Here is a 57,137-nt window from a genome sequence, read left to right as displayed (position 1 = left end):
TGTGCACCGCGTCCCTCACCGACGACTCCGCATACCCCCGGGACGACAACTCCGTACACACCAGCGACTCGTACGCGGCCAACGGCCCCGTCATAACCAGCGGCACCGGCCCACGGCGCCGCCCTCCGATCACATCCATGATCCTCTCCTGTCTGCAGGCAACTCGCCCGTACAGACAGGGATATGGGCCCCCTCGTACGAAGGCCGCCGGTTATGCTGAAGCTTTCGAAACCAGACCCCAGATCCGTCATGCTGTCGCCGCCGCAGTCGGCATAACCCGGCACACGGCATAAGCGGACCTATGCCGAACTCGGCATAGATCCGCATACCGGAACAACCGGTAGTTGGGCAGCTTCCGACGCCGTCGCCCGGCCCGCTCCGCCTGAGTGGACCGCGGCCCGCCCGGTCCGGCCGCGATGAACTCGTCAGGGACGGACAGAGCGATGTTCGACGGCAGCGGTGACAGAATCCCTCCCTACGGAGTTCCGCTGTCGGTCTCCCTGGGCAGGCCACCTTCGGTGAGGATGCCCGCTTTCAGGAACGCTTTCACCAGGTCAAGGCCGCGCCGGTCTCCGACCCGCTGACGCACACGGTCCATCAGGGCCGTGTGGTCGATCGAGTCGAAACACGCCTCAATGTCACCCTCCACCATCCACTCATACGAGTTCTTGGCGAAGTGGTGCGCTTCGGCGAGCGCGTCATGAGCCCGGCGCTTCGGACGGAACCCGTAGGAGCACGGGAGGAAGTCCGCCTCGAAGATCGGCTCCAACACCAACTTCAGGGACGCCTGGACCACCCGGTCCCGCACGGTCGGAATGCCCAGCCGACGACGCTTGGCCGTCCCCGGCTTGGGGATCATCCTTTCCCGCACAGGAAGCGGACGAAAGGCACGGCCCTTCATATCGGACCGCACCTCGTCGAGAAATACCCCGACGCCTTGCCCGTCCTCCACGGAGCGGGCTGTCTGCCCGTCCACCCCGGCCGAACGAGCGCCCCTGTTGCCCCGCACCCGACCCCACGCAACTAGCAAGAACGCAGGATCGGCAACGAGATTGAACAGGTCATCAAACCGACGACCACGATCATCGGTCGCCCAGCAGTACAGCTTGGTCTGCATTTCCAGTACCCGGCGTTCGTCCTTGAGCAGCGCGAACTCCAGCGCGTCGGTATTCACCAGCGGCCTCCGGGCATTGCACTACGGGGCCTCCGCCCCACCTGCGGACCTCAGCCGGCAACGAGCCTGCCCTCCGTCGCCGGACCGGCTGTCCGAAAAGAAGGGCGACCGCAGGTAGTTCCCACGTTCACCAAGTGCCGATCGGCCAGTTCGGCGTCCCGCTACTACCCCGGCAGCTTCGCCACGCCTACGCCGTAGGCTTTCAGCGTGGCCTCCCCACCGGCAGTTGGAGACCGGCTTCGAAGTTGACCACCCGCCGAAACATGTGTGGTCACGCACTGCTTCCCGGGCTCATATCCGCCAGATTTGAGCCTGGTGACAAGACTTACGGGGCTTTACACGGGTTCCTCTTCGCACGCCTTCTGGCCTTGCTTGCCGAACCCGGCGCGTCTGGCAGTGCCGCACCGTCCCGGCGTTGTCAGGGCTGCTTTCCATCCTCCCCAGCGCTCCCCGGATCAGACTGCCCTCAGCTTCTACCCGGCCGCTGCGACGGCCCGGCGGTGGAGGTCTCGCACCCCCACCCGGTCGCATGGCGCCTCGTGCCGCACCCACCCGTTCTTGCGCTCGACCGGCGCCACCAGCGCCTTCACATAGGCCATCGCCATCCGGCGCGGCTCGACCCCCCGAAGACACCCGCCAAAGAGGCGAAGAAGTCATCGAACCAGCCCGCCCAGATCTGTACAGCCCGCTCCGCACTCACACACAGGTCAACGCATCACACGGTTACCGGACACGGACACGAGTCACGGCTGTAGTACCGGCACCGGACTGGCGCCCACCCCACCATGACAACATTACGCATTAAACGTCAGTAATCGGCACGTATACTTCCTGGGCCGTCATGCGGAGGGCTCTCACGAAGTCACACGCACGCTGACTCGGCGGACTCTGCCGTAGTATCAGCACGCCTATGGACAGCTGCGGGAGGGCGTCGGTAATTTCCACCGCGGAGATTCGACCTCCGTCCGGTGTGCCCGGCGACGGGCGTCTGTGATGGGTGAGCATGAATCCGACGCCGGCCCCCACCAAAGCGCGCATCGCCTCCAGCCCGGTTGTGGAAATAACTTCGGGCATGGGGATTTCGGATTTTCTGAAGGCGCTCTCGATGTACGCGTAAATGCGATTGGGGGAAGGCGTGTCTGCCATCAGGAGCGAATCGCTCTTGAAATCAGCCAACGAGGCCGTCCTCGAATCGGCCAACGGGTGGCTCTGCTCGATTAGTGCGTACAGCTTAGGCCTGACTATTTCCGTGAATCTGGTCTCCTCCGATAAGTTAAAACTATGGGTTACGGCCAGTTCGCATGTGCCGTTCAATAGCAGGTCTACCGGTGTGTGGGCGTCATGGACGTTTACCGTCAGGTAGGGATGGGAAGCCGTGGCTCGGGAGATGGCTCTCGGCATCAAGCAGGAGGTGATCGAGTAGTAGGATGCGATGTCGAGGCGCCCTCCGGACTCGCTCTGGAGCTTGCTGCTGAGGTGCTTCAGGGCCTGGGCCTGCCTCAGGATCTCCCGTGCGTCGTCGATGAGCAACTTGCCTGCCGGGCTCAGGCTGACTCCTTTGGCGCGGTGCCGCACGAGTAATTGGTTCTCCAGCTGCCGTTCCAGCCGCTGAATTGCGGCGGACACCGCGGACTGGGACGCGTGGAGGCGTTCGGCGGCTTCGGATATGTTTCCGGTCTCGGCTATGGTAACGAAGTAGAGAAGCTGCGTGAGGCTGAACTCTGGCCGACGATCCACTGAAGTGGTCCTTCCTTCCTCGGAGCTTGACCGCCGCTTGTCCGTGACGCAGAGGGACGCGGCTTCCACAGACATCCTTGAAGCTTCAAGCTGCATCTTATGTCCACTGGAGGAGTATCCTTCCCCTGTTCGTTAACCTTTGATCTTTGCCCGAAGCGGGCTGAAGGGCGAGCTTCGCCCGGGCTCCGATATGGCATCCCCCGGAGCCGACCCCCACCAGGTCAATCCCACGGTCGCTGTGCGGAGAGCCGAGCCACTTAGTAGGGTCGGGGACTGGCGCGGTGCTGATGCTCCATTTCCAGTCCCCGCCGCTTCAAACCGTGCATGCAGTTCTCCCGCACACGGCTTTCCGACATCGTTTCACCGGCTGGCATGCGCCGTCGCTCTGTGCACGTTTCCGGTAAGACGGTAGACACCGAGCCGGGTGATCCACCCATAGGTAAACCGGGTGGCCCAGTTCCTGCCCGCGAGTCTGTGTTTCGCGCTGGCGAAAATCGCCAGCCGCTCGTGGACGTGGCCGTCGACCACGTTGAACTTGCCCTGAGTTACCGTTACGGAAGTACGTGGCCCAGCCCCGCAGCACGGGGTTGAGATCAGCTACCACGGCGGATACCGGCCGCTCAGTCTTCGAACGAGCGGTCGCCGCGTGGACTTTGTCCCGCAGCACCCGCATCGCTCTGGCCGAGGGCCAGCGTTGCAAGTAGTACCTGCCCCGCCATTTCCACGATTCCGTCTTCCGGTGGTGGAAGCCGAGGAAATCGAATCCCTGCCCGCCTCGGGTGAGGCAGACGATGCCGGTCTTCTCGGGGTGCAAGCGCATACCTAGTTGTCCAAGCACTCCTGCCGCCAATTCACGGGCTTCTTCTGCCCGTTGTCTGGTCGGCGACAGCACTACGAAATTATCGCAGTACCTCACCAGTGTCCCCAGCCGACGGCCTTGGTTCTGCCACGCCTCATCGAGAACGTGCAGCGCGATATTCGCCAGCAACGGGGAAATCGGTGAACCCTGCGGGGTTCCCGCCCCGGTTGGGGAGGTCACCCCGCCCTCCAGAACTCCCATTCGAAGCCGAGCCCGGATCAGTTTCAACATCGGCCGGTCCACCACGTGTTGGGCCACCTGGGCCATAAACGCCTCATGGTCGATCGTGCCGAAGCAGTCCTGGATATCGGCCTCGAGTACCCACTCCCTCCGCTGGTTCGCGGCGACCCGCACGGCTTCGCACGCGTCGATCGCGGATCGTTTGGGCCGGAATCCGTAGCTCGCCTCGGTGAACTGCGCCTCGAATACCGGTTCCAGGACCAGTTTCGCAGCCGTCATCACCCTCCGGTCTGCCACGGTGGGGATCGAAAGCGGCCGGAACTCCCCCGGCCGTCCCGGTTTGGGAATCTGGACCCGCCGCAGCACCGACGGACGATACGCATAAGTCCGCAGTTTCTCCGATAGGTCCTGGAGGAATGCATCCACCCCCGAGGCCGCCACCGCGTCAACGGTCATGCCGTCCACGCCGGGGGCACCCTGGTTTGCACACACGCCGGCCCATGCCCGCCTGAGAACGTCCATGCGGTGGACATGGCTATACAGGGCGTGAAACCGGCGTTCGGGTTCTTGCTTGGCACAGCGGTAAAGCGTCCGTTGCAGGGCTCGGACCTTGTCCAAAGGACGGCTACCCGGTCCAGCGGCGCCTTCCTCCCGGCGGATGGATCTAGCCGAAACGGCACTCATCCGGATCCCTCCCTGTTCGCGAAACGCAACGATGAAGCAGGGGCCCTTCGCTCCCAGCGGGTTGTGTTGTCCCACCGATACCCCACTACTACGACCCCCTCCGACTGCCTCTCGACAACCCGCCATTTTCCCGGTTCTGCCGGCTATAGGAAAGCCACGTTTCCCGGGGCCCGACCTTCCCGCCTGGCAGCAGGACACAGACGCCGACTTCTTCGAGGCCATCGAGAAGGACGCGAGCTGAGCGTGCACTCCCTGCCGCGATGACAGGCTTGGTGCACGCCGAGCGACGAGGCACCCGACTTGGCGCACAACCAGGAGACGCGGCAGTGATCTCGGAGCAGTCCTGGGCGGGTGCCCAACTTCTATGGGACTGACCAGCTGGACGCCACGTGGAGGTCCGCCCATCGGGTGATTCTGTGGAGGTGATGGGATACGCCGTGCCGCATGGAGAGGGCGGCGATGATGCCGGTCCCGCGGCCGTGTTCCTCATGTTCCGCAGGGTGCGGGCTGTCGGGTGATCGGCGCGGCCGGGCTAGGGGCCCAGCGTCTGTGACCTCGATGCGGAGGCCGCGACGGCCGCCGACCACGGGCATCGACAGCCGCAGCACTGCTGGGGGCAGTGCGTGGGCAATCGCGTTGGTGATCAGTTCCGAGATCACCAGGATGGCGTCGTCTGCTGTCTCCGTGGGCAGGGCCCAGTGGCCCAGGACCCTGCGTGCGCGGCGGCGCACGACGGAGACGCCCTCGGGGATGTGCGGCAGCGGGCAGATGTGCTCGGTCCGCGGGAGCAGGTCCACGTCGGTGTCGGACCTGGGCATGGCCGGGGTGGTCATCCTCGGCCACCTCCACTCGTCTCGGATCCTCATGGCTGGCCGGGCGCCGGGTTATTCGGCGGTGGCGAGGATGTCGGCCAGCGCCGTGACGGCCTGTTCTGCGTCGGGGCCTTCGGCGCGGACGGTCACGGTGCTTCCGGCTGTGGCGCCCAGGCCCATCACGGCGAGGACGCCGGTGGGGTTGACGGTCCGGCCGCTGTGTTCCAGCTGTATTGCGCTGGTGTACTCGGCTGCGGCGCGGGCGAGTTGGCCTGCGGGGCGGGCGTGCAGGTTGGCGGGCAGGACGACGGAGGTTTCGTGACTCGCCGTGGTGGTGGCGGTCGTGGTGGTGGCGTCAGAGCTTGGGGACATTGCGGGCCTCCTTGGCGGCGTTGGCGACGGTCTTGAGATCGCCGCCGGATGCGGCGGTGACGACGGCTGCGACGGCTCCTTCGACGAAGGGTGCGTCGACGATCGTTACGTCGGTGCGGGGATGGTCTTCCAGGACGGTGCGGGCGGTGAGGACGGAGCTGCCGAGGTCGGGAAGGACGACGACGCCGGCTCCGCGATCGGCATCCCGGATCGCGGCGAGAACGAGGTCGTAGCTGGTGCCGATCCGGCCTTCGGCGGTCCCCCCGGCGGTGGCGACGGCGACGTTATCGGAGCCGATCTGCTCGACCAGCAGGCGAAGTCCTGCGGCGAGCTCGGCGCTGTGGGACACGAGTACGATGCCGACAGATGCGCTCATGAACAGCATGTTAAATCACGGAACATTGTTCATCAATACTGAACGAGGAGAATTCTTCGATGGTGCAAGCGGTTCATCGGGCGGTGCAGATCTTGCGGGATCTCGCATCCACTGGGCCCCGGCTTGGTGTGACCGAGCTGGCCGACCGCTTGGGCGTGGCCAAGCCCACCGTCCATGCGCTGCTGCGCACGCTGGAGCGCGAGGGGCTGGTGGTGCAGGACCGGGACAGCTCCAAGTACCAGCTCGGCCCGGACCTGGTACAGCTGGGCAACGCCTACTTGGACACCCAGGAGCTGCGGACCCGCTCACTGACCTGGGCGGACCAGCTCGCCACCCGGACGAACGAGGCGGTGTGGGTGGCCGTGCTCACCGGCGACCATGTCCTGGTGGTGCACCACGCCTTCCGGCCCGAGGGTGCCGTGCAGATCCTCGAGGTGGGAGCCAGCATCCCGTGGAACACCTGCGCCCTGGGCAAGGCCGTCGTGGCCTTCGCTCCGGCGGCCGTGGGTGAGCGGCTGCTCGCGGGCGACCGGGCAGTGCTCACCGGCGCCAGCATCACCGACCGGGAGGAGCTGGCCGGCCAGCTGAAGGAGATCCTCAGGACGGGGTACGCGATCGAGGATCAGGAGTCCGCCATCGGGGACGCGGGCATCGCATCCCCTGTCTTCGACCGTTCCGGCGAGGTGGTCGGCGCCATCGGCATTGTCGGCCCTGTCGAGCGCCTACTGGCCGAATCAGCACGCCAGGAGCTGGCCGTCGCGGTCCGGGAGACCGCCCGCAACCTCTCCCGCGACCTGGGCGCCCCCCGCGGGGTAGCCCGCATCGCAAGCACCTGACGCGTAAATAGATGCAGGTCAGGGTGGGGGTGGGCAGTACTGGGTGCCCGGTGGCCGTGGGTCGCCGGGTGTTCGGGGCTGTTGGTCAGGCGGCGTCTTCCCGTGGATTGAGGGTGACGGTGTAGCCGAGCTGGTTGAGTGCGGTGATCGCGCGGCGGGTGGCGCGTTCGGGGTCGCGGTGGGCGAAGTAGGTGCCGCCGAGTTCCTGGTAGGGGACGCTGTCGGTGAGCATGTGCCAGATCGCGGTGATGATCGAGTGCTCGACGGCGACCAGGGCCCGCAGTGGGCCGCGGCGGGCGGTCAGACGCTTGTAGCGGGCCTGCAGATAGGTGTCCTTGGTTCTCACCGCGCCGAACGCCGCCAGCCCGAGGGCGCCTTTGAGATACGGGTTGCCGGGGCGGACCTTCGTGTTCTTGGTGCGGCCGGCGGACTCGTGGTGGCCGGGGCAGACCCCGGCCCAGGACGCGAGGTGCTTGGCCGTCGCGAAGCGGTTCATGTCGCCGCCGGTTTCCGCGATGATCACTTCGGCCACGGCCCGGTTGACGCCGGGGATGGTGTCGAGCAGGTCGAGGGCGGGCTGGAAGGGGGCCATCGCCTCCTCGATACGCGTATCCAGCTGCCCGATCGCGCCGGTGAGGTGGTCGTACTGGTCCAGATACAGCCTGGCCAGGAATGCATGGTGGTGCCGGAACCGGCCGGTCAGGGCCTCGGTCAGCTCGGGGATCTTGCCGCGCATGCGTCGTTTGGCCAGTTCGGCCAGGGCCTGCGGGTCACATTCCCCGGCGATGAGGGCCTCCAGCATGGCCCGTCCGGAGACGCCCATGATGTCGGCGGCGACCGCGGCAAGTTTGATGCCGGTGTCCTCAAGGAGTTTCTCCACGCGTTGGACGATCTGTCCGCGCTCGCGGGTCATCTGGGTGCGGGCCCGGGTCAGATCCCGCAGTTCGCGCACCGGCTGCGGCGGCACGAACGAGGGCCTCACCAGACCGTGGGCACCGAGCTGGGCCGGCCAGGCCGCGTCCGAGACGTCCGTCTTGCGGCCAGGCAGGTTCTTGACCTGCCGCGCGTTGACCAGGATCACGTCCAGGTCCTCAACGAGTAGGCAGTAGAAGGGCTTCCAGTAGTCCGAGGTCGCTTCGATCACGACGAGTGTGACCTCGGCGGTGAGTAGGTGGTCCCGCAGGGCCAGTACCGCGTTCGTCGTCGAGCCCCAGGTCGTGGTCTCGGTGGTGAAAGAGCCGCGCCGTTTCGTACTCGGGGTGCGCACGCACGCCTTGGCGTCCTTCTTGCTGATGTCCAAACCCGCGCAGCGTTCGTGCAGCACGTCCATGACCTTGCTCCTCCCCGGTCAACGGCCAGACGGTCCGCCGTTCCGGGAGGGCCAGGGTGAAACAGGAATTCTGACGCCCGTGCTCACAGCAACACTCCACGGTGCCCGTGGAAGGCCCCCAGCACCACGCTGACCTGCGAGCTCACCGGCATCACAGAAGCCTCGGTTTCGGCCGGAACGAACCCCACCAGCGTCCCGGACCGAGACCAGCCCACGTCAGGGCAGACAGAAGCACCTCCGGCGCGCGCCACGGCATTTACCACGCCCCCGGCGCGCACCGAAGGTGCGCTGAGTCGCTGACCTACACACTCCGCATCCACCTGCAGCTCGGCTGCGGCGCCCGCCTTCCCGCTCCCCGGCACCTGTACCCAGGCCCCACGGCGCATCGCCGTGGGGCCTTTCCCGTGTCCGTAGTGCCCGACAGTCGCCGAACCTCTTGACAGGTCTGAAACGCGGGCTTAACTTCCGGAACAACGTTCATCCATAGTGAACGTCTTGCCGGATTCCGCTGGTTATCCGGTTCCCCTGAGCCGGCCGCCAGGTGCCCGACCCCTGACCACCTGGCGGCCACCTCCCTTCATAGCCCGCTCCACGCGGAGGAGGTGAGACGCCCAAGCTGCCGCTCGGCGCTGGGCGCCATCATGGAAGAAAACTCTTACTCACAGAAGCTTGTGGCCGAGATGCTGGGCACCGCGGTGCTGGTGTTCATCGGTGTCGGTTCGGTCCCCGCGACGCTCATCGTCGGCGGCGACGCCCCGTTCACCATGGCGCAGCTGGGAATGATCTCGCTGGCCTTCGCCACCGCGGTCATCGCGATGGTCTATGCGATCGGCCATATCTCCGGCTGCCAGATCAACCCGGCCATCACCCTGGCCCTGGCGGCCACGAAGAAGATGCCCTGGCGGGACGTCCCCGGCTACATCGCGGCCCAGGTGGCCGGTGCGGTGCTGGGGGCGCTCGCGATCGTGGGGGTGCTGGGGAAGAAGGCGGTCGATGTCGGCCTCGGTATCGCCGCCTACGGCACCGGTGTCGGCGCGGGGCAGGCCTTCTTCGCCGAAGCCATCGGCACGTTCATCCTCGCGTTCATCGTCTTCGGGGCCATCGACCGGCGCGCGGCCGGCGGCTTCGCGGGCCTGGCCATCGGCCTCGGCGTGTTCGCGATCATCATTCCGGTGGCGCCCGCCACCGCGGCGTCCATCAACCCGGCCAGGACGCTCGGCCCGATGATCACCGGCGAGCTCTTCAACGGCACGGTCCACTGGGACCAGCTGCCCGTCTACCTGGCCGCCGAGGTGATCGGCGCCCTCGCCGCCGGCGTCCTCTACACCGCCCTCAACGCCCACCGCAAGGCCGCCGCTGTAAATGGGGCTGAGAGCCAGGCCGCCCAGCCCGCCACTGCCGAAGGAGCCCTGTCGTGAAGAAGCTCATCAACGCTCCCGAGGCGGTGCTGGATGAGGCCCTGGCCGGCATCGCCGCCGCTCACCCGGAGCTGAAGGTCGACGCGGAGAACAAGGTGATCACCCGCGCGGGCGGCACCAGACCGGACAAGGTCGCACTCATCTCCGGCGGCGGTTCCGGGCACGAGCCGCTGCACGGCGGCTTCGTGGGACTCGGCATGCTGGACGCCGCCTGTCCTGGGGAGGTGTTCACCTCGCCCGTGCCCGGCCAGATGCTTGCCGCGGCCCAGGCCGTCAACGGCGGCTCCGGCGTGCTGTTCATCGTGAAGAACTACACCGGTGACGTCCTCAACTTCCAGATGGCCGCCGAACTGGCCGCCGAGGAAGGCATCACGGTGGAGACCGTGCTGGTCGACGACGACGTCGCCGTCCAGGACTCCACCTGGACCGCCGGGCGCCGGGGCACCGGCGCCACCGTCTTCGTCGAGAAGATCGCCGGCGCTCTCGCCGAGCAGGGCGCCGACCTCGCCGCCGTCGCCGAGATGGCCAAGCGGGTCAACGCCGCCTCCCGGTCCTTCGCCGTGGCACTGACCGCCTGTACCACCCCGGCCTCCGGCAAGCCGGGCTTCGACCTGCCCGAGGACGAGATGGAGGTCGGCGTCGGCATCCATGGCGAGCCCGGCCGCCGCAGGGAGAAGCTCCGCTCCGCCAAGGAGATCGTGGCCACCGCCCTGGACGCCATCCTCGCCGACCAGCCGCTCGCCGCCGGCGAGGAGACCATCGTCATGGTCAACGGGCTGGGCGGCACCCCGCTCATCGAGTTGTATGTGGTCTTCAACGAGGTCGCGGCCGCCCTGGCGGACAAGGGCGTGGTCATCGCCCGCAATCTTGTTGGGAACTATGTGACCAGCCTGGATATGGCCGGTGTTTCCATCACCGTGTGCAAGGCCGACGCCGACATGCTGTCCCTGTGGGACGCACCTGTGAACACCCCAGCCGTGCGCTGGGGCGCCTGAACCGAGCCGGGGGCGGGGCCGCGCGATACGCGAGGGCCGGGCGGGAGCCTTCCCGATCCAGCTCACCCGACCGCCCCCCCGCATCCGCCCCCGCCCCCGGCTCGCCCAACCGTGAACCCGCCACGCACCAACCATGAACGGAGATTCCGTGGACACCGACCTCGCCCGCACGTGGGTGCGGGCCATCGCCGCCGCCGTCGACAAGCACAAGGACCACCTCACCCAGCTCGACTCGGCCATCGGCGACGCCGACCACGGCGTCAACATGAAACGCGGCTTCTCCGCCGTCACCACGGCCCTGGCCGACTACGAGCCGGACACCGTCGGGGCCGTGCTGGTCAAGACGGGCACCACACTCATCTCCAGCGTCGGGGGTGCCTCCGGCCCGCTCTACGGCGGCGCGTTCCGCGCCATGGGCAAGGCCCTTGACGCACCCACCGCCGACACGCAGCAGTTCGCCACCGCACTCGCCGCCGGCCTGGAGAGTGTCCAGAAGCTCGGCGCGGCCGCACCCGGCGACAAGACCATGATCGACGCCTACGCTCCCGCACTGGCAGCCTTCCAGCAGCACGCGGGCGCCGGAGCCGACTTCGCCGCCGCGGCCGGGGCCGCCGCCGACGCTGCCGAAGAGGGTATGCGCGCGACCACTCCCATGCAGGCGCGCAAGGGCCGGGCCTCCTATCTCGGTGCCCGCAGCATCGGCCACCAGGACCCAGGGGCCACCTCCACCGCCCTGATCTTCCGCGCACTCGCCGAGACGGTGGTGGCCCGATGACCAACCGCCACACCTACGCCGGGCATACCGCCGCACCCGGCATAGCCCTGGGGTTCCTCCACCGCACCGACCGCTCGCCCAGCACAACCGCGCTCCCCCACCGCACCGGTGGCGACGCCGCACAGCAGATCACCGACGCCTTCGACGCCGTCGCCCACCGCCACAACCGCCAGGTATCCGTCTGCGGCGACGCCGCCGCAGACCCCCTCGTTACCCCCCTGCTCATCGGCCTCGGCTGCGACATCCTCTCCGTAGCACCAGCCGCCGTCGACGAAGTACGCGCCCGCATCCGCCGCCTGCGCCATGACACCTGCGCCTCCCTGGCGGCCATCGCCCTCACCCGCGAAACCCCCGAAGAGGTCTGGCGACTCGTCGAGCAGTGCTGCCAGCCGTCGCTGCCCTGACTCGAGCCGCGCACATGGCGCGATCAGTCGAGCATGGGCAGGTCCGACCGGACCGGCCCATCAAAGGACCTGTGTGACGCGCAAGATGACGCCCTGACAAATCCTACTGATACATACCATTTGATGGATTTCTGCTGATGTTCTTATCCAGTCGAGAAGGGGCCTGAACCGTGAAGAAGCTCATCAACTCGCCCGATGAGGTGCTCGCCGACGCTCTCGTCGGCGTGGCCGCAGCGCACCCCTCACTGGTGGTCGACACGTCCGACCGCTACATCGTCCGCGCGGGCGGGCCGACCGCTGGGAAGGTCGGCCTGGTGTCAGGTGGCGGGTCCGGGCACGAGCCGCTGCACGGCGGGTTCGTCGGGTACGGGATGCTGGATGCGGCCTGTCCCGGTGAGGTGTTCACCTCTCCCGTACCGGACCAGATACTCGCCGCCACGCGGGCCGTTGACGGCGGGGCGGGGGTGCTGCACATCGTGAAGAACTACACCGGCGACGTGCTGAACTTCCAGATGGCCGCCGATTTGGCCGCCGACGACGGCGTGCGGGTGGAGGGCGTCGTGGTCAATGACGATGTCGCCGTGGAGAACAGTACGTGGACGGCGGGCCGGCGGGGTACCGGGGCGACCGTGTTCGTGGAGAAGATCGTCGGTGCGGCTGCCGAGCTTGGCGCGGACCTGGCCTCGGCTGCGGCTTGGGGCCGGGAGGTCAACGACCGGTCCCGTTCGTTCGGGGTGGCGCTCACGCCGTGCACGGTGCCCGCGGCGGGCAAGCCCGGTTTCGAGCTGGGCGAGGACGAGATCGAGCTGGGCGTCGGCATCCACGGCGAGCCCGGTCGCGCCCGCAGCAGGCTCGTCTCCGCCAAGGAGATCGTCGCTGTCGCGTTGGACGCCATCCACGCCGACATGCCGCTCTCAGGCGAAGTGCTCGTGATGGTCAACGGCCTGGGTGGCACCCCGCTTCTTGAGCTGTACGTGGTGTATGCCGCGGTTGCCGAGTGGCTCGCCGACCATGGCGTGTGGATCACCCGCAACCTGGTCGGCAACTACATCACCAGCCTGGACATGGCCGGTTGCACGATCACGGTGTGCCGGCTCACGCCGCAGCTCACCTATCTGTGGGATGCCCCCGTAGAGACCCCCGCACTGCGCTGGGGACGCTGAACGGCCTCGGACACCACGACGGACACCACGAGGGAGAAGGACGACAATGGACGCGAGCATGTTCCGGGCCTGGATCCACGAGGCGGCCCGACTGGTGGTCGATAACACCGATCATCTGACCCGCCTCGACTCCGCTGTCGGCGACGCCGACCACGGCATCAACATGCGCCGTGGCCTGCAGGCGGCGGTGGCCATGCTGGACGAAACCAACCCGTCCACCCCCGGAGCGGTGCTCGCCACCGTCGGCCGGGCACTGATCAGCAAGACCGGCGGCGCCTCGGGACCGCTGTACGGCACCGGTTTCCGGCAGGCCGCGGGGACCCTGGGCGAGGAACCCGACGTGTCTGCGGCACAACTCGGGGCGGCGTTGGCAGCTGCCCTCACCGGCATCCAGCGGATCGGCGCGGCACTCGAGGGCGACAAGACGATGATCGACGCCCTCGGCCCGGCCGTGACCGCCTACCAGGCCGTCATCGACACCGGCGGCGACCTGAGCAACGCCACCCGCGCGGCATACGACGCCGCCGTGCGGGGCCTGAAGCAGACCGTCGCCATGCAGGCCCGGAAGGGCCGCGCGAGCTATCTCGGCGCCCGCACCATCGGTCACGAGGACCCCGGCGCGGCGTCGACCGTGCTCATTCTGTCCGCCCTTGCGACTGTCACCGCGGCAAGCAAGCGGCCAGGCGCAGGGACGGCGTCATGAACGTGGTGTCCGACCGGTGGGCCGACACGAGAGCGTCTCCCGGCACGGCCCTCGCGGCGTCGTGGCGGGTCGAGCGACCGTGACCCGCTGGTATCTGGTCCTCGACCGCCTACCCCCCGCTCGTACCTGGCTATGAGGACACGCCGCAGCAACTCGGGATCGGTCGGTCAGGCGCTGGGCCGGCGCGGACAGCAACCCCTCTTGGATGTCCGGTTGGCCCACGGCGCCGAAGACGGCCTCGCCACTGGCACGGCCGAACTCGCCGGCGATGCCAGCCTCTAGCCGCTGACAGGCACAGATGACGGACGGCTGGGCACCGATCGCCACAGCCACCGCCACCGAAGGAGTGGTTGCGATCTTGAACAGCTCCGAGACCGACGCGTAGTCAGCTGCACCAGGCACCTGCCAGGGGGTGCACGAGGCCATGGCCTCTTTCAGCGACGTCACGACAAGCGCACTCGCGCGATGAGGGGCGCGTCCGCGATGGGCGCACGAGCCCCTGAATCGCGCACGTTCAATGGCGAGGAGAAGGTGCGAGGGCAGTGCAAACACAATCCACGGCGAATCGCCACGGCACGGAACCGGTGCAGACGCCCCAGGCGAGAGGCAACGGTTCCGACAACGGCGGTACCGAGCCGGGCAATACCGATCCGGGCCCCGCGCGTGCAGGTGGAGGGCGTCGCCCGTACAGGGGCAGCAACCATGCGGAGTTCGCCCCGAGTAACTGGAGTGTGCGTACCCAGCTGGTGGCTGTGGTGCTCATCCCGATCATCGTCACGCTCGTACTCGGCGGTCTGCGGATCGGCTCGGCCGTGCAGAACGCACAGGACGTCAACAACGTCCGCCAGCTCGTTCGTACCCTCGACAAGGGCACGGGGCTGTTGGAGGAGCTTGAGGACGAACGCGATCTCACCGCGCTCTACGTTGCGGCCGGGCGTAGGGGCGACACGAGCCGGCTGGACACTCAGCGCTCCCAGGTCGACGCGGCGCTCGCCCGGGTCCGTACCGAGGTCGCCCATGTCCACCGCGGGACGAACCCCGTCCTGGCCACCCGGCTCGCGGTGCTCAACGCCTCTGGCGGGAAAGTGGCGTCACTGCGCGACACGGCAGCCCGCTCGAAAATGCGCTTGCTGCCCGTGGTCAACGCATACACGGAGTTGATCACCGAGCTCACCGACGCCCTTGACCTTCTCACGCCGGACATCGCCCACCAGACCCTTGCCGTGAGGGCCGGTGCGCTCGAGACCTTCGCACAGGCCACGGAGGCAGCCTCCCGGCAACGCGCGCTGCTCGGCGGGGTGCTGACCCAGGCACACTTCGATTCGAGCGAGGCCCAGGGCCTGACCCTCGCCAGCCGGCAGCAACAGGCGTTGATCGGCGAGTTCCGGTCCGACGCGCCGCCGGCCCAGCGTCAGTTCTACGAGCGCACCGTCACCGAAAGGGACGTCAACAAGGTTGAGATGCTCCAGAAGCAGGTGCTCGCCCGGCATGGCACCAGCCGCCTCCGCCTCGACGCCGGCGAGCGGTTCGACACCATGACGAGCAAGCTCGAGCTGATGCGCCTGGTCGAGAAGCGGCTCGTCGGATCGGTCGAAGACGAGAGCTCGCGCGAGCAGCACCAGGCCGAGCGCTCAGTGTTCATCACCTCGCTCGTCGTGCTGCTGATCCTCCTGCTCACGTTCGGTGTGACGCACGTCGTCATGCAGTCGATTGTCGGCCCGCTGCACACCCTGCGCGCCTCCGCGCTCGATATCACGGAACGCCGCCTGCCCGAGGTGGTCCGGCTGTTGCGGGGCTCCGGCGACACGCAACTGGAGGCCATCAAGGTCGAGCCCGCGGGCATCAACTCGGTCGACGAGATCGGCCGTGTCGCCCAGGCGTTCGACGAAGTCCATCGCGACTCCGTACGGCTGACGTTCGAGCAAGCGCAACTGCGAGGCCGCATCAACGCGATGTTCGTCAACCTCTCGCAGCGCAGCCAGTACCTCGTGGAACGGCAGCTGGAGCTGATCGACCATCTGGAGAACGGCGAGCAGGACCCCGACCTGCTCGCCAGCCTCTTCAAGATCGACCACCTGGCCACCCGCATGCGCCGCAATGGGGAAAACCTACTCGTCCTCGCGGGCGAGGAGGCGGGCCGCCGCTGGAGTGCCCCAGTCCGGCTCGTGGATGTCCTCCGGGCCGCCACCAGTGAGGTCGAGCAGTACCAGCGTGTGCAGCTACGCGGACTGGTGACCGCGGACGTCGACGGCCGGGCAGTGAACGACATCGTTCACCTCATCGCAGAGCTGCTGGAGAACGCGACCACGTTCTCCTCTCCGGACACCGAGGTGCTCGTCAGGAGCCAGCTGCTGTCCGGCGGCGGCGCGACGGTCGAAATCCAGGACAGCGGCATCGGCATGACCGCAAAGGACCTTGAGGAGGCCAACGACAGGCTCCTGAACCCGCCAGTCGTCGACGTCTCGGTGGCGCGGCGCATGGGTGTGTTCGTCGTCGGCCAGCTCTCCGCCCGCCACGGCATACGCGTCCAGCTCCGCAGTTCATCCACTCGCGGCATCACAGCAGTGGTCATGCTGCCCCAGAAGGTGGTCCGGGAACACGGAGATCACATGGATCCTCCCGGACTGTCAGCCAGGTACGACCCGGAAGGACGCCTCACCGGCTGGCGCAACTACGACACAACCGAGCAACTCGACGAGAGCACGCTGACCAAACGCGCGTACCGGACACGCCGTACCGGCACCCGCCTGGCCGGCAAGGAGTAAGGGCGCTACCGCGACCCTCTCCGCGCCATGGGGCCGTAACGCGGCACCGCGTCCTGGACACGTCCATGTCCGGTGACAGGCTCAACATTGAGGACGGGTTGCTCAACTCGGAGGCCGTCGAGTCTGAGCAGCCCCGGCGGCGGCACGCCGCCCTGTCGGTACCGGCCCCCACCGAGCTCACCGGATGCTGGTGAGTTGCTCGGCCGTGGCCGCTCCGGAGAGGAGTCCGCACATGGCCCTCAAGAGCGTGACCGACGACTCGTTCGAGGCGGAGGCCTCAGGAGCGACAAGCCTGTCCTCGTCGACTTCTGGGCAGCCTGGTGCGGTCCCTGCCGACAGCTGGCGCCGTCGCTGGAGAAGATTGCCGAGGAATACGGCGACAAGATCGAGATCGTCAAGCTCAACATCAGGTCGACGTGTACAAGCTGGCCGAAGAGGTCACGGCCGGTCTGAAGGGCATGGACATCCCGCTGCGTGTGGCCGTCATGGGGTGCGTGGTGAACGGCCCCGGCGAGGCCAGGGAAGCGGACCTCGGTGTCGCCTCCGGCAACGGCAAGGGGCAGATCTTCGTCAAAGGCCAGGTCGTCAGGACCGTCCCCGAGTCGAAGATCGTCGAGACGCTCATCGAGGAGGCGTTCAAGCTCGCCGAGCTGATGCGGCAGGACGAAGACGACGACTCTTCCGAGGCCGCCCCCTCCGCCGGGCAGGAGAGCGCCAAGTGAGCACACCGACCACCGTCAAACAGCTCGACCGGGTCGTGATCCGCTTCGCCGGTGACTCCGGCGACGGCATGCGGCTGACCGGCGACCGGTTCACGCCGGAGACGGCCGGCTTCGGCAACGACCTGTCGACGCTGCCGAACTTCCCCGCCGAGATCCGCGCCCCCGCAGCACCTTGCCCGGAGTCTCGTCGTTCCAGGTGCACTTCGCCGACCACGACATCATCACCCCCGGCGACGCCCCGGACGTCCTGGTCGCGATGAACCCGGCCGCGCTCAAGGCCAACCTGGCCGATCTGCCGCGCGGCGCCGAAGTCATCGCCGACACCGACGAGTTCACCCGGCGCGCCCTCGCGAAGGTGGGCTGGAGCACCAGCCCGCTGGACGACGCCACGCTGGAGGCGTACCGGGTGCACCCGGTGGCGCTGACCACGCTGACCGTCGAGGCGCTCAAGGACTCGGGGCTCACCCGCAAGGACGCGGAGCGGGCGAAGAACATGTTCGCGCTGGGCTGCTGTCCTGGATGTACCACCGGCCCACCGAGGGCACCGAGAAGTTCCTGCGCACCAAGTTCGCCAAGAATCCGGAGCTGCCCGAGGCCAACATGACCGCCTTCCGGGCGGGCTGTAACTACGGCGAGACCACCGAGTCGTTCGCCGTCTCCTACGAGGTCGCCCCGGCGAAGCGCGCCTTCACCCCGGGCCGCCACCGCAACATCTCCGGCAACCTGGCCCTCGCCCTGGGCCTGGTGGCCGCCGCCGAGCGCGCGCAGCTGCCCCGGTTCCTCGGCTCGTACCCGATCACCCCGGCCTCGGACATCCTGCACGAGCTGTCGCGGCACAAGAACTTCGGTGTGCGCACGTTCCAGGCGGAGGACGAGATCGCCGACATCGGCGCCGCCTTCGGCGGGTCGCTGGCGGTGACGACGACGTCCGGGCCGGGCGTGGCCCTCAAGTCGGAGACCATCGGTCTCGCCGTCTCCCTCGAACTCCCCCTCCTGGTCGTCGGCATCCAGCTCGGCGGCCCCTCGACCGGCCTGCCGACCAAGACCGAGCAGGCGGATCTCCTCCAGGCGATGTACGGCCGCAACGGCGGGGCCCCGGTGCCGGTGATCGCCCCGCACACCCCGGCCGACTGCTTCGACGCGGCCCTGGAGGCGGCGCGGATCGCGCTGACCTACCGCACCCCGGTGTTCCTGCTCTCCGACGGCTACCTCGCCAACGGCTCCGAGCCCTGGCACATCCCCGACGTGGCCGAACTGCCCGATCTGCGCGTGGAGTTCGCCACCGCACCGAACCGCCCCGACGGCTCCTTCTGGCCGTACCTGCGCGACCCCGAGACCCTGGCCCGCCCCTGGGCGCCGCCGGGCACCCCGGGCCTGGAACACCGCATCGGCGGCATGGAGATAGAGGACGGCACGGGCAACATCTCCTATGACCCCGCCAACCACGACTTCGTGTCCGCACCCGCCAGGCCAAGATCGACGGCATCGCCGTACCCGACCTGGAGGTCGACGACCCGTCAGGCGACGCCTGGCTGCTGGTGCTGGGCTGGGGTCGACGTAGGGGCCGATCACCGCGGCCGGCCCGAGACGAAGACGATGTTCTCGCGCGCAATGCCCAGCTCCGGCATTCCTCACCGACCTGGGAGACGGCGGTGGTGAAGCGCTCGGTATGCAGGCGGGTGGCATCGCGCAGGGCGCCGTCCTCATCGATCCGCTGTCGCCGGTATGCCACGACCAGGGCAACCAGAGCACCGGCCCCGGCGACCACTCCGAAAGACAGTTTCACCAGGTCGAAAACGTGCTTGGGGTGAGCCGGCGCTCGGGCTTGAGGCCCTGAGCGCCGAGCAGGTCCCACCCGGCGAAGACCACCGCGGCGATCGCGGTGGCGAAAGTCAGAATGAGGACGGTGCCGACGGGCCAAAGGCATTAGCCGCGCCGTTCGGCCCGGCGCCGAGGCAGGTTCGAGGTCACACACCGCAGGACAGTTCAGACACCCGGGCTGGTTGCAGCCAGCTGCGTGTCTATCTGGCCGGACACGTCGGCGGCCAGGCCGGGCTGCACACTCCTCCCCGGCCTGCCTACAGGCCGAGTGCGCCGATTCACCGTCCAGCGTGCAGGAGTGCGGGCCGCGTCGCTTATGGTCCGCACTCGGCCCGCTCGGCACCGGATGACGAACCGCATCCCGTCCACCGAGGCGAGCCCATGCCTGGGCGAGGCGGATGGATACCCGGGCTCTGGATCAGCGTGGCGTTCCGTCCGGCTCCCCCGCGCAGTGTTCCGGGCCGGCGGTGGTGGTCGGTCGGCCCGGAGACATGGTGGCCGTGGGGTCAGCTGTCCTTCTTGTTGGTGTGGGTGTCGTCGAAGCGGGCGTTGGACTTGTGGAAGCCCTTGCTGCGTTCGATGGTCTTTGTCTTCTCCTTGATGATGATGGTGCCGTCGGGGCGGATGATCGTGGTGCGCTTGGTGACGGTGGTCTTCTTGGTGCCCTTGCCGGGCTTGTCTTTCTTCTTGAACCCGTCCTTGTGGTGGTCGTCGTGCTGGTTGCTGATCTTGGTGGTGTGGGGGGCCGGGGCGGCGTGGGCGGTGGAGGAGAGCATGGCCCCTCCGGCGGCGAGGGCGGTGGTGGCGGTGATGACGGCCAGGCGCTGGGTCCGAGTGGTGCGGATCATGGTGCTCTCCTTGAGGTGAGGGGGTGGGGGGTTCAGGTGGTCCGGCTGCTCCGGTGAACCCGTGCATCCAGTAAGCCCTGAACCGGGCAGACCGGTCATGACCCTGCATTTCGGGACTTGACGGACGAGAGGGGCCCTGATAGCGGCCAGACTCCGTCGGCACGGCCCGGGGAGCGGCCGGCACCCCCGTACGTGCTGGGGGCTGCGGTGCGGGTGGTGCGGTACGCGTCGCGGTGGGAGCAGGTGTGCGGGCGGCACGGGCGGTACGGGGCGGTACGGGGCGGTGGCGGCTGGACGCGGACGCCGGCCTTTCTCACAGCACACCGGCAGGCACATGCCCCGCTCCCTGCCGGCGGTCGGGCCACCTGGTGGCCCCCGCGCCTTCACCAGAGGGTCCCCACAGCAGGACTACCGGCAAAACCACAGGTCAGCGCATTTCGTTGGCAGCTCACCATGCTCGGTCCCGTGGGGCGCCCTGTCCGTGATCAGCAACGGCGCCGGCGACGGCCCTTCTGCCTGGCATCCACGCCAGGAACCGGTGCCCGTCCACGAGCGCAGGTCAGAAAAGCTTCCTCCCCAGCACAGGCTGGGGGGACGGACCGGGAATCCACGGGAGCGCCGATGATCCAGGCGTGCCGTCACAGGCGCTCGGCATGCCACTGGCCGACGAGGTCCCGGTAGAGCGGAGACTGGTCGAGCATCTGTTCATGGGTTCCCAGTGCGGCGTGGACGCCGTCGAGCACGAGGACCCGGTCGGCTCGCTGGGCCGAACTGATGCGGTGGGCCACCACGATCACAGTGCCGGGCCGCGCGGCGAATGCCGCCTCGGCCTGTGCCTCGGCTGCCGGATCGAGGTGGCAGGTCGCCTCATCGAGCAGTATCAGCCGTGCGGGCGAAAGATGGGCCCGGGCCAGGGCGATGAGCTGGCACTCGCCGGGCGACAACGCGGCAGGGTCGGCCACTGCGTCGTATCCGCCCAGGCGCCGGATCAGCGGGGCGGCTCCGACCGCTTCGGCGGAGTGGCGCATAGCCGTTGCCGATACTCCGCCGGGGCACAGATATTGCAGGTTCTCGCGCAGCGTTCCGCTGAAGACGTACGCCTGCTGGGGAATGAGCACCCGGAGCCGGGACGGTTCGCCGGACGCACTCATCCGTGCCGCTTCCCCGTGAACCCGTACCTGTCCCTGGCCGGGGGTGAGCAGGCCGGCGATGAGCGCGGTCAGGGTGGACTTGCCGATGCCGCTGGGGCCGACGACGGCGAGGTACTCTCCGGGCGCGATGGTGAGGCTGAGGTCGCGCAGCACCGGCTGGGCGTCGCTTCGGTAGGCGAACGTCAGCGTGCGCAGTTCGACTGCCGGCGCTTGCCGACCGTCGGTGTGATGCACGAAGTCGGAGTCGGTGACTGCTGCCGAGGTGAGCGGATCCGGATAGGTTCCGGCCGTCAGCCGGTCGAGGACGACAAGCAGTCTCGTCCCTGCGGCTCCCAGGGCCTGCACCAGCGTGTGCAGCGCCGGCAGGAGCGCCTGCATGAGGTAGGTCAATGCGCCGGCCAGGGTGCCGGCCGTGACTCCTTGCCGCAGGAGCCATGGGGCCGCGGCCAGCAGCAGAACGACCGGGAGCTGTCCTGCCACCGCCAGGGCCAGGGTGCGGGCGGCCGCCCATCGGGCGAGGGCCCGGGCCGTGCGTGCCTCGTTCTCGATCAGAGCACAGGTGAGGTCGCGTGCCTGCGCCGTGGCCCCGCAGGCCACCACGTCGCGCAGGCCCTGCGCCAGAGCTCCCGTCTGCGCTGCCAGGGCTTCGTCGGCGCGCAGGAAGTCGCGCTGGCAGGCTGCCATGGGGATGAGCGTGGCGGTGAACAGGAGCAGCCCGAGAACGAGAGGCGGCACGACGACCAGCAGGAGCTGCGGAGCCAGCGAGGCCAGACCCGCCAGCGCACCAGCTGTGGTGAAGAGAAAAGACCGGGCGACCAGCACCAGGCCGGCGAAACTGTCGCGTGCGATTTCGGTCTGATGCGTCAGCCTCGAGACAACGGCGCTGTCCGCGCTGCGCGCGACCCCCGCCATCGCCTCGGCCAGCGCTTTCGACGTCACCCTGCGGATCAGTGCGTCCCGCAGGGGTTCGACAAGCTCGGCAAGGCCGCCGAAGACTCCTCGGGTGGCCAGACCGCCCGCGAGGGCGGCGACAGCGGCAAGAGCCAGCCACAGCAGTCCGGTGCCCGGGCGGCCGGCGAGGAACCCCTGGTCCAACGACTTTGCGACGCTGTAACCGCCGACGAAGGTCTGCAGGGATTCCAGGAGAGACCAGCTTCCCAGAGTCCGCAGTACCCGCTTGCGGCGGCCCAGAAAGCGCAGCGCCTGTGGCAGGATCCGCCCGCCCGTCATGAGTCCGGGTCCCTCGTCGGGGACTCTTCAGGGCCGGCGAACACCGCACGGTAGCCGGCGTACTCCCACAGGCGTTCGTGCGGACCCACCGCGCGGATCCGGCCTTTCTCCATCCAGGCGACGAGATCGGCGCGCGCCGCGGTGGAGACACGGTGGGCTATCAGCAGGCGGGTCCCTGGGTGTACATCGCGCACCAGGGCCCGTCCCACGTGAAGTTCCGTGACGCTGTCGAGACTGGAGGTGGCGTCATCGAGCACGAGCAGGCGACCGGCGTGAGCGAAGGCCCGCGCCAGCCCCAGTCGTTGGAGTTCTCCGCCGGACAGGGGAACCTGAAGGAGCCGGGCCCCGTAGCGGCCGGGCAGCAGCTGTACGAACGTGTGGGCCCCGGCCGCGCGGGCTGCTTTTTCGATGTGGCGGGGGCTGAGCGCATCCGGTCCGAAAGCGATGGCAGCGCCGACGGTTTCGCCGAACAGGACCGGACGTTCGAAGGCGTAGCCGGTTTCCCTGCGCAGGTGCGCAGGGTCGACTTCGGTCAGCGGCACTCCGTCGAGCAGTACCTGGCCGGCGTCGGGGTCGGTCAGGCGGCCCGCCAGGGCGGCAAGCGTCGACTTCCCGGCGCCGGAGCGGCCGACGATGGCCATGGTCGTCCCGCCGGGGACGGTCAGATCGACGTCGTGCAGTACGGGTGCTCCGTTACGGATGACGGTGACGCCCCGCAGCTCCAGGCGGCCCGGTCCCCCCTCCGGCAACGGGCGCCGCCCCTGCCGCACCGGGGGGACGGACAGGACTTCGGCGGTGCGGCGGGCAGCGGAACGGCTGCGCAGGAGAGCGTTGAGTTGTCCGGTGACCGCGCCCAGGCCGGCGGCGAGGTTGGTGTAGGCGGCTGCGGCGAGGAGCCGGCCGACGCTCAGGTTTCCGTCAACGAGCCGGATCCCGCCCACGGCGACCACAAGCGTGATCAGCAGCGGCACCAGGATGCTGCTGCCGGCTGCGGCGTGGCCGTACACCTGCCACATGCGTCGTCCCTGTGCGCTCAGGGCCTCAAGGGGTGCCAGGATGCGCGCGCGTTCCCTTTTTGCGGTTCCTGCGGCAGCGATGGTGCGCGCACCGCCGAGGGCCTCCACGAGGCGGGACGCGATGGTGGCCTGGATGCGCTGGTACTGCGTGATGCTGTCGGAGGAATGGCGTGTGAAGGCGCGCAGCAGCAGAAGCAGGAGGGGAGCTCCGGCCAGGAAGGCGGCTGCCAGCCAGAGATCGGTGAGCGCCAGCGCGGCCAGGCCGCCGAGCGGAGCCAGGAGCGAGGCGGCGCCGGCGGCCACGGTCACGGGGGCTGTGCCGGCGTCAGCGGCGTTACCGGTCAGGCGGGTGACGAGATCACCCACGGTGAACTGGTCGGCGGCGCGACGCGGCTCGAGGCTCAGAAGATGTTCGATGCCCCGGCGCCGGATGCGTGCGGTGCTGCGCGCACTGGTCACGCCGCTCAGGTACGCCACGAGAGCGTCGGAGAGGACTTCGGTGAGGATCAGGAGCGCGCACAGCACGACAGCGCGGTGCAGGCCTGCCGCCCCGTTCAGGGTGCGGTCCAGTGCGATGCCGAGCGCGGCCGGAAGCGCGAGGGTCGCGGCGGCGGATGCGGCGCTGAAGACAAGCACGGCCGTGACGTGGCCGGCACTGTGGCGGGCTGCGTCGACCAGCACATGGCGGGCACGGGCGGCCGGTGCGGGTTGCCTGGCAGGCGAGCGGTGGGTGAGGGCCATAGGTGTGCGGTCCTCGTCTTCGTGGCAGGGGCGGGTCGGAGCGCAGTGGCCCCGGCGGTGCGTCAGCCGGGGCCACTGCGGTCATTTCACGGGGTGTTCAGACCCCGTAGGCGACAGCTCAGTTACACGTGGTGATGCTGAGGCTGCTGTCGCCGCACAGCAGCAGGCTCGCGCGGCTGCCGCCGGTGCCGAGCTCGCCGGTGATCTCGCTGGTGGGGGTTTCCATCATCTGCAGGTCGAGAAGGGTCATGGTCGTGTTCCTCTCAATTGGGGACGGTTCTTTCCTTGCGGCTCCCCGAAGGGAGCCGGTTCTAGGGCCGCCTCGGCGGCGGGAGGAAGGGCAGGTGCACGGGAGTCTCGTGCAGGGCGCTGCCCAGGGCGAGCAAGCAGCCGGCGGTGCCGGTGCTCAGATCCATGGAGAGACGCATCATCTGCTCCCCCGCGAAGGCCAGTTGGCCCTGGTAGGGGATGGCGCCCCAGGAGAGTGAGTCGATCTGGCGGCGCACATCGGCGTCATGTGTGCCGGGGCCCGCGGCCGTGGTACGGCTCAGATGCAGCACCATGCCCGCGGCTCCGCGGAACAGGCCGGGCTGGGCGTAGAACTTGGCCTGTGCAGCCCGGACTATGTCCTGTCGTGCCTGTTCGAACTGTTCGTCACGGCGGTGCAGGAGGTAGTCGTCGAGGACCATACCGATTCCGACGCTGCCGGCTCCGAGGTACGGCATGGTCCGCCAGCCTTCGCTGACCTGGAGGGTGCCGCCGGCGCTGCGGACGCAGCGTTCCAGGTCGCGGCGCAGGGCGTCGGCCGCAAGGTCCAACAGGGCACGGTCGCCGGTTCGTTCGTAAAGGCGCACGAAGAGCAGCGCCGTTCCGCTGGCGCCGTGCAGAAGTCCGGCGCGGGTGGCGACAGGTTCAGCGGAAGGACCTGTCGCGGGTGAGGCGACCTTGTCGGCTATCAGTTGCGCGCACTGCAGTGCCTTGCCGTGCAGGGTGTGCTCGCCGGTGGACGTGGCCAGGGAGTCCAGGGCGAGTGCGAGACCTGCCAGGCCGCTGTGCAAGTCGGGCGCGATGTCATGCCAGGGCCCTGAGGTGAGGGTGTCGACCAGGTCGAGTGCTTGTTCCCGATGCCCGAGCCGGTCGAGTACCCACGCGATGCCGGACAGTCCGTCGTAGAACCCCAGCGGTGTGCCGGAGGCGGAGGACTTGGTGGCCCGCAGCAGCCACTCCTCGGCCGCCGGACAACGCTGCGCGCCGGTCTCGGCCAACGCGTACAGGACTCCTGCCGCTCCATAGGAGAAGCAGGCACCACCGGCCGAGTTGGCGAACTGGGCGATGTCTCCGGGGAAGAAACGGTCCTCACGTTCCGGTGTGGCCGACGCGATGATGGCCCCTGCCATGGAGTCCCGGCTGCGCGGCCAGTCCGCAAGCCGCACGGGCAGGTACTCGGCCCCTTCCCCCTGTACTTCCGGGCCCGCTGGGCCGGGTGACGTCATCGGGAGGCCCCGCTGGATTTCCGCAACGGCCTCTTGGAGGAAGGCCGGCGGTACGGGGAACTGTTCCCCGGCGATCCGAGCCAGATGGCCGGCCTTGGCACGGTCCACCGCAAACAGACTCGTCAGCGGGAGGAACAACGCCAGACGCAGGCACGCCAGGGCATACCGATCGACGTCGAATCCCCTGCGGTCGGCGGGAGCGACGAACCCCGGGTTGGCGACCACCTGCCGCCGTGTCACGTCGTCGATGGCGGCGGCCTCAAAGTCCAGGAGCACCACCGAGGATTCGTCCTCGGACAGCATGATGTTGAACAGGTGCAGATCGTTGAAGACCACGCCCCGGGAGTGAACAGCCTCCACGGCTTCCTCGACGAGACGGTAGATCCGCATCGCCCAGTGTGTGTACTCGGCGAGCTTTTCCGTACTGGGGTCGGCCTCGATGAGCGGGTGCCGGTGGGCGAAGAAGTTGTTCAGAGGCCGCCCCTCGATGTACTCCATGACAAGAAAGGAGTGCTCTCCGAGGGCGAACCAGTCCAGTACCTCAGGGGTGCAGGCGAGTCCGGCCAGTCTCTGCAGAGCGTCGCGTTCACGCTCGAGACGAGCAACGGCGTCCGCTCCGTCGGCAGCAAGGCCCGCATGTGGCCTGCCCTCCTTCAGGACCACCTGCCGACCCGTGCGCACATCCCGGCCGACGTACACGCCGCCGCCGTTGGAAAAGTGCAGCGCGCGCTCGAACCGGTAAGGGACATCAGCGACCGTGGTCGAGGCGCGGGCCGCCACATGCGGTTCGAGGAACGCCGGGAGAGTGACCCACGGGGGGACATGGAAGGTCGGGTCCCGGCGATCGGGCACCAACTGCCCTTGTGCGTCCGACACCGCGGGAACCAACTCGCCGCTCTCGTCATAGCAGTACCGCTCGGTGAAGCTGCCGTAGCGCACGTAGACCGGACCGGTGCTCAAACGCAGATCGCTGAGGATGACCGGACCGGGTTCGCCGGCGAGGAGCTCGTCCAGGTCCTCAGCGAGAGTACGGAACTCCTCCTCGTCGGCCGGATAGACCGTGAGGAACTTTCCGCTGGCGGCGCGATTCGCGTATTTCGCGTTACGGGAATGGAGCAAGTACCGGCTCGGCATGCATTTGAAGGCGACAGAACGTGGGACGCAGTAATCCCACACAGTCCCGAGGATCTTCTCCGCGTTGTCCAGACACGCGGAGACGTGGATCTTCCATCCCTGGCTGGGGAGTTCCCGCTCCAAGGGGCGGAAGGCCAGCCAGTCACCGGAACGGTGCCTTTGCCACCCCTCTGGCAGGTCGCGCCCCGTAACCGGGTACGGGGCACCGCTGCTTGCACCATCAGACGCCCGCCGGTACGGCGCGTCGTAGAAATGACGGCTGACATCACAGAATGCGGCGTACCCCTTGTTCATCAGACTCCTTCGGCTGGTGACACAGAGACGCTGTCACGTAGCCGCGAGCCGGAACAGTCACACTTGTCACGCAACAAGCATGCGGAACGCACGAGTAACACATCATCAAGCATCGATCTCAAAGTCGTGGAAGGACACCGAGGGGCGTTCAGCCGGGCGCCGGGACGCCCGTGGGCTCCCCGGCGGGTGCGGAACGGCAGCGGCGCACCAGCGGCCGTCGTGCGCAACGTACGGCCTGCAGCCGGCGGGGTCCCCCAGCAAGAATGCCGGAGCCCCCACCCGCAGCCGCCCCAAACTCACAAGAGCCGCCGAAGGCCTCCAGCGCGCCATCGGCAGCCCCGGACAGACCCGTCCACCCAGCGCCTGCATGCCGACAAGGCCCAGGGCCAATGCCGTTGCGTTGGATCCGGACTTACGCTGCTATCCGGTGCGGGTGCGGTTCATCGCCCACCGCCTGGACGGCGTCCCTGGGCCGGTCGGGACGGTTACCGCCTGGTTGCCGACCTGACGACCTCCGGGCCACAGAAGCCGGACAGGTAGCCCCTCTCCCCCGGGTCGGAACCCGCATCCGCCGCCCCCAACTCCTCGGCGGCCTCATCAACGCATACCAACAGGCAGCCTGAACCTGCCCACGCAAACAACCTGATCACCGGCCCAAACTGGGGTTTTCAGGCGGGACAGGATCTCCAGGAGCAGGTCCGGTCGAAGAGCCAGTCGCGCCGGTAGCCGGCCAGCAGATACCAACTCCGCTTCGGGCTGCTGCGGCCACCAATGCCCCCAGCTCGCCGACACGCCGCATATCGGCAGACCGCGGTTCAAGCAGGGGGTTGGTTGCGGTGTTCCTCGTAGACTTCGCCCAGACGATCCCGAAGCCGCGCATGGCGGAACTGGTAGACCGCGCCGGGCTGGCGCAGCACGCCTCGCCGGTAGGCGTCGTCCAGGAAAGCGTTCACTGCCCACGGCAGTCGCCCCGTCAGGGGCAGCCAGATGCGGGCCAGGAGCACCCATCGGCCCCAAGCGGTCAAAGTGCCGACCCCGAGCCCGACCGTGAGCCCGGCCGCGAGCCCGGTCGACAGCCCGATTACGAATCCGTTCACGAGCCAGATCGTGATCCCGTACCCGAGCCCGATCACGAGCCCGACCGCGACCAGTTGGGTGAGCACGGTGGTGCGGTTTGTGTTCAACAGCTCCGACGGGCTGACGGAGGTTTTTCTCTCGATGACAGCCTCGAGCCCGGCCATGAGCGCGAGCGTGAGTCCGACCGCGAGCCCGAGTGCGATCCCGATCACGAGCCCGTTCCCGAAAACCAGCGCGATCGCGAGCACGGGATAACCCAGGAGAACCCAATAGGCCGCGAGTCCGAGGCCGAACACGACTCCGAATACGAGGCCTCCCGCGAGCCCGCCGCGAACTCTGGGGAGGAAGCTCTCCCGCACCTTCTTTGTCCCGCCGCGGATCTGTATGTGCATGCGCGACGGCTCGAATACCGGGCCGCCGACCTTGAGCTTCGCGGCGAATCCCTGTATGAGCCCGAATGCCAGCCCGATCCCGAGCCCATTCAGAGGAATGTCAACGACTCCCTCCGTGAGCCACCACGCAGGCCCGTACACGAGCCCAACCGTGGCCGCGTACACGATCCCGATCATGAGCCCGGACAGAATTCCGACAGCGACTCCGACCACGAGCATCTGCGAGGAGAGCTTCATGCTGGTTCCCAGCCGCCACCATTCCACGTCATGTGTCTTGAGCTGTCTCAGGTGCGCGGCGAGGTAGCCGAGCCAGTGCCGGGCGAGTTCGGGGTCCCAGCGCCGCTGTTCCGCCACGGGTCGGTTGCTGAGAAAGCGCGCGTAGGCGGTGGGGATGAAGTTGTCCAGGAGATGGTCTTCAAGGGCTTTTCGGGTGCCCAGCTCGATGTCCAGCAGCTCCGACGGGTTGCGGTCGGATTCGTAGACGGTGCGGGCAAGTGTGACCATCAGCGGTGTTGTCAGCACGGCGGCGAGATTGGCGCCGGCTGGTGTGTGGGGACGGCAGCTCAACTCGCTCAGGACGTACTGCCACCCGGTCGGGGTAGTGGTGTCCGTGCCGCCGGAGAGGGTCGTATCGGTGGCGTGCAGCAAGTAGTTGACGGAGTCATCCAGGGTGAGGTCGCTCAATTCGATACCGACGGCGCAGGGAACAACCTTGGTTGCCTTCACGGCGGCTTCGAGTTCGGCGTGGCGACTGGTCACCAGCAGCGGCAGGGTGGCGGCGTTGAGTGCTCTCAGCGCGGGTCCGCGCAGACCGTTGGCGATCTCGTCGAACCCGTCCAGGATCGGTAGGACGTAGCCGGCACCGACCAGCGCGGCGGCCCACGTCGATCCGTTGGGGCTGCCTCCGGCCAGAAAGGGCTGGTCCCGCTCCAACTGGCTGATCAACCAGTCCCGCAGTGGGGTGGTGGTGGGATTCCACGATCCGAGGCTGAAGATCACCGGTACCGGTGCTGTGTCGGTTGGAGTGCGCGCCTTCAGCCGGGCCAGTGCGAAACGGAGGATCAGGATGCTCTTCCCCGAGCCTGCCCCGCCCAGCACCATCAGCCAGCCGGACTCGGTCCGCTCGAAGACCGCCGCGATCTCATCCAGCTGACCGGCCAGGTCGAGCGGGGGAGCATCCGTCGCCTCTGCCGGGGCGTTGCGGTTGCTGTCCCGGCGGCCGGGCGCCTTCGGAGGTACCAATCGCCAGTGCACAGGCAGCGGGCGCGGATCCCGTAGCCGCTGTTGTTCCTCCTCACGATGCAAACCGTCGCTGACCTTCTGCGCGAGCAGATATGCCTTGTCGGCCAGCGCATCCTCGACAGAGCTACGCCTGGCGCGGACCGCCCGCACAAGCTGATCGACCATCTCGGCCAGCGTGTCCTCGGCGGAGATCCCTCCGGCGTTGATGAGCACATTGACCGCGTTGTCGCCGGTGCTCGCGATGCCCGAGTTGCCACCGTCGACCTTGATCGACCGGTCGCCGCCCGGCCGGTCAGGGGTATGCACAGCGGGGTCCAGCTCCTGGGGGCCTGGCCCGACGCTCACCGGTGCAGGGTGTTCGTCGCGCCCTCACCGGTCGAGATGATCCCGGAGTTGTCTCCGCCGATGGCGACGCTGTGGGCACCGCCGGCCTGGACGGCCGGACGCTCCCGCAGCAGCGCCGACAGTTCAGCAGCGAGCTCCGGGGTGTCCCTCAGTAGCTCCCGCAGCGCATCCCTGAACTCTGTGCGCCGAGAGGCCAGCGTGTTCGGGGCCGCGTCCGCCAGGTTGGTGACGGCGGCTCGAACCGGGTCGGCGTCGGCGCTGCGGTGCAGGATCCTGTTGAGCAATCGCTGCCCCAGCCGCACCGTCGCCCCGGCCGCTTCATCCTCGGCCCTGGTCAGTACGGAGACGCCGTAGGCGCCCACCGCCGCTGCGACTGCCGACACGATTTGGCCGAGCAGTAAATCGATCTCGGGCAAAGGTGTTCCTCCTGTCGCGCACCGCGCATTCAGGAGCTCATGGTAGCCACACCGGCACCTTCGATCAGCGGTTCGGCCACGAAATTGATCCCAAGCCAGTTCCGCTCCGGGACGGTTGATGGGCATTCCGTGGGACCACGCCTGGGGCTGGTGGACCGGGTGGTCGCCGCGCGCGGCCGGACCGAGCCGCGAAGCGTCCCCATATCCACCCGCCAAGACAGACCAAGCCGTATCGCAACGGCATTGGGCTTGGGGCATCCCCCATCAGCGGACATGGTTGCGGGTCGACGGGGTTGAGGGACTGAAGCCGGAGCAGACGGAGAAACACGGGTCGGAGCAGGGACCTCCGACTCGCCGACCGAGGCAACGTCTTGTGGTGGTGAGATGAATACAGCCCAGCTTCCGCCGGTTCTGGTGGTTCTCCCGGACGGCCAGGAGCTCAACGGCCTCCTCCACGCACGGCTGCAGACGCAGCGGGCGTGGATGTACCAGGTCGGCCTGCCGACATGGCAGGCGACGACGGACCAATGGGTGGAACCCGCCCAGTACGTGGTCTGGGTTCCCGCCGACTATGTCCGCCTGCTGGAAGGCATCGTCTACGACGACATTCTGGCACAGGGGTTGGCGCCGGCCGTCGACGCGCCGACGCAGGGACTGGAGCCGGTGCCCGCCGCCACCCCCGTCGTGGAGGCCGTGGAGGGCGCGGGAGCGTGGAGGATCGAGCGGCTCCCGCGTGAGCGTGGCCGGCCTGGATGGAACGTGGTGCACGTCCATGACTGCGAAGACGCGGACGACGGTGACATCCTCGACCTCGACCAGGCGCTGAGCGTGGTCAGGCAGCCAGGCACGAGGGTGTGCACGAAGTGCGGCGCCGCCGAAACTCTCCCACCCCTGATGTAGCCGCTGGTGCAACCCGGGCCCGACTCCCGGCGTGGCGCTGCCCGATGGGCTGATTTCTCCGGCCGGCCGCCCTTCTTGGTCTGGCAGGCCGGGATGGGCAGCCGGGGTTCGAGCACGGCCCATTCGGCGTTGGTGGTGTCGGAGGGGTAGCAGCGGCGCCTGGCGGTGGCATATCGGGCTCGGCAGACAAGGTCGGAGCCGGTGGCGACCGCGCTATTTGGTGTCCGGGGCGGATCAGCGTCTGTGGCTCCGGCCGGACCAGCCGCTGCCTGTCCCCGCGACGTGCAGGGCCGGCAGTGTCAGCCCAATCAGCATGACGTTGCTGGAAGTGAAGACGTCGTTCATCGCGAGGTGGAATCGGGCAGGGACGGTGGCCTGGCTCCGCGACCGGCTCGGGCGCCGGATCCGCACCGACCTGGGCCGGTGCCCCTACCCGGTGACGCTGATCATCGACTCGCAGTCGTCGTCACACAGCTGGGCCAGCACCAGCACCGCGGCCAGGAACCCGATCACGGGCCCCAGCCGCTCCGCCTCCGCGCGGGCGTGGTCCAGTGAGATCGCCCCGGTGCCGATCACCACGGCGGCGGCCGGGACCGCCACGACCGCCTCCGGCCAGCCCCACGGGCGCACCACCGCACAAGCCAGCACCGCCAGCAGCAAGACGACGGACAGGGCCTCCGCGAGCGAGGTGTTCAGGATCGGGCACCCCCGGACCGATAGCGGAATCGACCCTTCATCGAACCAGACCCGTTCCCTGACTGACAGCGGCCGCCGGTAGAGATCCCCCGAACCTCGCGGGCGGCAGAGACACCAGCACGGACTCTGAAAACCACGCAGGTCAAGCGGCCTGCGGCAGAGAGTACGGGGAGGCGTCGCGGCGAGTGGCGGGCTGGGCTTTGCGGAAGTGAGGCGTCGGCTCATGAGCCTGATCGCAACCCGGGTGATGAGGGATCTGCTCATCTCGGGGAGGCGTTCGTGGTCGCGGCAGCGGCGGTCCCGCATGATCCGCGACCATGTGCGTTCCACTACCCACCTGCGGGAAAGGACGACGAGGCCATCCGCGCCGGGTGGGCGGTGGAACCGGTGGGCGGCCACCGTGGCCGACGTCGTCAAGCGGCCTCCGGCAGTGCACGCTCAAACGCGTCCGGTCGGCAGGCGTCCGATCATCGAGCTGGAGCCCACCGACCATCCCCTCGCGGTCGAACAGCGCACTGGCACCAGGCAGGGCAGGCAGCAGTGACACATCAGGGCGTGGGTGCCGGCGATGCGGCCTCCCATGCAAACCCGTCCGGGTCGGTGAAAGGCCCGGCATCGCCGCCGATCATGAGCCGGTGCGATCCGGTGCCGTCGGGAGAGACGCCGGCGTCCTTGGCCAGGGCACGGCGCCTGTACAGCGCCAGCTTGACGGGACCCGACCCAGCAGCGAACTCGACGTACATGCGGCCGAAGCTCTTCGCCACGGCAAGGCCTTGATCGACGTAGAACCGCTTGCTCGCAGCCACGTCAGCGACGCCCAGCAGGAGCACGATCTCGTCGACCTCCCGGGTGGCAGGGCCGGTGTCCTTCTTCGCCGAGGTCGCGACCTTCCAGATCGTCCCGTCCGGGGCCTGCACGACACCGCCGTAGCCCCAGAGCGACTTCGCGGCGGGCTTCAGCGGCGTGGCGCCGGCCTCGAGGGCGGCGTCGATAAGGCTGTTGACGGTGGCCGGCTGGGACACCGTGAGCGACAGCGTGAAACCACGGAAGCCGGTTGTGGGTGCCTCCGAGGCCCGCAGGTGTATCTGCGTGTCCAAACCGAAGGCGGCGGTGTAGAAGCGGTTGGCGGCCGTGGGGTCGGCCACGTCGAGGGTGACGGATTCGATGGATGCCATGGCCATCACGCTAGTTGCGGCTCGGTGCCCGGCGCTTCTTGATTCCTGATCGGTCTTGTCACCTGTTTCGCCACGCACGGCGGCATCCCCGCCGCAGCGCCGGTTGCGCGGCGTCGGTAGGCGCTGGGCGGCATGCCGACCAGCTCGGTGAAGCGGGTGCTGAAGGTGCCCAGCGATGAGCAGCCGACCGCGAAGCAGACGTCGGTGACGCTGAGGTCGCCACGACGCAGCAGCGCCGTCGCGCGCTCGATGCGACGCGTCATCAGGTACGCGTACGGCGACTCGCCGTACGCCAGCCGGAACTGGCGGCTGAGGTGCCCGGCGGACATGTTCACGCCGCGGGCGAGCGCCTCGACGTTCAGCGGCTGCGCGTACTCCCGGTCGATCCGGTCGCGGACGCGGCGCAGTCGCGCGAGGTCACTCAGGCGCTGCGCCGTGGCGCGTGCGTGCCCCCACGAGGGGTTACACATGAGAGAACTCCCTTTCATCGATGTCTGCGGGCACCTGCGTGGCATGCCGAGGTAGGCGGCGAGGTGCTCGATCGCGATGACCGGCTTGCCGGAGTCGACGAGCCGGTCGAGCAGACCGAGCAACTGCTTGACGTCGGCGCGCCGGAGGCCGGTGGTCGGCTCGACGAGGATATAGACGCCGCCCTTGTGGGCGGCAGGCCTGCGCGCCTCGGTCTCGGCAGCCGACATGGCGAGCACCTGCGATGGTGCGGCCGCCGAGGGGGTGGTCGAGGACAGCAGCCTCGACGCACCGGCCGCCGCATTCTTCGCAGGTGGTCGCGACGCCGGCCATCATGGCCGGATCGATGACCGGACGGCTCAGCGAAGCTCCTGGATGCGGACCAGGTTGCCCGCGGGATCGCGGAAGGCGCAGTCGCGGATGCCGTACGGCTGCTCGGTCGGCTCCTGGACGACCTCAGCGTCGCCGGCCTGCAGCTTCTCGAAAGTGCCGTCGAGGTCCCGGGTGGCCAGCAGGATCCAGCCGTAGGTGCCCTTGGCCATCATCTCGGCGATGGTGCTGCGCTCGTCCTCGGTGATGCCGGGGTCGGCGGCCGGCGGCGCCAGGAGGATGGACGTGCCGGGCTGGCCGACGGGGCCGACCGTGATCCAGCGCATCTTGCCCTGCCCGACGTCGTTGCGGACCTCGAAGCCGAGAGCGTCGCGATAGAAAGCCAGGGACGCGTCCGGGTCGTCATGCGGGAGGAAGCTCGTGTGAATGGTGATGTCCATGACGATTATGCTAGGTGCGGCTCCATGACCCGCGCTTCTCGATTCCTGATCGATCTGGCCACCCGTTTCGCCACACGCGGTCGCATTCCCGCGTCGCGCGCCGCCTGGCGCCGCGTCGCCCAGGATCTCCAACTGGCGTAAGCACACACATCAGCACCTCCTGGACGGGCCCCACCTGCGCCCGGTGGCACGTGATCCCCGAGCCGCCCGTCTCAGCCACCGGAGCGCCGGTCATCCAGGCCTCCGAGGCCGGAGTGTCGCGGCAGGCCGCCGGGCACGGGCGGGCTTGGGTAGGCCCATGACAACCGGAGAACGGCATGCCGGCTGGCTCGAGCTCTTCTACGACCTGATGTTCGTTGCATTCGTCGCCCAGTTGGCCCGTCCGCTCGCCGGCAGTCCCAGCATCGGCCGCCGCGCTGCGCGCTGACAATGCTGGCGCCGTTCGCTCCCGCGTGGTGGCTGTGGGTGTCCTCCACCCTCAACACCAACCTGTTCGGCGAGGGCGGCCCGGAACGCCGGATCTCCGTGCTCGGCCAGATGACGGCGGAGCGCCCGCCCTGTGAACTCGGCCGACCGCCGGCAACGCCCTCACTGACCTGGCTTTGTCTGCGAGTCCTGACACCGGTTGCCGATCGGCGGCGACACCGCCCGGTGTTGGCGGAGAGTCTGGCCGGAGCCACACTCCGCGCGGCCATCGTCGACCCTCTCACCTTCGACGGCAACCTGATCCAGACCCGGCACCGATTCCTACCGTCTCGCCCTCACCCACGCCTGCGCCGCAGTCCGTGACTCGGTCGGCTGGAGTCATCCCTGGTGTTCGAGAACGAACGCTCAACTCCCGCCCCGGACACGGCACCCAGGAACGATCCACCTCATTGTGTGAGCCGTTGTTGGGTGCGCCCGGAACTGGTGGCACAGACCGACACGAATGACCCCGTGCCGGAATGGTGCGCCACCCGCTTCCCGGGCCTGCGGCACGACCAACGTCCGGCCCTTGATCCAGGACGGCTCGCGGGGTCGTAATCCGGGCCATCGGGGGTACTCGCCGCATCTGCCCCTCCGCGTACGGCAGACCTGCTGCCGGCGCCATGGATGCGGAAAGGAAGTACTGGCATGAGCACGGTCAAGGAATCGGTCGAGGTCAAGGTTCCCGTCCACACCGCTTACAACCAGTGGACGCAGTTCGAGGAATTCCCGAAGTTCATGGAGGGAGTCGAGGAAGTCACCCAGCTCGACAACACCCACAACCACTGGACCACCAAGATCGGTGGCGTGCGGCGGGAATTCGACACCGAGATCGTCGACCAGCTCCCCGACGAACGGATCGCCTGGCGCACGATCAGCGGCGACACGCAGCAGATGGGCATGGTCCACTTCCAGCGCCTCGACGACACACACACCCGAGTGGAACTCGTCATGGACGTGGAACCGACCGGGGCGGCGGACAAGGCCGCGTCCGCTGTCGGGTTGATCGACCGGCGCGTGAAGGGCGACATGCGGCGCTTCAAGGAGTTCATCGAACAGCGCGGCGAGGAATCCGGATCGTGGCGGGGCCGCGTCAGCCCCGCCTGAACATCAACCCGGCATGAAAGACGTCGAGGATTCCTGCCCAGGACCGTTCGGGATGCAAAGTCGCCAGGGCGCTGATTCCCTGAGGGGGCCAGCGCTCATCCCGAACGTCCGAGGAGTGGTCATGAGCGGTTCAGGCGAATCCGGGAGCCACGTCCGTCAACTGCGACAGGAGGCCGATGCCCTGAAAAAGGAGGCGGAACGGGCGACCGACCCGGAGGAGCGTCAGCGTCTCCAGGACCGGGCGCGCAAACTGCATGCGCAGAGCGAGCAGGAGAGCGCCATGGCCGCTGGGGATATATACCCCCAGGAGTAACAGCCGTTACTCCACGTTATCTCGCTCACCTGCGTGGAACGGCCCACACACCCGGCCGACGGGGGCGGCCCCATCAGCCTGCGTTCACTGAAGCGTGCGCGGCGGACGGGGTCGGCGGACGTGGCGACATCATCGGCTGGGAGCAGGCCACCGAGGCGGAGGCGGGCCGTGATGGTCGGCCGGCGACCCAGCATGCGAGGTCCCCCGCATTGCGGCATCCAGCACCTGAGCAGCCTCGGACAGGGCAGGTCTCCGGCTCCGCCGAGGGTGTCAGTGCCGGCTGGGCAGGAGCGTGACTTTCGAGGTCGCGGAATCCGTGCCGATCGAGAAACGGACCGTCCGCGCCATGAGGGGCGCAGCAAGGCGGTAGAACCCGTCGGCGCTCCCCCGGACACTCAGGGATGCGGGCGAGTGTGCCCTCGGGGTGCGGGCCAGACGCTGCGCGACGTCGGCGCCCGGCACCTCGACCGGGGACGTAAGGGGCCGACAGAGCGATCTGCGTCGCGTTGTAGCAACGCGGTGTAGATCCCGTCCTTGCTGCCGAGGTGCCAGTAGAGGGAGCTGACCGGCAAGCCGGACGCGGCGGAGATCATCACGATGGGACGTGGCAGTGTGGCCGTGCGGCGACATCAGGTCGCCGACGGTGTCGAGAATCGCGTCGCGGGCCCGCGTGCCGCAGTCCTGGGAAAGGGAAGGCCAGCCCGGCCGGGCTGGTCGTCCCCAGACCGTCTTCGCCACATGGCCGCCGACTATTTGGTGCGCAGCATAAGGGCGAGGCGAGTGTGGTCACCGTAAACCCCGGTTTCGTCGCCTTGGATGCCGTACCACTTCTGGAATCTGGCCACGGCCGCCCCGACCTCCATGCCGTAGCGGCCATCGATCGCGCCGCCGTCGTAGATGTTCGGGACTTGGAGCAGACGTACCTGCAACTCGTACACTCCATGGCCGCTGTCGCCCTGCCGCAGCACGCCCGTGCCCGGGATCTCGGGCAGCGAGGGAGCGGGGTTGTCGGGCAGCGTGGGAGCGGGGTTGTCGGGCAGCGGCTGGTCCGGTTGCCCGGAGGGCGGGGAGGGAGCCGCCGGCGCCGGGTTGTCGTTGTTGTCGTTGACCAGCAGCGAATAGGCAAGGATCAATCCGCTCACGGCGCCCGCCCCGAAGGCTCCGGCGACGCGACCGGCCCGCCGATCGGTGAAACGCCGCCATCCGCGACTTCTCTTTCTCGCATGCGCGCGGGCGAGTGGTGCCGGCGACTCCGGGGGCGAGACCGGGCGTTGGGGGGTCGCCGACCGAGTGAAGTCCAGGCCCGGGCCGGTCCTGCGGTACGCGCCCTCCTGCGGGGCAGCCGGGCGCAGGAAGGTCAACGGCGGCGCGGCGTGCGCTGAGCCTGTGCCACTCGCCGTCGGCGGCTTTCCAACCGACGGAGGAGGAACAGGCTCCAGACGCGCGCCGCGCAACCACAGCGGCTCCACCGCGACATCCCGCGGGGTGTTGGGCTGGTGTACGCCACGGGTCCGCAGCGGCTCCACGGCAGAGGGCTGGACAACGTGCGGAGGATCCGGATCCACGTCCTCGAGCCCCTCACCATGCCCGACCGGCTGTGTCCATCGAGGTGGGGGCGGAACGGGGATCGCGGCAAGGGGTGAGGCCGGATGAGTGATGCCGGCGCTCCCGGCCGGTTCGCTGCGTTGCGACCACGACGGTGGCGGGCTCTCGGCCCACCCCTCACGCTCGTCGGACGCGTACAGGTCGGCGCGTGCGGCGTCCAAGGCATCCAGCACGGCTTGAAAGGAGTCCCGTATCTCCTGCCCGATATCAGGCATTGAACCGGGCGCTCGCGGAGGCTCGGTGTCGTTGAGTCCCACCGGCAGTCCTCCTCCACCAACGGCTGGATGACCTGTCGGCGACAGACCAGCACGTCTTTCGTGTGCGGTTGCGTACCAGAATCTTGGGTTGTGATCGCGAGGACGGCGCCCTTGCGGGAGCCGGCCCGCACGGGTGGGGCTTCGCTGTTTCGTTGTGACTCGATACGCATCCCGTGCGGCCTTGTCTCATCCCCGTTCCGCGATGTAGCCCATATCTCACCGATTCCTTCGAGGAGTTGACCGCCTGCGGTAACCGAGGGGCGCGGGTTCGGGTCTGGTGCGGGGCGGCGGCGGTACGCAGGGTGGTTGCCCGGTGAGTACGCAGGAGGACGCTGAGGAGCGGGAGTCTCCGAACGTGATGGCCGCAGCGTCCAGCACCACGAGGGGATGCTCCGAGGCTGCTTTCGTGAGGGCGTCCTCCAGCGGGACAAGGTTGGCCATGTCGATGTCGCAGCATGCGGTGATCACCCATGCGTCGCCGTGACGGTACTGGGCGCCGCGAAGCCAGCCGGGCGTCGTGTGGTTGCTCCGGTCAGAGACGTACACCGTCCCAGTTGGTCCACGAAATGAACCAACTGGGGAATGCGGGGAGCCGGAAGCAGAAGGGCTCCCGGACCAAGTGGTCGGTGAGCCCTTGAGTGCTGGGTGAGTCAGTGGCGGGAAGCGAAGCCCTCTGACTGGTCGAGATGGAAGGGAGAGCCTGCTGATGTCGCTGGCAGCAAGCGGTGGGTTCCAGTAGCCGCCACCGCTGCCGGCCGTGGCCCCGCCACATCCGGTCGCTGCTCCACCGAGATAATGCTGCGAACGGCGTCTGCCACCAGCTCGTTGTCGATGTGTCAGAGAGCAATCACATGGCCGGTGCGCGGGGCGGTCCGCCCCGACTGGACCTCGTGCCAGACCTGCTCCAGGGCCTGAGGGCCGTTGCTGTGGACGACGTCTACCCACCCTTCGACCACGGGGGCGAATCGCTGCCAGGCGTCGGCGAAGCGGCGGTCCAGCCCCGCGCGCCCCCAGTCGCCGATGCGCTTGCGCATCTGGTCGGGTGCGAAGAACATGCCCGGTCCCGTGTCGGCGAGTGTGCCGGCGGGCCCGGGCTGCTGGGTGGTTACGCCGACGACCACGTGGTGCACCAAGGCGTCGCCGAGGTGAGTGCGCAGCGCGGCGCTCAGTGACTCGTCGCCGGCGAAGTCGGCGTACAGGATGGGCGCGGCCGGGGAGAGCTGAGAGACCTCCTCGTACGTCAGCACCCGGTCGTAGCACCCCAGACTCTCGGTGAAGGCGAGGTTGCGCCGGGATGTCAGGCCCACTACCTCGTGCCCCTGCCCTTGGAGCAGGAAGGCGGCACCGTAGGCGGTTTTGCTCGACGCGGACGACAGGAGAGCGGTGCGTGCGCCCAGCCAGGCGTTGTCGACGATCCAGTCGGCCAGCATGAATGAGGTCCAGAACAGCGGGCGGTAGAGGATCTGCAGGTTCTCGCGGTCGGCCTCGTACGCGAGGTCGCCCGTGGTGAGCGCGTAGGCGCTGTAGGGCGGGGGCAGCGTCTTCCGGTGGGGGCTGGCGTCCCGGAAGCCGCGCTCGTCCACCCGCCCGGGCCGCGCCAACAGGTGGCTGGCGCACGGCAGATAGCCGTAGTGGCGGCTGCCGGGCTCGACGCCGTCGACCCGGGATGCCACGACCTCGGCGAAGCCCCAGAGCGGGACGATCCCCCAGCCTGCCGGGGCCGGGAAGAACTCCCAGTAGCGGAAGGAGTCGCCGAGTGCGGCGTAGGTGACGTTGTTGGCGGTGAGGCCGACCCGGTCGACCCGCAGCAGTACTTCGCCGTCCCGGACTTCCGGGATCGGCGCGTCGACCAGCTTGGTGGTCGACAGGTCATCGCGGGAGACGAGCAGGTTCCAGCCGCTGGGTGTGGCAGTGGTGTCCATGGGTCGGGAACGTACTTGAATCCGGATTCAGATTCAATACCCGGCTAGGATGCGGCCATGCGCTCCCCCGACCACGCCCCCTCCGAGCCCCCAGCACCCCGGCGCACCCGGCGCGGGATCCGAACCAGGGACGCCCTGGTCGCCGCAGCCCGGCGGATCTTCGAACGGGACGGCTACCTGGACGCCCGGATCGTTGACATCGCGGCCGAGGCCGGCGTCGCCACCGGCAGCTTCTACACGCACTTCACCTCCAAGGAGGACGTCTTCACCGCCGTCCTGGCGGAGCTGCAGGACGAGATGCTGCACGCGGGAGTCAGCGACGGCACCCGCAAGGACCTGCGCCGCGGGGTGGAGGACGCAAACCGCGCCTACCTGGAGGCCTACCGTCGCAATGCCGCACTGATGGCCGCCATGGAGCAAGCCGCCGCCGTAGACCGACGTTTCCTGCAACTGCGGCTGCAGCGCTCGCAGGCGTTCATCGACCGCAGCGCCACAGCCATCACCCGCCTCCAGAAGGCCGGCCTCGCCGATCCGGCCCTCGACCCGACAGTCACCGCTCGTGCGCTCAGCGCCATGGTGAGCCGCATGGCGTACGTGACCTTCGCCACCGACCAGCCCGTCCCCTTCGAGACGCTGGTGGAAACCCTCACCCGGCTCTGGACGAACGCCCTGCGCATGCCCCGGGAGTAGGAACCCCGCGGAGGCCCGTGGCTTCGTCTTTCACGCCGCGCCAGCCCACGCCAGGGCTCCGTTCGGGTTCTCCTCACCTCTGGGTCGTCCGACGATCATGTGGTGATCCGCGCCGCGCGCCGGGGCGCGCCTATGCCGTCGTCCACGAGGAACGACCCAAGCCATGCCCCCGCCCTTGGGCGGGAGACGATGGCTGAGCGGAGCTCACGCTCCTCGGGGCCGGGCGCCACCGCTTGTGGCGTCCGGCCTCTCCGGCCTCGAGACACCGGTAGGCACGGTGAGGAGTTCGCAGGCGGCTTCAGGCGGCGCGCAGATACGCCGACGTCGCGACCCGTCCGAGCATCTGCAGGCGTGACGTCCCGAGCGCCAAGTGCTTGTCCAGAGCGTCCTGTACACCTGGCCAGGCCACGTCGCCATAGTCGTCGAGCACCACGATTCCGCCGGGCGCAACAATGTGCTCGACCCATTCCAGGTCAGCTCGCACGCCCTCCTCGGAGTGGTCACCGTCCACGATGATCACGCCGTACTCCCGGTCGGAGACGGCACTCCGCACTTCGGGGTCGGAGGAGAAGCCCTGTTCGATCCTGGCTTCGAGGGCCGATGGGCTGCCGCCGAGCGCCAGATTGGCCCGTACGACGTCCTCACGCACCGGAGTTCCCGTCGGATCGTCGTGCTGGGCGGTGCCGGGCTGAAGCTGAGCGCCGGCCAAGGGGTCGACGATGGTGAGATCTGCCTGGATCCCGGCGCGGTGCACCATCCGCACCAGCGCCGAGGCGAACAGCCCATACAGGGTGCCGATTTCGAGAATGCTGCCATTGGGCGGGGAGAGCAGCGGAACGGTGGCGAGCTTTCCGCAGATGTTGGACGTGGAGCCGGCCACCCTGCCGACTGCGAGGGCTTCCATGGCGATCAGGGTGCGGTAGGCGACGACCACACATCGGCGGGCGTGTTCGCTGCCCCCGGTCACGTTCTGCATTTCGCGTACGAGAGTGTCGATCTGCCCGGCTCGCGGGATCCGGTGCCCGCTTCGGGCCGTGCCATCGAGGAGCAGTCCGACCGCGTACTGCTGCCTCTTCATCTCGTCCACCTCTCGGCGGAGGGCGTCGAGGTCGGTTCGCAGGGGCTTCGCCGTACGGGCCACACCGCGCTCCACGAGTTGCTCGATCGCGGTGAGGGCGGGGTGCAGGACTTGCTTAGTCAAGCGGTTGCGCAGGAGAGAGTGCATGCCCGGGAACGTACGGGTGGACGTCCGCCATGCACACCACGCGCCAGTGTGGTGCGGGTGAAGTGTTGGTTGCGCCGCGGCGACGGGAGTGCGGCGCCGCGCTGTGGATCTGCCGGAGACACGGCCCCGCGGGCGTCGGCGAGTCGGCGCACGGGTCGGTGACGGTGAGCTGTGTAGGGTCTTGGCGAGTGTCTGCTCCCGGCGAGGACCGCTCCCCGAACCGGCTGAACATCCCGCAGGCCGTATGCGCAGACCTGCCCGATCACCAGGAGTGCTGCCGTTGCGCCCTGTCGATTCGTCATCTGCGCCAGGCAGTCTGGGTTGGAACCGTGACACCGCGACACTGGCACTCCTGTCCTTCGCCATGCTGATCGTTTCGCTCGACCAGTACATCGTGGTGGTGGCACTGCCCGACATCGCGCGCGACCTCGGCTATTCGGCGCAGACGCTCCAGTCGGTCATCAGCGCCTACGCGGTGGCGTCGGCCGGCTTCCTGCTGTTCGGCGGGCGCGCAGCCGACCTGCTCGGACGTCGCCGCATTCTGGCCACTGGCCTCGGTCTCTATGCGGGTGCAGCGCTGGCGGGCGGACTCGCGACCGGGCCCGGGATGCTGCTCGCCGCCCGTGCCTTCCAAGGTTTCGGCGGAGCCCTCGTCTTCCCCACCACCTTGGCGCTCATCAACACCACATTCGCGGAAGGCCGGATGCGCAATCGCGCTTTGGGGATCTGGGGCGGTGCAGGCGCTGCGGGACTCGTGATCGGTGTGCTGCTCGGTGGTCTTCTGACTCAGGCGTTCGGCTGGGAAGCGGTGTTCCTGGTCAACGTTGCCTTGGCGGGACCTGCGCTGCTGCTTGCCTTCGTGCTGATCCCCCCGGACGGCGAGCGCGAGAGGGGCCGCAAGTTCGATCTGCCCGGTGCGCTCAGCGTCACTCTGGGCGTCACGTTGACGGTGTTCGCTCTGGTGCAGGGCCCCGGCTGGGGCTGGCTCTCGCCGGGCATCCTCGTCAGCGCGGCTGCGGGCGTACTGCTGATCGGAGTCTTCGCCATCGTCGAGCGGCGCAGTGACGACCCGCTCATGCCGCCCCGGCTGCTCTCCCACCGCAACCTCATCACTGGCGTCGTCATTGCGTTCATGTTCATGGCGACCTTCGGCTCGGTGCTCTATTTCCTGTCCATCTACTTCCAGGAAATCCTGGGCTACGACGCGTTACAGACCGGCGCCGGCTTTCTCATCCCCACGGCGGTGGTGGTCGCCGGCTCGACAACAGCGGGCCAGTTGGTGACGCGGTTCGGTCTTCGAGGCACGCTGGTCGCCGCCCTCGCCATCGGTGCGCTCGGTGCCGCAGGGCTCGGCCTCGCGATCTCGCCGGACGGAGCGTACGGCGAACTGATCCCCGGCCTGGTGGCGCTCAGCATCGGTGACGGCGTGGTCTTCACCGCCATGTTCATCGCCGCCGCCACCGGAATCTCCGACCGCGAACAGGGCATCGCCTCAGGTATCGCCTCCACCGGCTCCGGCATGGGCGCAGCTGTCGGACTCGCCATCCTCGTCCTGGTCGCGACCGCCGGCCTCGACGACCTCTCCGGCGAACAGCTTCGAATCGCCACCGCCGACGGGATCCGCACCACCTTGTTCGTCATTGCAGGCGGGATCGCGCTGACCTGTCTCGTCGCCTTGACCCGGTGCCCGACACCGACCGGCCCAGTACCCTCCCCCGTGCCCTACCAGACCCGCCGCTGCTGAAAGCGGTGCAGGCCGCAGACACGACCGTGACGGGCCGCCCACCGGGCCGGCCGACACCGGCACTTGCAGCGACATCGGGACGATCTCGTCAGGCCGAGGAGTTACCCGAATCGGGCATGCAGGAGGTCAGCATGCGCCAGGCCTGCGAGACAGTCGCTCCGGCCACGCCGAGGAGAGCCATGGGAGGGCCGGCCCAATGGACGAGTTCACGGTGCACCTCCGGGGCCAACTCGACAGTCACCTGAACGTATCGGTTACGGAGCACGGCAACCTTGGTCATGCCCGGCGGTTCCGGATTCCGGTGCAGGGCTGCACGGTAGCTGTCCTTGCGTCGGCTCACGCCGTGTGCCGCTTCATGAGTTCCTCCGCGAGGTCCATATAGGCCGACCCTTTGACCTTGACTTGCATGCCGAATGACTGGGAGTACAGGTCGAGCCGGGGGATCTGCGTCGCCAATACGTCGTAGCCGCGCTCGGTGAGCACCTCGCGCGCGTCGGCATCCGGACCGGTACGAGTGGGCTCATGGCGATTGGTGCGGTTGAGCAGTACCGCGGTGCGTGCCGGCTCGGCGCGCAGGGACTCCACGTCGTCCATCTCCGTCCGGATGGGCGCCATCCGGTCGAGCTCGATGGGCGCCGGCGTCACGGGGATGATCCACTCGTTCGCGTGGCGCATGATGCTGCGGGCAATACGTGCATGGTCTTCCAGCTGCGGAGCGTCGAAGACGACCGCCCGCCGGTCACCGACGAAGTCGCCGACCCGGCGGTGCACATCACCGACCGGCAGGGCGACCACCGGGAACGGGAATCCGTCGGCCAGATCGCTCCAGCGCAGGGCGGAACCAGCCGGATCCCCGTCGACAAAGAGGGGAGACATGCCCGACTCGTGGAGCGCGTGGGCCAGCCAGATCGCGCTCGTCGTTTTGCCGACTCCCGGCTTGAGATTCACGAACGCACAGCTCAACAGCACTCGCAAACCGTAGCACTCAGGCATAATTCGCAAGAGAAACACCCAATCCTCGGCGAGCCGCTACCCGCTCCCACTGGCGGGCGCCGCGCCGACGGCACCATGAGTGCCGCGATCGCCGGCAGGTCGTCGAAGTCGGCCGTGTTCACGATGCCCCGCCTTCGCCACGACAATCGCCGGCCGGTCATCCGGCTCTGCCGGCGCGGCATCGAGCGCAGCCACGTCGGCGGCTTCGCGATCACCTGGAAGTACGGATAGCTGCCGCAGCCGGTTGCGGCCGATACCGAGGGCAGGCAGCACCTTGGTGATACTGGAGTCCGGACTGCCGGAGAGGACGTCGACGGCTCATGAGGCTCACGGCGGCAAGGTTGACACGGGTGCCCCCTCTTCGGGGCGACGGCCATGCATGGGCAACCCCTGGCCGCGGCTGCTCTCGCACGCAGCCTCAGTGGCTGTGCCACCGGCGCTTGTGTCGTGCTCGGCCGTCAGGCCGCGGGGACTGTGTGGTGGATCTGCCGCAGGAACGTGGCGTTGTTCGGCGTATGCCGGATCCGGTCGAGCAGGGTCTCCAGGGCCGGCTGCACGTCCCGCGAGTGAAGAGCGCGGCGCAGCCCACGCAGCGCTGCCAACTCCGCGGGAGAACGCAGGAGTTCTTCGCGCCGAGTGCCGGAGGGGGTGATGGCGACGGCCGGGAAGATCCGTCTGTCCGCCAGCGCGCGGTCCAGTCGGAGCTCCATGTTGCCCGTGCTCTTCAGCTCTTCGAAGAAGTAGTCGTCAGCGCGGGATCCGGTGTCGACCAGCGCGGTGGCGAGGATGGTCAGAGAGCCTCCTTCCTCGGCGAGGCGGGCGGCTCCGAAGAGACGCTTGGGGCCCTGTACGGCCGCGGCGTCCACGCCGCCGCTGAGGGTTCGGCCGCCCGAGGCCGCCGCGTTGTTGTGCGCCCGGCACAGCCGGGTGAGGGAATCCAGCAGAATAACGACGTCCTGGCCCTGCTCCACAAGCCGCTTCGCTCGCTCCACCGCGAGTTCGGCAAGGGCGATGTGTTCCTTGGCAGAGCGGTCGAAGGTCGAGGCGAGCACTTCACCTCGTACCGAACGGCGCATGTCGGTGACTTCTTCAGGGCGTTCGTCGAGCAACACCACCATGAGATGGCACTCGGGATGGTTGGCGGACACGGCGGCAGCCAGTTGCTGCAGAAGCACCGTCTTGCCGGTCTTGGGCGGCGCGACAATGAGCCCGCGCTGCCCCTTGCCGACGGGCGCGACCAGGTCGACGAGCCGTGTTGTCAGGCTCCCCGCTCCGTGTTCGAGTTGCAGGCGTTGCCGGGGGTGGAGCGGGGTGAGGTCGGCGAAGTGCGGACGGCCGCGGAGCTCCTTCGGTGGGCGGCCGTTGGCCATCTCCACCTGGGCGAGGGAGCGCGGCCGGCCGACGCGGCCTTCGATGGCATCGCCCTTCCGCAGGCCGTGTTGGCGGATCTGGGCGGCTGACACCTGGACGTCGCCCGTGTTCGGCATAAGCCCTCGGGTGCGGAGGAAGCCCTGCCCGTTGCTGGTGATGTCGAGGACGCCGACGGCTTGAACCGGTAGTTGTTGCTGGACAGAGGGGATTTCGAGAGTGCTGGTCACACAGGTCCTTTCGCGGACATGATGAAGGAAGGCCCGGATGATGCCGCAGAGTTACGCATCGTGCGGCGGGCAAAGGGCCGAGGGCCGGAGGCCGAGGACCGGGAGGAAGATCTGGTGCTGAGAGCTGGACTGCCGGTCATGAACAGACGGGCGTAACAGCGAAAAGAGGGAAACAAGCACTGGCGCCGAGGTGAAGGCGTACACACGTGCTGCTCGGAAGATACCACTCAGCGCCAGGGGATGCCAGCGGCCGTGTTGCGGAGCCCATTCGCCCCAGTGACCACGCGCCTGGTGGGACGGCTTGTACGGGACACGACCGACAACAGGTGCTCCAGGTCCCGGAGTTCTGCCGCCCGGCCCGCACGCGCTCCCCGGCACACGTCCGTATCGCCCGTCGTCTGTGCCAACTTCTCCCCGCACCTGACGACGAAGAAGTGCGACGAGTCGGCGACTGGGCCGCCGCGAACATGACGACGCGGCCTCCGGCCACCGCGCCCGATGGATGCCTCGGGGTGCTGGTGGTGGCCGGAGGCCGCTGCTGCGCCGGTCAGCCCGCGTTCTTGACAAATTCGGTGGTGTAGGTCTTGCTCAGGTCCACCGTGGCGTTCTTCAGGTTCGGGTTGAATGCCTTCAGGACGCGCTCGACGGTCTCCGGTCCGTTCGCCGGCATGACTCCGTCCGCCGTGAACATGGGCAGCGTGCTCTTGATCGACTGCGCGTACAGCTCCTTGCCGCCCTTCGCGTAGTCGGCGGGCATCTTCGCGGCGATCTCTTCGGGCGTATGGGTGGACATCCACTTGAGGGTCTTCACGAAGGCGGTGGCCAGCTTTTGCACCTGCTCCTTGTGGCTGTTCACCCAGTCGGTGTTCATGTAGAGGCTGGAGGAGGGATAGGGGCCGCCGAGAGCCTTCTCGGAGCCTTCGGGCGTACGCATGTCGATCAGGACCTTGCCGAGCTTCTTGTCCAGGATCTGCGCGACGGTCGGGTCGGTGGTCATGCCGCCCTGGATCGAACCTTGCTGGAGGGCCGAGATGAAGGTCTGCCCCGCGCCGACGGCCACCGGCGTGAACTCACTTGTCTTCACACCGTCGTTGACGGCGAGGTACTTGGTGAGGAAGTCCGTGGACGAGCCAAGGCCGGTGACGCCGAGCTTCTGGCCCTTGAAGTCCTTGGGGGACGTGATGTCGCCCGCCGCCTTGTTGGAGACCACCTCGACCTCACCGGGCGCGTGCGAGAACTGCACCACCGATTCCACCTGCTTGCCCTTGACCTGCAGGTCGAGCGTGTGGTCGTAGAAGCCGACGACGCCCTGCACGTCACCGGAGACGAGCGAGGTGGTGGCCTGCACGCCGGCCGGCTCGGTGAGCAGCTGGACGTCGATGCCCTGCTCCTTGAAGTAGCCGAGCTGCTGGGTGAGCATCGCGGGCAAGTAGATGACCTTGTCGAGGCCGCCGACCATGATCTTGACCTTGCCGCCGCTCTCCTTGCCGGCGGCGGAGGAATCGTTGCCGCAGGCGGTGAGGCTGGTGAGGGCGAGCGTCGCGGCCGCCGCGGCTGCCGAGATCTTGACGAATCTGCGCATGGTGATGTCCTTAGGACGAGCGATTACGGGGAAAGTGGAGGCCTCAGCGGTCTGCGCCGGCTTCCACGGGCTTCCAGCGGAACAGCCGTTTCTCCAAGAAGGTGAGCAGCCCTTCGGCGAGCAGTGCGACGACGGCGAGAATCACCATGGCCGCGTACACGCCTGCCGCGTTGAAGGTGCCCTGGGAGGCGGAGACGAGCAGGCCGATGCCCTTGGTCGCGCCGATGTACTCGCCGACGATGGCGCCGATCAGCGCGAACCCGAAGCTGACGTGCAGGCTGGTGAAGATCCACGAGGTGGCGGAAGGGATGACCACCTGAAGGGTGACCTGGCGGTTGCTCGCGCCCAGAATGCGGGAATTGTCGACGAGGTTGCGATCGACCTCCCGTGCGCCCTGGAAGGCGTTGAAGAAGACCGGGAAGAAGACCAGCACGACGGCCGAAGCGACCTTCGAGGCCGGTCCGAGGCCGAACCAGATGAGGAAGATCGGGGCGAGGACGATGCGCGGCAGCGCGTTGAGCACCTTGATGTAGGGGCCGAGCACATCGGCGAGAAAGCGGACCCGGCCGAGCGCGATACCCAGCACCACACCGCCGATCACGCCGATGATCCAGCCGAAGAGCGCCTCGTAGAGGGTGTACCAGATCTGCTCCCACAGGGAGCCTTGCGGGGTGCCGTGCAGCGCCCACGTGGTGATCTGGTCCCAGATCTTCGACGGCATCGAGAAGTTGAAGGGATCGATGACGGCGGAGCGGGCGAGCCACTCCCAGAGCCCGATGACCGCGAGGAGCAGCAGCACCCGGGTGCCGTAGACCAGGAGCCTGTGGTTGCGGGCTGCCCGCGCCCGGGCCTGCGTCCGTTCTGTACCGGCCTTCACGGCGGCTACCGGTGCGGCAATGGTCTCAGGCGGCATCGAAGGCACCCCTCTCGCGGGTGATACGCACCTCTTCGCCGAGCGAGGACCAGATCTCCCGGTAGATCTCGATGAACCGCGGCTCCAGCCGCACCGACTCGACCTTGCGGGGCCGTGGGAGGTCGATCTCGAAGACCTCCTTGACCGTCGCCGGGCCGGCCGTCATGACCACGACCTTGTCGGCGAGCGCGATCGACTCCTCCAGGTCGTGGGTGACGAAGACGACCGAGGCGCCGGTCCCGGACCACAGCTCCAGCAGTTCGTCGGACATCAGCGCGCGAGTCTGTACGTCGAGCGCCGAGAACGGCTCGTCCATGAGCAGGATCTCGGGGTCGTTGACGAAGGTCGCCGCCAGGGCGACACGCTTGCGCTGGCCACCCGACAGCTGATGCGGGTACCGGTCCTCAAAGGATGAGAGCCCGACCCGGGCGAGCCACTCGCGGGCCCGCTCCTTCGCTTCGGCCTTCGGCGTGCCGCGGAAGCGGGGACCGGCCATCACGTTCGACAGCACGGTGCGCCAGGGGAAGACAGCGTCCTGCTGGAACACGAAGCCGACCTTGTCGCCGATGCCGCGGACCGGCTCGCCCCCCACCAGCACCTCGCCCTCGGTGGGCTCTTCCAGTCCGCTGACCAGGGTCAGCGTCGTGGACTTGCCGCATCCGGTGGGTCCGACCACCGCGACGAACTCACCGCGGCCCACGGTCAGGTCGAGATCCCTGATGGCGATGTGGAGAGCACCGGACGGGGTCCGGAACGCTTTGCTCGCCCCTCGTAGCTCGATGGCGGGGCTTGTTTGGCTGTTCATGGGGCGGGACGCTAGATGTGGTCCGTGCCACAGCGGCAGCCTTGTGGGCGCAACTCCTCCTTCTGCTCACAAACCCCTGTTCTGCTCGTTTTGCTCGCGCTACAACAACGGATGCGTTACAGGGTCTGGGCACCGGCCCCGGCCGCGATTACCGTGCGTTCACGGTGACATGAATCGGAACAGTCAGTTCCGCGAGGGTGCCAGGGACCGGGAGGCAGAGGTGACCCGTATGCGGATCCGCTGGCCCCGACGCGTCTTCGCCCAGGTGCTGGCCGCGCAGCTGGCCATCACCATCGGGGTCATCCTGCTCGCCACCGGGCTCTTCCTCGCCCCGCTCAGCTCCCAGCTCGACGAACAGGCGATGCGCCAAGCGCTCTCCATCGCCCAGACCACCGCCGCCGACCCGGAGGTCACCCACGACCTGCTCACCACCGAACCGAGCCGGCACGGCCCCGTGCAGCAGCGAGCCGAGCGGATCCGTCACGCCACCGGGGCTCTGTACGTCGTGGCGATGGACACCCGCGGTGTGCGCTGGTCGCACACCGAGGCGGCACGGATCGGCCACCATGTGTCCACCGACCCCAGCGTCGCGCTCTCCGGCCATGACGTCATGCAGATCGACAACGGCACACTGGGGCGCTCCGCCCGCGCCAAAGTGCCGCTGCGCGACGCCACCGGGAAGATCGTCGGCGCGGTATCGGTGGGAATCGCCTACGACAGCGTGCGCGAGCGGCTGCTCGGCGCCGTCCCCGGACTGCTGCTGTACGCAGGCGCGGTACTCGCCGTGGGCGTACTGGCCGCGATCGGTGTCTCACGCAGACTGCAACGGCGAACGCATGGACTCGCGTTCGCCGATATCTCCGCGCTGCTCGAGGAGCGCGAGGCAATGCTGCACGGCATCCGCGAGGGCGTGGTCGCACTCGACAGGCAGGGCCGGATCCGCCTGGCCAACGATGAGGCGCAGCGGCTTCTCGGCCTCGGCGAGCACGACACCGGACGCCCCCTGGACGAGGTGCTGCCCCAAGGGCGTACAACGGACGTACTGACAGGACGGGTCGACGGGGAGGACCTGCTCACCGTCAGCGGGGGCCGGGTGCTGGTCGCCAACCGGATGCCGACCGAGGACGGCGGGGCGGTGGCCACCCTGCGCGACCGCACCGAACTGGAGCTCCTCGGCCGCGAACTGGACAGCACCCACGGATTGCTCGACGCACTGCGCGCCCAGGACCACGAGCATGCCAACCGGCTGCACACCCTGCTCGGGCTGCTCGAACTCGGCCTGCACGACGAGGCGGTGGAGTTTGTCGCCGAAGTCGCCGATACCCGACGGGCCTCCGCCGAACATGTCGCCGGACGCGTGCACGATCCCCTGGTATCGGCGCTGCTCGTCGGCAAGGCGGCCATCGCAGCCGAACGCGGCGTGGCCCTGCGCGTCTCCGCGTCGACGCTGCTGCCCGACCGGGTGATCGATCCGCGTGACCTGGTGACCGTACTCGGCAATCTCGTCGACAACGCACTCGACGCTGCCGCACACCGCTCGGCAGACCCGTTCGTCGAGGTCGAACTGCGGGCCGAGCGCACCACAGTGGTCCTGCGGGTCTCCGACACCGGGCCCGGGGTGCCGCCCGGGATGCGCGACCAGGTCTTCGCCGAAGGCTGGTCGACCAAACAGTCCCCCGCACACCGCGGCCGCGGGCTCGGCCTCGCCCTGGTGCGGCGGCTGGCCGAGCGGTACGGCGGCATGGCCCGGGTCACGGCACGCGCGGGTGGTGGCGCGGTCTTCACCGTCGTACTGCCCGAGGCACTCGCCGGGGACGACGCCCCCATCCGTCAACTCACCGTCGCAGGAGAGTCACGATGATTGACGTACTGGTCGTGGACGACGACTTCCGCGTCGCCGAGATCAACGCGGCGTACGTGGGCAAGATGACCGGGTTCCGCGTCGCGGCCCGGGCCCACACCGCCGCCCAGGCCATGGCCACCCTCGAACGTACCCACGTCGACCTTGTCCTTCTCGACCACTACCTGCCGGACGAGACCGGCCTGACCCTGGTACGGCGAATGCGTCAGCTCGGCCACCAGGCCGACGTGATCATGGTGACGGCGGCCAGCGACATCGCCACCGTCCAGGCTGCGATGCGGTACGGCGCACTGCAGTACCTGGTCAAGCCGTTCACCTTTGCCGGGCTGCGGGCAAAGCTCGAGGGTTACGCGACACTGCGCCGCACCCTCGAGGGCGTGGGCGGACGCGGCTCTGCGGGCCAGGAGCAGGTGGACCGCATCTTCGGCGCACTCAGAGCCGCTGACGTCGCCCCGCCCGAACTGCCCAAAGGCCACTCCGCACCTACCGTGGACCTCATCCGCCGCGTCCTCGGCGACGCCGGGCACCCCCTGCCCGCACACGAAGTCGCGGGACGCGCCGGCATCAGCCGCTCCACCGCCCAGCGGTACCTCAAGTACCTCGAGGGCGTGGGCCACATCACTCTCAGCCTGAAATACGGCGACACCGGCCGCCCAGAGCACCTCTACACGTGGGCGAAGGTGCACTGAGGGGAGCGTGGGGCACCGACGGCGTCCCTCACCCTGCGCTGCGGTTGCGCGGGTGACACGCCGTCGTGACAGGGGCCCGCACCCTCTGGGGGCGGCCGCTCTTGGGCGGAGGTGGGGCTGCACGCCGCGTCTGCCTGGTGTCACTGCCCGCATACGCTTTCTGGAAGGCTGCGGGCGCTGGCATGATCGAGGGATGGCTAATCGCATCACTGCCGCGTGTGACGGGGCATCGAAGGGAAACCCGGGCCCTGCCGCCTGGGCATGGGTCGTGGCCGACACGCAGGGTCAGCCCGTGTCGTGGGAGGCCGGACCACTCGGCAAGGCCACCAACAATGTTGCCGAGCTGACCGCGTTGCTGGAGTTGCTGGAGGCGACCGACCCGGCCGTGCCACTCGAGGTGCGCATGGACTCGCAGTACGCGATGAACGCCGTGACCAAGTGGATCGCCGGGTGGCGACGAAACGGCTGGAAGACCGCTGCCGGCAAACCCGTCGCCAACCGCGACCTCGTCGTACGCATCGACGCACTGCTGGCAGGCCGCACCGTGGACTTCCGCTACGTCCCGGCCCACCAGGAAGACGGAGACCACCTCAACGCGATCGCCGACCAGGCCGCGAGCGAGACCGCACTGACCCAGCAGGCTGCAGGCACCTCATACGGCGCCACGCAGTTGCCCGCCCCCACGCGCCCGCAGCAGAAGGCAGCCCGCAGCGGCGGCACTGCAACAAAGGGGGAGACCGGGAGGCGGCCCACGTCCCGCCCTGGAGGAACCATCCGCGCAAAGTTCTCGGGCCGGTGCCACTGCGGAAAGCCGTACGCCGCGAAGGACTTGATCGCGAAGAATCCGAACGGCTGGGGGCACCCAGAATGCCGAGCAGCCGAAGCCGGTTGACCTGCCCGTACTCCGCATACTCCAACCACACTGTCCAGATTCGGGAGTTGCACCGCCAACTGCACCGGCACAACGCCGACGTCCGGCACCCCGAAGGTGTGGCCGCCGAGCGACGCGAACACGTTCAGGTACGCAGCGAAAAGGCATCCGATGGGGAGCAGCGGCCTGCCCTGGCCGCCGATGCCGGACCACCAAAGCCCGGCAGTTGTCCCGACTACAGAATGAGGTTGGCGTGAACGCGCTGTAGTGCGACTGCCGGGTCCGCGGCACGTGTGACCGTCCGGCCCACGACGACATGCGAGGCACCGGCGGCGACCGCCGCGCGCGGAGTACCAGGGCGGGCATGCTCGGCCGGAGACTCGCCGGGCAGCGTTACCCCGGGCGTGACGATCAGGGCATCAGCACCCAGCAACCCCCGCAATGCCGCGACATCCTGCGGCGAGGCGATCACCCCGTGACAACCAGCGTGCCGGGCCAGCCGGGCCAGTCGGGACACCTGATCCTCGGTCGAGCCGCCGATGCCGACGTCGGCCAGGTCCGCGTCGGTCATGCTGGTGACAACGGTCAGGCCGAGGACGCTCAGCCCTGGGAAGTCGCGGGCCGCAGCGACGGCGGCAGCCATGATGGCGACGCCACCCATGCCGTGCACGGTCACCATCGACGCGCCCAGGGTTCCCGCGGCGCGGACCGCGCCGGCGACGGAGTTGGGGATCTCGAAGAGCTTGAGGTCCAGGAACACCTCTTTGCCCTGGGCGACGAGCTGCTGGACCAATTCGGGTCCGGCCGCCGTAAGAAGCTCCAGCCCGACCTTGTAGAAGAGGCACTCATCGCCCAGCCGGTCGACGATGTCCTCGGCGGTCCGGCGATTGTCGAAATCCAAAGCAACAATGACCTGGTTGGTTGGTTCCACGGCGTCATTGTGACGCAATCGCGGCAACCACCCGTCGCCCGGACTCTCGGCCCAGACCGACCGTGGTCGCCATGGACGGCCGGCGGCGCACCGCGGCAGGCGCTCTGCCGGCCGGGACAGCCGCCCTCGGTCGCCGCCAACTGCACCGATGGAGACCCGACATGGCCGCGATCAGTCGCGCCGGCGAATGAGCCCGCCCCGAGCGGGTACTCCATCAGCTTCCGACGACCGGGAGGGACGAGAACACGTGCCCGAGAAAAATATCTTTGTGATCGGCCTGGACGAGGCCAACCTTCCGACCCTCAACGACGTACCGGACGCACAGTCGCTGCGCTTCCATCCCCTGCTGACCATCGAGGAGCTCCAGGACGGTGAGGTACACGTCCCTGAGCTGCTCGAGAAGGCCCAGCGCATACTCGACGGGTTCGGCGGCAGGATCGACGCGATCGTCGGCTACTGGGACTTCCCCGTGAGCACCATGGTGCCCATCCTGAGTGAGCGCTACGGCACTCGCAGCACTTCTTTGGAATCCGTGGTCAAGTGCGAGCACAAGTACTGGAGCCGGCTCGAGCAGCAGAAGGTGACCGACAGTCATCCACGATTCGGGCGAGTCGACCTGAACGCCGATGACCCGCGCCCACCCGACGGCGTCCGGTTCCCGATGTGGCTCAAGCCCGCACTCGCCTACTCGTCGGAACTCGCCTTCGGCGTCAAGGACGAGGACGAGTTCCGGGCGGCGGTCGCCGAGATCCGGGAAGGCATAGCCCGCGTCGGACGGCCCTTCGAGCACATTCTCGACCGCCTCGACCTGCCGCCGGAGATGGACGGCGTCGGTGCTCAGGTGTGCCTGGCCGAGGAGGAGATGTCGGGCATCCAGGTCGCCGTCGAAGGCTATGTGCACAACGGCGAGGTCACCGTCTACGGGGCACTCGACTCCATCAACTATCCCGACTCCTCCTGCTTCCTGCGCCACCAGTACCCCTCGATGCTGCCCGACACGGCGATCAAGCAGCTGCACGATGTCACCGAGCGGGTTATGCGCCAGATCGGTTTCGACTCGGCCACCTTCAGCGTGGAGTACTTCTACGACCCGAAGACCGGTGACGTCAGTCTGCTGGAGATCAACCCCCGGCACTCCCAGTCGCACGCAGAGCTGTTCCAGTACGTCGACGGCGTTCCCAACCACCACTGCATGGTCGGCCTGGCGCTGGGCGAGGACCCACGGATGCCCCACCGGCAAGGCCCCTACGCGATGGCAGCGAAGTGGTACCACAGGTGGTTCGCCGACGGAACGGTCCACCATGTGCCCACCTCCGAGGACCTGCGGCGTATCGAACGCGAGATCCCGGGCATACGGGTGGACGTCGTACCCAAGGAGGCCGAACGGCTGTCGGAGATGCCCGGCCAGGACAGCTACAGCTACGAGCTGGCTCATATCTTCACCGGCGGGGGCGATGAACAGGAGCTGCGGGACAAGTACGACCGCTGTGTGGCGGCGCTCGGACTCACCTTCGAGGACGAGACCACTCCGGGCGGCCGGGACGAGAAGAACGCCTAGGCGCAACAGCCGGCGACAGTCCCCGCAGTCCGGAACAACCGGAACAAGGGGGCGCAAGGAAAGGAGCACCACGGCCACATGCGTTTTGTGACCCATCTGCCCTGCGCGACGAAGGAAGAAGAGCACGTCGCCATTCCCATGTCCGACGGTATCGAGCTGTCGGCCCGTATCTGGCGGCCCACATCGTCGGACAACGAGCCGGTGCCCGCGGTGCTCGAGTACATCCCCTACCGCAAGCGCGACCTGACCGCCGTACGGGACTCGATTCACCACCCCTACATCGCCGGCCACGGCTACGCCTGCGTACGCGTCGACACCCGGGGCACAGGCGAGTCCGAAGGGGTGCTGCTGGACGAGTACCTCGAGCAGGAACAGACCGATGCCGAAGAAGTGCTCGCCTGGCTGGCGGAGCAGCCGTGGTGTGACGGCACCACCGGCATGATGGGGATTTCCTGGGGCGCCTTCGCCGCGCTCCAGGTCGCCGCCCGGCAGCCGCCGAGTCTGCGCGCCATCGTCATCGCTTCCTTCACGGACGACCGCTACGCCGACGACATGCACTACATGGGCGGAGCCATGCTGTCGGACAATCTGGCCGAAGCGGGCACTATGTTCGCGTACGGCACCTGCCCGCCGGACCCGGCGGTGGTCGGAGACCGCTGGCGCCGGATGTGGCACGAACGGCTCGAGCACACTCGCCCCTGGGTGCTGGAGTGGCTGCGCCACCAGCGCCGCGACGACTACTGGCGGCACGCCTCGGTCTGCGAGAACTACCCGGCGGTCCAGTGCCCGGTCCTCGCCTCCAGCGGCTGGGCCGACGGTTACTCGAACGCGGTGACCCGCCTGCTCGGGAACCTGGACGTACCCCGCAAGGGACTGATCGGGCCGTGGTCGCACAAGTTTCCGCATCTCGGCGAGCCGGGGCCCGCCATCGGCTACCTCCAGGAGGTGGTGCGCTGGTGGGACCACTGGCTCAAGGGCGTCGACAACGGCGTCATGGACGGACCCATGCTGCAGACGTGGATGCAGGAGAGCGTGCCACCATCCACGTCCTACGAGGAACGGCCGGGTCGATGGGTCGGCGAGCCCAGCTGGCCGTCACCGCACATCGAACAGATCACACACCGTCTCACCCGGCACCGCATCCGACCGCCCGACGAAGATGACCAGCAGGGGCAGACCGTCGCCGACGGGGAGGCGATTACTGTGCAATCGCCGCTGTCGGTGGGCCAGTTCGCGGGCAAGTGGGCTTCGTACAACGCACCGCCGGACCTGCCGTACGACCAGCGCGAGGAAGACGGTGGCTCGCTGGTGTTCGACAGCGACCCCCTCGGCGAAACGCTCGAGATCCTTGGGGCGCCCACCGTCGAACTGGACCTCGCGGTCAGCGAGCCGGTCGCGATGGTGGCCGCGCGGTTGTCCGACGTCAGCCCCGACGGCCGGGCCACTCGCGTCTCCTACGGCATCCTCAACCTGACCCGCCTGGACAGCACGGAG

Annotated in this window: 49 protein-coding genes and 6 pseudogenes (2 of these 55 only partly in view); 24 read left to right on the top strand and 31 right to left on the bottom strand. The window is 68.3% G+C overall.

The genetic code is table 11. The features are described from left to right. The 8 genes and pseudogenes from OG966_RS39455 to dhaM all read right to left on the bottom strand — a co-directional run. Window positions 1-139: the 5' end (the start) of a site-specific integrase gene (locus OG966_RS39455; RefSeq protein WP_326654934.1), read on the bottom strand. It extends 1,094 nt beyond the left edge of the window; the window shows 139 of its 1,233 coding nt (coding positions 1-139); its start codon is at window positions 137-139; the stop codon falls past the left edge of the window. Window positions 140-475: 336 nt separating this feature from the next. Beyond that, window positions 476-1,174, bottom strand: a complete 699-nt coding sequence (locus OG966_RS39450; RefSeq protein WP_326654933.1) for a reverse transcriptase domain-containing protein — start codon at window positions 1,172-1,174, stop codon at window positions 476-478. A gap of 518 nt (window positions 1,175-1,692) precedes the next feature. Continuing rightward, window positions 1,693-1,874: pseudogene (locus OG966_RS41060) on the bottom strand (IS701 family transposase); the annotation flags it as partial. A gap of 101 nt (window positions 1,875-1,975) precedes the next feature. Next, window positions 1,976-2,986, bottom strand: coding sequence for a LysR family transcriptional regulator (locus OG966_RS39445; protein ID WP_326654932.1), 1,011 nt, complete (start codon window positions 2,984-2,986; stop codon window positions 1,976-1,978). Between the two features lie 238 nt (window positions 2,987-3,224). Beyond that, window positions 3,225-4,472, bottom strand: a complete 1,248-nt coding sequence (gene ltrA / locus OG966_RS39440; RefSeq protein WP_326654931.1) for a group II intron reverse transcriptase/maturase — start codon at window positions 4,470-4,472, stop codon at window positions 3,225-3,227. A 524-nt stretch (window positions 4,473-4,996) separates the two neighbouring features. Next, window positions 4,997-5,467, bottom strand: a complete 471-nt coding sequence (locus OG966_RS39435) for an ATP-binding protein (RefSeq protein WP_326654930.1) — start codon at window positions 5,465-5,467, stop codon at window positions 4,997-4,999. A 51-nt stretch (window positions 5,468-5,518) separates the two neighbouring features. Further along, complete coding sequence (locus OG966_RS39430) at window positions 5,519-5,818, bottom strand: HPr family phosphocarrier protein (protein WP_326654929.1); 300 nt, start codon at window positions 5,816-5,818, stop codon at window positions 5,519-5,521. Beyond that, window positions 5,802-6,194 carry a dihydroxyacetone kinase phosphoryl donor subunit DhaM gene (gene dhaM / locus OG966_RS39425; protein ID WP_326654928.1) on the bottom strand — a complete coding sequence of 131 codons (393 nt, stop codon included), beginning with the start codon at window positions 6,192-6,194 and terminating at the stop codon, window positions 5,802-5,804. The genes OG966_RS39430 and dhaM overlap by 17 nt, the downstream gene beginning before the upstream one ends. Before the next feature lie 59 nt (window positions 6,195-6,253). Between dhaM and OG966_RS39420 the strand changes: the two genes are divergently transcribed. Further along, window positions 6,254-7,030 carry an IclR family transcriptional regulator gene (locus OG966_RS39420; protein WP_326654927.1) on the top strand — a complete coding sequence of 259 codons (777 nt, stop codon included), beginning with the start codon at window positions 6,254-6,256 and terminating at the stop codon, window positions 7,028-7,030. A gap of 85 nt (window positions 7,031-7,115) precedes the next feature. Here the strand turns inward: OG966_RS39420 and OG966_RS39415 are convergent, their stop codons facing one another. Next, window positions 7,116-8,360: an IS110 family transposase gene (locus OG966_RS39415; protein ID WP_326654926.1), complete on the bottom strand. Its 1,245-nt coding sequence runs from the start codon at window positions 8,358-8,360 to the stop codon at window positions 7,116-7,118. A gap of 641 nt (window positions 8,361-9,001) precedes the next feature. Between OG966_RS39415 and OG966_RS39410 the strand changes: the two genes are divergently transcribed. The 10 genes and pseudogenes from OG966_RS39410 to OG966_RS39365 all read left to right on the top strand — a co-directional run. After that, window positions 9,002-9,778: an MIP/aquaporin family protein gene (locus OG966_RS39410; protein WP_326651866.1), complete on the top strand. Its 777-nt coding sequence runs from the start codon at window positions 9,002-9,004 to the stop codon at window positions 9,776-9,778. Continuing rightward, entirely contained in the window at window positions 9,775-10,773 is a 999-nt protein-coding gene (gene dhaK / locus OG966_RS39405) for a dihydroxyacetone kinase subunit DhaK (protein ID WP_326651868.1), read from the top strand. The genes OG966_RS39410 and dhaK (OG966_RS39405) overlap by 4 nt, the downstream gene beginning before the upstream one ends. Window positions 10,774-10,906: 133 nt before the next feature. Continuing rightward, the gene (dhaL, locus tag OG966_RS39400; RefSeq protein ID WP_326651869.1) at window positions 10,907-11,548 is read left to right on the top strand and encodes a dihydroxyacetone kinase subunit DhaL; all 642 of its coding nucleotides are present in this window, start codon (window positions 10,907-10,909) and stop codon (window positions 11,546-11,548) included. Then, window positions 11,545-11,952 (top strand): putative PEP-binding protein, encoded by a 408-nt coding sequence (locus OG966_RS39395; protein ID WP_326654925.1) that lies wholly within the window; start codon window positions 11,545-11,547, stop codon window positions 11,950-11,952. Before dhaL (OG966_RS39400) ends, OG966_RS39395 begins: the two co-directional genes overlap by 4 nt. A 170-nt stretch (window positions 11,953-12,122) precedes the next feature. Further along, window positions 12,123-13,115 carry a dihydroxyacetone kinase subunit DhaK gene (gene dhaK / locus OG966_RS39390; protein WP_326651873.1) on the top strand — a complete coding sequence of 331 codons (993 nt, stop codon included), beginning with the start codon at window positions 12,123-12,125 and terminating at the stop codon, window positions 13,113-13,115. Window positions 13,116-13,161: 46 nt separating this feature from the next. Then, window positions 13,162-13,818, top strand: coding sequence for a dihydroxyacetone kinase subunit DhaL (gene dhaL, locus OG966_RS39385; RefSeq protein WP_326651875.1), 657 nt, complete (start codon window positions 13,162-13,164; stop codon window positions 13,816-13,818). Window positions 13,819-14,549: 731 nt separating this feature from the next. Then, on the top strand, window positions 14,550-16,583 hold the full coding sequence (locus OG966_RS39380) for a sensor histidine kinase (RefSeq protein ID WP_326651877.1): 2,034 nt from the start codon (window positions 14,550-14,552) through the stop codon (window positions 16,581-16,583). 232 nt (window positions 16,584-16,815) lie between these two features. Continuing rightward, a pseudogene (locus OG966_RS39375) lies at window positions 16,816-16,991 on the top strand (thioredoxin family protein); the annotation flags it as partial. After that, window positions 16,991-17,305: pseudogene (locus OG966_RS39370) on the top strand (flavodoxin-dependent (E)-4-hydroxy-3-methylbut-2-enyl-diphosphate synthase); the annotation flags it as partial. The pseudogenes OG966_RS39375 and OG966_RS39370, both read left to right, overlap by 1 nt. Beyond that, window positions 17,302-18,942: pseudogene (locus tag OG966_RS39365) on the top strand (2-oxoacid:acceptor oxidoreductase subunit alpha); the annotation flags it as partial. The pseudogenes OG966_RS39370 and OG966_RS39365, both read left to right, overlap by 4 nt. Window positions 18,943-19,632: 690 nt before the next feature. On the opposite strand, the gene OG966_RS39360 reads toward OG966_RS39365, so the two are convergent. The 7 genes from OG966_RS39360 to OG966_RS39330 form a co-directional block, all read right to left on the bottom strand. Next, a complete protein-coding gene (locus OG966_RS39360) occupies window positions 19,633-19,974 on the bottom strand; it encodes a hypothetical protein (RefSeq protein WP_326654924.1) in 342 nt (113 codons plus the stop codon). Window positions 19,975-20,612: 638 nt separating this feature from the next. Continuing rightward, on the bottom strand, window positions 20,613-22,355 hold the full coding sequence (locus tag OG966_RS39355; protein WP_326654923.1) for an ABC transporter ATP-binding protein: 1,743 nt from the start codon (window positions 22,353-22,355) through the stop codon (window positions 20,613-20,615). Further along, window positions 22,352-24,112: an ABC transporter ATP-binding protein gene (locus OG966_RS39350; protein ID WP_326654921.1), complete on the bottom strand. Its 1,761-nt coding sequence runs from the start codon at window positions 24,110-24,112 to the stop codon at window positions 22,352-22,354. The genes OG966_RS39355 and OG966_RS39350 overlap by 4 nt, the downstream gene beginning before the upstream one ends. 118 nt (window positions 24,113-24,230) lie before the next feature. After that, entirely contained in the window at window positions 24,231-24,362 is a 132-nt protein-coding gene (locus OG966_RS39345; protein ID WP_326654920.1) for a SapB/AmfS family lanthipeptide, read from the bottom strand. A 61-nt stretch (window positions 24,363-24,423) separates the two neighbouring features. Continuing rightward, complete coding sequence (gene lanKC / locus OG966_RS39340; protein WP_326654919.1) at window positions 24,424-27,033, bottom strand: class III lanthionine synthetase LanKC; 2,610 nt, start codon at window positions 27,031-27,033, stop codon at window positions 24,424-24,426. Window positions 27,034-27,848: 815 nt separating this feature from the next. Next, a complete protein-coding gene (locus OG966_RS39335; RefSeq protein ID WP_326654918.1) occupies window positions 27,849-30,089 on the bottom strand; it encodes an NACHT domain-containing protein in 2,241 nt (746 codons plus the stop codon). Next, the gene (locus tag OG966_RS39330; RefSeq protein WP_326654917.1) at window positions 30,086-30,505 is read right to left on the bottom strand and encodes a hypothetical protein; all 420 of its coding nucleotides are present in this window, start codon (window positions 30,503-30,505) and stop codon (window positions 30,086-30,088) included. Before OG966_RS39330 ends, OG966_RS39335 begins: the two co-directional genes overlap by 4 nt. A gap of 384 nt (window positions 30,506-30,889) precedes the next feature. On the opposite strand from OG966_RS39330, the gene OG966_RS39325 reads away from it, so the two are divergent. Further along, window positions 30,890-31,405 (top strand): DUF6233 domain-containing protein, encoded by a 516-nt coding sequence (locus OG966_RS39325; protein ID WP_326654916.1) that lies wholly within the window; start codon window positions 30,890-30,892, stop codon window positions 31,403-31,405. 429 nt (window positions 31,406-31,834) lie between these two features. Here the strand turns inward: OG966_RS39325 and OG966_RS39315 are convergent, their stop codons facing one another. Continuing rightward, window positions 31,835-32,038: a hypothetical protein gene (locus OG966_RS39315; protein WP_326654915.1), complete on the bottom strand. Its 204-nt coding sequence runs from the start codon at window positions 32,036-32,038 to the stop codon at window positions 31,835-31,837. Between the two features lie 505 nt (window positions 32,039-32,543). Between OG966_RS39315 and OG966_RS39310 the strand changes: the two are divergent. After that, window positions 32,544-32,645: pseudogene (locus tag OG966_RS39310) on the top strand (DUF2199 domain-containing protein); the annotation flags it as partial. A gap of 4 nt (window positions 32,646-32,649) precedes the next feature. Here OG966_RS39310 and OG966_RS39305 read toward each other — a convergent pair. From OG966_RS39305 to OG966_RS39290, 4 genes and pseudogenes are all read right to left on the bottom strand, one after another. Then, window positions 32,650-33,276, bottom strand: a complete 627-nt coding sequence (locus OG966_RS39305) for a glyoxalase (protein WP_326654914.1) — start codon at window positions 33,274-33,276, stop codon at window positions 32,650-32,652. Window positions 33,277-33,281: 5 nt separating this feature from the next. Further along, window positions 33,282-33,746: a helix-turn-helix transcriptional regulator gene (locus tag OG966_RS39300; RefSeq protein ID WP_326655546.1), complete on the bottom strand. Its 465-nt coding sequence runs from the start codon at window positions 33,744-33,746 to the stop codon at window positions 33,282-33,284. A 48-nt stretch (window positions 33,747-33,794) separates the two neighbouring features. Next, window positions 33,795-34,089, bottom strand: a pseudogene (locus OG966_RS39295) (excinuclease ABC subunit UvrA); the annotation flags it as partial. 14 nt (window positions 34,090-34,103) lie between these two features. After that, window positions 34,104-34,514, bottom strand: a complete 411-nt coding sequence (locus tag OG966_RS39290; protein WP_326654913.1) for a VOC family protein — start codon at window positions 34,512-34,514, stop codon at window positions 34,104-34,106. A gap of 298 nt (window positions 34,515-34,812) precedes the next feature. Here OG966_RS39290 and OG966_RS39285 point away from each other — a divergent pair, with 298 nt between their 5' ends. The 3 genes from OG966_RS39285 to OG966_RS39275 all read left to right on the top strand — a co-directional run bounded on the left by OG966_RS39285 (window position 34,813) and on the right by OG966_RS39275 (window position 36,399). Next, window positions 34,813-34,941, top strand: coding sequence for a hypothetical protein (locus tag OG966_RS39285; RefSeq protein ID WP_326654912.1), 129 nt, complete (start codon window positions 34,813-34,815; stop codon window positions 34,939-34,941). 686 nt (window positions 34,942-35,627) lie between these two features. Then, complete coding sequence (locus tag OG966_RS39280; protein WP_326654911.1) at window positions 35,628-36,086, top strand: SRPBCC family protein; 459 nt, start codon at window positions 35,628-35,630, stop codon at window positions 36,084-36,086. 121 nt (window positions 36,087-36,207) lie between these two features. Beyond that, complete coding sequence (locus tag OG966_RS39275) at window positions 36,208-36,399, top strand: DUF6381 family protein (protein WP_326654909.1); 192 nt, start codon at window positions 36,208-36,210, stop codon at window positions 36,397-36,399. A gap of 749 nt (window positions 36,400-37,148) precedes the next feature. Here the strand turns inward: OG966_RS39275 and OG966_RS39270 are convergent. Together OG966_RS39270 and OG966_RS39265 are read right to left on the bottom strand one after the other, a co-directional pair. After that, on the bottom strand, window positions 37,149-37,541 hold the full coding sequence (locus tag OG966_RS39270; protein WP_326654908.1) for a peptidoglycan-binding domain-containing protein: 393 nt from the start codon (window positions 37,539-37,541) through the stop codon (window positions 37,149-37,151). A 1,556-nt stretch (window positions 37,542-39,097) separates the two neighbouring features. Further along, entirely contained in the window at window positions 39,098-40,183 is a 1,086-nt protein-coding gene (locus OG966_RS39265; protein ID WP_326654906.1) for a DUF2855 family protein, read from the bottom strand. Window positions 40,184-40,240: 57 nt separating this feature from the next. On the opposite strand from OG966_RS39265, the gene OG966_RS39260 reads away from it, so the two are divergent. After that, window positions 40,241-40,873 carry a TetR/AcrR family transcriptional regulator gene (locus OG966_RS39260; protein WP_326654905.1) on the top strand — a complete coding sequence of 211 codons (633 nt, stop codon included), beginning with the start codon at window positions 40,241-40,243 and terminating at the stop codon, window positions 40,871-40,873. A 298-nt stretch (window positions 40,874-41,171) separates the two neighbouring features. On the opposite strand, the gene OG966_RS39255 is transcribed toward OG966_RS39260, so the two are convergent. Beyond that, on the bottom strand, window positions 41,172-42,098 hold the full coding sequence (locus OG966_RS39255) for a class I SAM-dependent methyltransferase (RefSeq protein WP_326654904.1): 927 nt from the start codon (window positions 42,096-42,098) through the stop codon (window positions 41,172-41,174). A 364-nt stretch (window positions 42,099-42,462) separates the two neighbouring features. Here OG966_RS39255 and OG966_RS39250 point away from each other — a divergent pair, with 364 nt between their 5' ends. Then, on the top strand, window positions 42,463-43,842 hold the full coding sequence (locus OG966_RS39250) for an MFS transporter (RefSeq protein ID WP_326654903.1): 1,380 nt from the start codon (window positions 42,463-42,465) through the stop codon (window positions 43,840-43,842). An 88-nt stretch (window positions 43,843-43,930) separates the two neighbouring features. Here the strand turns inward: OG966_RS39250 and OG966_RS39245 are convergent, their stop codons facing one another. Both OG966_RS39245 and OG966_RS39240 read right to left on the bottom strand, forming a co-directional pair. Beyond that, window positions 43,931-44,182: a hypothetical protein gene (locus OG966_RS39245; RefSeq protein WP_326654902.1), complete on the bottom strand. Its 252-nt coding sequence runs from the start codon at window positions 44,180-44,182 to the stop codon at window positions 43,931-43,933. Then, window positions 44,179-44,811, bottom strand: a complete 633-nt coding sequence (locus OG966_RS39240) for a ParA family protein (protein WP_326654901.1) — start codon at window positions 44,809-44,811, stop codon at window positions 44,179-44,181. Before OG966_RS39240 ends, OG966_RS39245 begins: the two co-directional genes overlap by 4 nt. Before the next feature lie 99 nt (window positions 44,812-44,910). Between OG966_RS39240 and OG966_RS39235 the strand changes: the two genes are divergently transcribed. Beyond that, window positions 44,911-45,066, top strand: a complete 156-nt coding sequence (locus OG966_RS39235; protein WP_326654900.1) for a hypothetical protein — start codon at window positions 44,911-44,913, stop codon at window positions 45,064-45,066. A 227-nt stretch (window positions 45,067-45,293) separates the two neighbouring features. Here the strand turns inward: OG966_RS39235 and rho are convergent, their stop codons facing one another. The 4 genes from rho to OG966_RS39215 form a co-directional block, all read right to left on the bottom strand. After that, a complete protein-coding gene (gene rho / locus OG966_RS39230; protein ID WP_326654899.1) occupies window positions 45,294-46,433 on the bottom strand; it encodes a transcription termination factor Rho in 1,140 nt (379 codons plus the stop codon). A 547-nt stretch (window positions 46,434-46,980) separates the two neighbouring features. Then, complete coding sequence (locus OG966_RS39225) at window positions 46,981-48,015, bottom strand: ABC transporter substrate-binding protein (RefSeq protein WP_326654898.1); 1,035 nt, start codon at window positions 48,013-48,015, stop codon at window positions 46,981-46,983. A gap of 43 nt (window positions 48,016-48,058) precedes the next feature. Next, window positions 48,059-48,928, bottom strand: a complete 870-nt coding sequence (locus OG966_RS39220) for an ABC transporter permease (protein ID WP_326654897.1) — start codon at window positions 48,926-48,928, stop codon at window positions 48,059-48,061. Further along, on the bottom strand, window positions 48,918-49,733 hold the full coding sequence (locus OG966_RS39215; protein ID WP_326654895.1) for an ABC transporter ATP-binding protein: 816 nt from the start codon (window positions 49,731-49,733) through the stop codon (window positions 48,918-48,920). The genes OG966_RS39220 and OG966_RS39215 overlap by 11 nt, the downstream gene beginning before the upstream one ends. Window positions 49,734-49,962: 229 nt before the next feature. Between OG966_RS39215 and OG966_RS39210 the strand changes: the two genes are divergently transcribed. The 3 genes from OG966_RS39210 to OG966_RS39200 all read left to right on the top strand — a co-directional run bounded on the left by OG966_RS39210 (window position 49,963) and on the right by OG966_RS39200 (window position 53,175). Further along, window positions 49,963-51,594 carry a sensor histidine kinase gene (locus OG966_RS39210; RefSeq protein WP_326655544.1) on the top strand — a complete coding sequence of 544 codons (1,632 nt, stop codon included), beginning with the start codon at window positions 49,963-49,965 and terminating at the stop codon, window positions 51,592-51,594. Beyond that, window positions 51,591-52,283 (top strand): response regulator, encoded by a 693-nt coding sequence (locus OG966_RS39205; RefSeq protein WP_326654894.1) that lies wholly within the window; start codon window positions 51,591-51,593, stop codon window positions 52,281-52,283. Before OG966_RS39210 ends, OG966_RS39205 begins: the two co-directional genes overlap by 4 nt. Window positions 52,284-52,476: 193 nt before the next feature. Beyond that, the gene (locus tag OG966_RS39200) at window positions 52,477-53,175 is read left to right on the top strand and encodes a ribonuclease H family protein (RefSeq protein WP_326654892.1); all 699 of its coding nucleotides are present in this window, start codon (window positions 52,477-52,479) and stop codon (window positions 53,173-53,175) included. Window positions 53,176-53,389: 214 nt separating this feature from the next. Here the strand turns inward: OG966_RS39200 and pyrF are convergent, their stop codons facing one another. Further along, the gene (gene pyrF, locus OG966_RS39195) at window positions 53,390-54,085 is read right to left on the bottom strand and encodes an orotidine-5'-phosphate decarboxylase (RefSeq protein WP_326654891.1); all 696 of its coding nucleotides are present in this window, start codon (window positions 54,083-54,085) and stop codon (window positions 53,390-53,392) included. A 247-nt stretch (window positions 54,086-54,332) separates the two neighbouring features. On the opposite strand from pyrF, the gene OG966_RS39190 reads away from it, so the two are divergent. Beyond that, window positions 54,333-55,643 carry an ATP-grasp domain-containing protein gene (locus OG966_RS39190; protein WP_326654890.1) on the top strand — a complete coding sequence of 437 codons (1,311 nt, stop codon included), beginning with the start codon at window positions 54,333-54,335 and terminating at the stop codon, window positions 55,641-55,643. Window positions 55,644-55,721: 78 nt separating this feature from the next. Next, a protein-coding gene (locus OG966_RS39185; protein ID WP_326654889.1) for a CocE/NonD family hydrolase crosses the window boundary here: on the top strand, window positions 55,722-57,137 show its 5' portion. 630 nt of this gene lie beyond the right edge of the window; only the first 1,416 of its 2,046 coding nucleotides appear in the window; its start codon is at window positions 55,722-55,724; its stop codon lies off the right edge, out of view.

The organism is Streptomyces sp. NBC_01750 (genome assembly GCF_035918095.1).
Classification (GTDB): Bacteria; Actinomycetota; Actinomycetes; order Streptomycetales; family Streptomycetaceae; genus Streptomyces.
This window is presented reverse-complemented; position numbering and strand designations above follow the sequence as displayed.

Excerpts from the sequence above, each read along its gene's own strand:
- OG966_RS39285 (WP_326654912.1), top strand. The coding sequence starts at position 34,813 with ATGACAACCGGAGAACGGCATGCCGGCTGGCTCGAGCTCTTCTACGAC.
- OG966_RS39255 (WP_326654904.1), bottom strand. The coding sequence starts at position 42,098 with ATGCACTCTCTCCTGCGCAACCGCTTGACTAAGCAAGTCCTGCACCCC.
- OG966_RS39210 (WP_326655544.1), top strand. The coding sequence starts at position 49,963 with ATGCGGATCCGCTGGCCCCGACGCGTCTTCGCCCAGGTGCTGGCCGCG.
- OG966_RS39420 (WP_326654927.1), top strand. The coding sequence starts at position 6,254 with ATGGTGCAAGCGGTTCATCGGGCGGTGCAGATCTTGCGGGATCTCGCA.
- OG966_RS39300 (WP_326655546.1), bottom strand. The coding sequence starts at position 33,746 with ATGTGTAACCCCTCGTGGGGGCACGCACGCGCCACGGCGCAGCGCCTG.
- OG966_RS39345 (WP_326654920.1), bottom strand. The coding sequence starts at position 24,362 with ATGACCCTTCTCGACCTGCAGATGATGGAAACCCCCACCAGCGAGATC.
- OG966_RS39250 (WP_326654903.1), top strand. The coding sequence starts at position 42,463 with ATGCTGATCGTTTCGCTCGACCAGTACATCGTGGTGGTGGCACTGCCC.
- OG966_RS39360 (WP_326654924.1), bottom strand. The coding sequence starts at position 19,974 with ATGATCCGCACCACTCGGACCCAGCGCCTGGCCGTCATCACCGCCACC.
- OG966_RS39205 (WP_326654894.1), top strand. The coding sequence starts at position 51,591 with ATGATTGACGTACTGGTCGTGGACGACGACTTCCGCGTCGCCGAGATC.
- OG966_RS39325 (WP_326654916.1), top strand. The coding sequence starts at position 30,890 with ATGAATACAGCCCAGCTTCCGCCGGTTCTGGTGGTTCTCCCGGACGGC.
- OG966_RS39260 (WP_326654905.1), top strand. The coding sequence starts at position 40,241 with ATGCGCTCCCCCGACCACGCCCCCTCCGAGCCCCCAGCACCCCGGCGC.
- OG966_RS39435 (WP_326654930.1), bottom strand. The coding sequence starts at position 5,467 with ATGACCACCCCGGCCATGCCCAGGTCCGACACCGACGTGGACCTGCTC.
- ltrA (WP_326654931.1), bottom strand. The coding sequence starts at position 4,472 with ATGGACGTTCTCAGGCGGGCATGGGCCGGCGTGTGTGCAAACCAGGGT.
- OG966_RS39415 (WP_326654926.1), bottom strand. The coding sequence starts at position 8,360 with ATGGACGTGCTGCACGAACGCTGCGCGGGTTTGGACATCAGCAAGAAG.
- OG966_RS39290 (WP_326654913.1), bottom strand. The coding sequence starts at position 34,514 with ATGGACATCACCATTCACACGAGCTTCCTCCCGCATGACGACCCGGAC.
- OG966_RS39395 (WP_326654925.1), top strand. The coding sequence starts at position 11,545 with ATGACCAACCGCCACACCTACGCCGGGCATACCGCCGCACCCGGCATA.
- OG966_RS39280 (WP_326654911.1), top strand. The coding sequence starts at position 35,628 with ATGAGCACGGTCAAGGAATCGGTCGAGGTCAAGGTTCCCGTCCACACC.
- lanKC (WP_326654919.1), bottom strand. The coding sequence starts at position 27,033 with ATGAACAAGGGGTACGCCGCATTCTGTGATGTCAGCCGTCATTTCTAC.
- OG966_RS39430 (WP_326654929.1), bottom strand. The coding sequence starts at position 5,818 with ATGTCCCCAAGCTCTGACGCCACCACCACGACCGCCACCACCACGGCG.
- OG966_RS39220 (WP_326654897.1), bottom strand. The coding sequence starts at position 48,928 with ATGCCGCCTGAGACCATTGCCGCACCGGTAGCCGCCGTGAAGGCCGGT.
- OG966_RS39200 (WP_326654892.1), top strand. The coding sequence starts at position 52,477 with ATGGCTAATCGCATCACTGCCGCGTGTGACGGGGCATCGAAGGGAAAC.
- OG966_RS39355 (WP_326654923.1), bottom strand. The coding sequence starts at position 22,355 with ATGACGGGCGGGCGGATCCTGCCACAGGCGCTGCGCTTTCTGGGCCGC.
- OG966_RS39305 (WP_326654914.1), bottom strand. The coding sequence starts at position 33,276 with ATGGCATCCATCGAATCCGTCACCCTCGACGTGGCCGACCCCACGGCC.
- OG966_RS39410 (WP_326651866.1), top strand. The coding sequence starts at position 9,002 with ATGGAAGAAAACTCTTACTCACAGAAGCTTGTGGCCGAGATGCTGGGC.
- OG966_RS39235 (WP_326654900.1), top strand. The coding sequence starts at position 44,911 with ATGAGTGCCGCGATCGCCGGCAGGTCGTCGAAGTCGGCCGTGTTCACG.
- dhaL (WP_326651875.1), top strand. The coding sequence starts at position 13,162 with ATGGACGCGAGCATGTTCCGGGCCTGGATCCACGAGGCGGCCCGACTG.
- dhaL (WP_326651869.1), top strand. The coding sequence starts at position 10,907 with ATGAACGGAGATTCCGTGGACACCGACCTCGCCCGCACGTGGGTGCGG.
- OG966_RS39265 (WP_326654906.1), bottom strand. The coding sequence starts at position 40,183 with ATGGACACCACTGCCACACCCAGCGGCTGGAACCTGCTCGTCTCCCGC.
- OG966_RS39225 (WP_326654898.1), bottom strand. The coding sequence starts at position 48,015 with ATGCGCAGATTCGTCAAGATCTCGGCAGCCGCGGCGGCCGCGACGCTC.
- OG966_RS39215 (WP_326654895.1), bottom strand. The coding sequence starts at position 49,733 with ATGAACAGCCAAACAAGCCCCGCCATCGAGCTACGAGGGGCGAGCAAA.
- OG966_RS39275 (WP_326654909.1), top strand. The coding sequence starts at position 36,208 with ATGAGCGGTTCAGGCGAATCCGGGAGCCACGTCCGTCAACTGCGACAG.
- OG966_RS39445 (WP_326654932.1), bottom strand. The coding sequence starts at position 2,986 with ATGTCTGTGGAAGCCGCGTCCCTCTGCGTCACGGACAAGCGGCGGTCA.
- dhaM (WP_326654928.1), bottom strand. The coding sequence starts at position 6,194 with ATGAGCGCATCTGTCGGCATCGTACTCGTGTCCCACAGCGCCGAGCTC.
- OG966_RS39350 (WP_326654921.1), bottom strand. The coding sequence starts at position 24,112 with ATGGCCCTCACCCACCGCTCGCCTGCCAGGCAACCCGCACCGGCCGCC.